This is a genomic window from Argonema antarcticum A004/B2 (genome assembly GCF_023333585.1).
GTDB classification, from domain to species: Bacteria; Cyanobacteriota; Cyanobacteriia; order Cyanobacteriales; family Aerosakkonemataceae; genus Argonema; species Argonema antarcticum.
The window spans coordinates 5995-63665 of record NZ_JAIQZN010000010.1 but is presented as its reverse complement, the minus strand read 5'-3'; the positions used below and the strand labels follow the sequence as shown (position 1 = coordinate 63665).

At 45.1% G+C, this 57671-nt stretch carries 43 protein-coding genes, 1 tRNA gene and 2 pseudogenes; 27 read left to right on the top strand and 19 right to left on the bottom strand.

Annotated elements, in window-relative coordinates; genetic code table 11:
* Positions 1 to 782 precede the first annotated feature (782 nt).
* From LAY57_RS06700 to LAY57_RS06665, 9 genes and pseudogenes are all read left to right on the top strand, one after another.
* On the top strand, positions 783 to 1667 hold the full coding sequence (locus tag LAY57_RS06700) for an NF038130 family PEP-CTERM protein (protein ID WP_249065552.1): 885 nt from the start codon (positions 783 to 785) through the stop codon (positions 1665 to 1667).
* Between the two features lie 136 nt (positions 1668 to 1803).
* Positions 1804 to 3684, top strand: coding sequence for an excinuclease ABC subunit UvrC (gene uvrC / locus LAY57_RS06695; RefSeq protein WP_249065551.1), 1881 nt, complete (start codon positions 1804 to 1806; stop codon positions 3682 to 3684).
* 251 nt (positions 3685 to 3935) lie between these two features.
* On the top strand, positions 3936 to 8528 hold the full coding sequence (gltB, locus tag LAY57_RS06690) for a glutamate synthase large subunit (protein WP_249065638.1): 4593 nt from the start codon (positions 3936 to 3938) through the stop codon (positions 8526 to 8528).
* A gap of 137 nt (positions 8529 to 8665) precedes the next feature.
* Positions 8666 to 8863, top strand: coding sequence for a DUF6887 family protein (locus tag LAY57_RS06685; RefSeq protein ID WP_249065550.1), 198 nt, complete (start codon positions 8666 to 8668; stop codon positions 8861 to 8863).
* 27 nt (positions 8864 to 8890) lie between these two features.
* Complete coding sequence (locus LAY57_RS06680; protein ID WP_249065549.1) at positions 8891 to 12187, top strand: HsdM family class I SAM-dependent methyltransferase; 3297 nt, start codon at positions 8891 to 8893, stop codon at positions 12185 to 12187.
* 137 nt (positions 12188 to 12324) lie between these two features.
* Positions 12325 to 12417 (top strand): annotated as a pseudogene (locus LAY57_RS35740) (type II toxin-antitoxin system RelE family toxin); the annotation flags it as partial.
* Positions 12418 to 12734: 317 nt separating this feature from the next.
* The gene (gltD, locus tag LAY57_RS06675) at positions 12735 to 14219 is read left to right on the top strand and encodes a glutamate synthase small subunit (RefSeq protein ID WP_249065548.1); all 1485 of its coding nucleotides are present in this window, start codon (positions 12735 to 12737) and stop codon (positions 14217 to 14219) included.
* Positions 14220 to 14864: 645 nt separating this feature from the next.
* Positions 14865 to 15248, top strand: a complete 384-nt coding sequence (locus LAY57_RS06670) for a ribbon-helix-helix domain-containing protein (RefSeq protein WP_249065547.1) — start codon at positions 14865 to 14867, stop codon at positions 15246 to 15248.
* Between the two features lie 121 nt (positions 15249 to 15369).
* Positions 15370 to 15972 carry a 2OG-Fe(II) oxygenase gene (locus tag LAY57_RS06665; RefSeq protein WP_249065546.1) on the top strand — a complete coding sequence of 201 codons (603 nt, stop codon included), beginning with the start codon at positions 15370 to 15372 and terminating at the stop codon, positions 15970 to 15972.
* Between the two features lie 86 nt (positions 15973 to 16058).
* Here LAY57_RS06665 and LAY57_RS06660 read toward each other — a convergent pair whose 3' ends face one another.
* Positions 16059 to 16670 (bottom strand): Uma2 family endonuclease, encoded by a 612-nt coding sequence (locus LAY57_RS06660; RefSeq protein ID WP_249065545.1) that lies wholly within the window; start codon positions 16668 to 16670, stop codon positions 16059 to 16061.
* A 134-nt stretch (positions 16671 to 16804) separates the two neighbouring features.
* Positions 16805 to 17680 (bottom strand): PRC-barrel domain-containing protein, encoded by an 876-nt coding sequence (locus tag LAY57_RS06655; RefSeq protein ID WP_249065544.1) that lies wholly within the window; start codon positions 17678 to 17680, stop codon positions 16805 to 16807.
* A 126-nt stretch (positions 17681 to 17806) separates the two neighbouring features.
* Between LAY57_RS06655 and LAY57_RS06650 the strand changes: the two genes are divergently transcribed.
* Entirely contained in the window at positions 17807 to 18514 is a 708-nt protein-coding gene (locus LAY57_RS06650) for a TIGR02117 family protein (RefSeq protein ID WP_249065543.1), read from the top strand.
* A 60-nt stretch (positions 18515 to 18574) separates the two neighbouring features.
* Here LAY57_RS06650 and LAY57_RS06645 read toward each other — a convergent pair whose 3' ends face one another.
* The 5 genes from LAY57_RS06645 to pgl all read right to left on the bottom strand — a co-directional run bounded on the left by LAY57_RS06645 (position 18575) and on the right by pgl (position 23650).
* Complete coding sequence (locus tag LAY57_RS06645) at positions 18575 to 19006, bottom strand: FHA domain-containing protein (RefSeq protein ID WP_249065542.1); 432 nt, start codon at positions 19004 to 19006, stop codon at positions 18575 to 18577.
* Positions 19007 to 19178: 172 nt separating this feature from the next.
* The gene (locus tag LAY57_RS06640) at positions 19179 to 21326 is read right to left on the bottom strand and encodes a CBS domain-containing protein (protein WP_249065541.1); all 2148 of its coding nucleotides are present in this window, start codon (positions 21324 to 21326) and stop codon (positions 19179 to 19181) included.
* 191 nt (positions 21327 to 21517) lie between these two features.
* Entirely contained in the window at positions 21518 to 21952 is a 435-nt protein-coding gene (locus LAY57_RS06635) for an FHA domain-containing protein (RefSeq protein WP_249065540.1), read from the bottom strand.
* A 98-nt stretch (positions 21953 to 22050) separates the two neighbouring features.
* Positions 22051 to 22830, bottom strand: a complete 780-nt coding sequence (locus tag LAY57_RS06630) for a double zinc ribbon and FHA domain-containing protein (RefSeq protein WP_249065539.1) — start codon at positions 22828 to 22830, stop codon at positions 22051 to 22053.
* Between the two features lie 70 nt (positions 22831 to 22900).
* The gene (gene pgl, locus LAY57_RS06625) at positions 22901 to 23650 is read right to left on the bottom strand and encodes a 6-phosphogluconolactonase (protein ID WP_249065637.1); all 750 of its coding nucleotides are present in this window, start codon (positions 23648 to 23650) and stop codon (positions 22901 to 22903) included.
* 351 nt (positions 23651 to 24001) lie between these two features.
* Between pgl and LAY57_RS06620 the strand changes: the two genes are divergently transcribed.
* The 3 genes from LAY57_RS06620 to LAY57_RS06610 all read left to right on the top strand — a co-directional run bounded on the left by LAY57_RS06620 (position 24002) and on the right by LAY57_RS06610 (position 29186).
* Entirely contained in the window at positions 24002 to 24883 is an 882-nt protein-coding gene (locus LAY57_RS06620; protein ID WP_249065538.1) for a hypothetical protein, read from the top strand.
* 286 nt (positions 24884 to 25169) lie between these two features.
* A complete protein-coding gene (locus LAY57_RS06615) occupies positions 25170 to 27236 on the top strand; it encodes a GAF domain-containing sensor histidine kinase (protein WP_249065537.1) in 2067 nt (688 codons plus the stop codon).
* Positions 27237 to 27503: 267 nt separating this feature from the next.
* Positions 27504 to 29186, top strand: a complete 1683-nt coding sequence (locus tag LAY57_RS06610; RefSeq protein WP_249065536.1) for an ABC1 kinase family protein — start codon at positions 27504 to 27506, stop codon at positions 29184 to 29186.
* A 90-nt stretch (positions 29187 to 29276) separates the two neighbouring features.
* On the opposite strand, the gene LAY57_RS06605 is transcribed toward LAY57_RS06610, so the two are convergent.
* From LAY57_RS06605 to LAY57_RS06595, 3 genes are all read right to left on the bottom strand, one after another.
* A tRNA-Glu gene (locus tag LAY57_RS06605) sits at positions 29277 to 29349 on the bottom strand.
* A 237-nt stretch (positions 29350 to 29586) separates the two neighbouring features.
* Entirely contained in the window at positions 29587 to 30450 is an 864-nt protein-coding gene (locus LAY57_RS06600) for a tetratricopeptide repeat protein (RefSeq protein ID WP_249065535.1), read from the bottom strand.
* Between the two features lie 196 nt (positions 30451 to 30646).
* Complete coding sequence (locus LAY57_RS06595; protein WP_249065534.1) at positions 30647 to 31678, bottom strand: tetratricopeptide repeat protein; 1032 nt, start codon at positions 31676 to 31678, stop codon at positions 30647 to 30649.
* Between the two features lie 501 nt (positions 31679 to 32179).
* Here LAY57_RS06595 and LAY57_RS06590 point away from each other — a divergent pair.
* Positions 32180 to 33610 carry an aspartate ammonia-lyase gene (locus LAY57_RS06590; RefSeq protein WP_249065533.1) on the top strand — a complete coding sequence of 477 codons (1431 nt, stop codon included), beginning with the start codon at positions 32180 to 32182 and terminating at the stop codon, positions 33608 to 33610.
* A 400-nt stretch (positions 33611 to 34010) separates the two neighbouring features.
* Positions 34011 to 35561, top strand: a complete 1551-nt coding sequence (locus tag LAY57_RS06585) for an adenylate/guanylate cyclase domain-containing protein (RefSeq protein ID WP_249065532.1) — start codon at positions 34011 to 34013, stop codon at positions 35559 to 35561.
* A 101-nt stretch (positions 35562 to 35662) separates the two neighbouring features.
* On the opposite strand, the gene LAY57_RS06580 is transcribed toward LAY57_RS06585, so the two are convergent.
* The 5 genes from LAY57_RS06580 to LAY57_RS06560 form a co-directional block, all read right to left on the bottom strand.
* Positions 35663 to 39127 carry a GAF domain-containing protein gene (locus tag LAY57_RS06580; protein ID WP_249065531.1) on the bottom strand — a complete coding sequence of 1155 codons (3465 nt, stop codon included), beginning with the start codon at positions 39125 to 39127 and terminating at the stop codon, positions 35663 to 35665.
* 288 nt (positions 39128 to 39415) lie between these two features.
* Entirely contained in the window at positions 39416 to 40195 is a 780-nt protein-coding gene (locus tag LAY57_RS06575) for a DUF4058 family protein (RefSeq protein WP_249065530.1), read from the bottom strand.
* Between the two features lie 64 nt (positions 40196 to 40259).
* The gene (locus LAY57_RS06570) at positions 40260 to 40865 is read right to left on the bottom strand and encodes a hypothetical protein (protein WP_249065529.1); all 606 of its coding nucleotides are present in this window, start codon (positions 40863 to 40865) and stop codon (positions 40260 to 40262) included.
* Positions 40862 to 41269, bottom strand: coding sequence for a RusA family crossover junction endodeoxyribonuclease (locus LAY57_RS06565; RefSeq protein ID WP_249065528.1), 408 nt, complete (start codon positions 41267 to 41269; stop codon positions 40862 to 40864). The genes LAY57_RS06570 and LAY57_RS06565 overlap by 4 nt, the downstream gene beginning before the upstream one ends.
* Before the next feature lie 142 nt (positions 41270 to 41411).
* Positions 41412 to 43343 carry an AAA-like domain-containing protein gene (locus tag LAY57_RS06560; RefSeq protein WP_249065527.1) on the bottom strand — a complete coding sequence of 644 codons (1932 nt, stop codon included), beginning with the start codon at positions 43341 to 43343 and terminating at the stop codon, positions 41412 to 41414.
* Positions 43344 to 43727: 384 nt separating this feature from the next.
* On the opposite strand from LAY57_RS06560, the pseudogene LAY57_RS06555 reads away from it, so the two are divergent.
* A pseudogene (locus LAY57_RS06555) lies at positions 43728 to 44555 on the top strand (Npun_R2479 family HD domain-containing metalloprotein); the annotation flags it as partial.
* A 293-nt stretch (positions 44556 to 44848) separates the two neighbouring features.
* Here the strand turns inward: LAY57_RS06555 and LAY57_RS06550 are convergent.
* The 3 genes from LAY57_RS06550 to LAY57_RS06540 are packed head-to-tail and all read right to left on the bottom strand — an operon-like array spanning position 44849 to position 47018.
* Positions 44849 to 45505, bottom strand: a complete 657-nt coding sequence (locus tag LAY57_RS06550) for a DUF4276 family protein (RefSeq protein WP_249065526.1) — start codon at positions 45503 to 45505, stop codon at positions 44849 to 44851.
* Positions 45506 to 45509: 4 nt separating this feature from the next.
* Positions 45510 to 46811 carry an AAA family ATPase gene (locus tag LAY57_RS06545; protein WP_249065635.1) on the bottom strand — a complete coding sequence of 434 codons (1302 nt, stop codon included), beginning with the start codon at positions 46809 to 46811 and terminating at the stop codon, positions 45510 to 45512.
* A 57-nt stretch (positions 46812 to 46868) separates the two neighbouring features.
* On the bottom strand, positions 46869 to 47018 hold the full coding sequence (locus tag LAY57_RS06540) for a hypothetical protein (protein ID WP_249065525.1): 150 nt from the start codon (positions 47016 to 47018) through the stop codon (positions 46869 to 46871).
* A 234-nt stretch (positions 47019 to 47252) separates the two neighbouring features.
* On the opposite strand from LAY57_RS06540, the gene LAY57_RS06535 reads away from it, so the two are divergent.
* The 5 genes from LAY57_RS06535 (at position 47253) to panD (ending at position 50273) form a co-directional block, all read left to right on the top strand.
* A complete protein-coding gene (locus tag LAY57_RS06535) occupies positions 47253 to 47531 on the top strand; it encodes a hypothetical protein (protein WP_249065524.1) in 279 nt (92 codons plus the stop codon).
* 39 nt (positions 47532 to 47570) lie between these two features.
* Positions 47571 to 48530 carry an Npun_F2552 family protein gene (locus LAY57_RS06530; protein ID WP_249065523.1) on the top strand — a complete coding sequence of 320 codons (960 nt, stop codon included), beginning with the start codon at positions 47571 to 47573 and terminating at the stop codon, positions 48528 to 48530.
* Between the two features lie 223 nt (positions 48531 to 48753).
* A complete protein-coding gene (locus LAY57_RS06525) occupies positions 48754 to 48939 on the top strand; it encodes a TLTLP motif-containing protein (RefSeq protein ID WP_249065522.1) in 186 nt (61 codons plus the stop codon).
* A 279-nt stretch (positions 48940 to 49218) separates the two neighbouring features.
* A complete protein-coding gene (locus LAY57_RS06520) occupies positions 49219 to 49728 on the top strand; it encodes an inorganic diphosphatase (protein ID WP_249065521.1) in 510 nt (169 codons plus the stop codon).
* A gap of 128 nt (positions 49729 to 49856) precedes the next feature.
* Entirely contained in the window at positions 49857 to 50273 is a 417-nt protein-coding gene (panD, locus tag LAY57_RS06515; protein ID WP_249065520.1) for an aspartate 1-decarboxylase, read from the top strand.
* A gap of 411 nt (positions 50274 to 50684) precedes the next feature.
* Here panD and LAY57_RS06510 read toward each other — a convergent pair whose 3' ends face one another.
* The gene (locus LAY57_RS06510) at positions 50685 to 51293 is read right to left on the bottom strand and encodes a molybdenum cofactor guanylyltransferase (RefSeq protein ID WP_249065519.1); all 609 of its coding nucleotides are present in this window, start codon (positions 51291 to 51293) and stop codon (positions 50685 to 50687) included.
* Between the two features lie 230 nt (positions 51294 to 51523).
* Between LAY57_RS06510 and LAY57_RS06505 the strand changes: the two genes are divergently transcribed.
* The 6 genes from LAY57_RS06505 (at position 51524) to LAY57_RS06480 (ending at position 57567) form a co-directional block, all read left to right on the top strand.
* A complete protein-coding gene (locus tag LAY57_RS06505; RefSeq protein ID WP_249065518.1) occupies positions 51524 to 53791 on the top strand; it encodes a DUF1796 family putative cysteine peptidase in 2268 nt (755 codons plus the stop codon).
* Positions 53792 to 53919: 128 nt separating this feature from the next.
* Positions 53920 to 54393 (top strand): type II toxin-antitoxin system VapC family toxin, encoded by a 474-nt coding sequence (locus LAY57_RS06500; RefSeq protein ID WP_249065517.1) that lies wholly within the window; start codon positions 53920 to 53922, stop codon positions 54391 to 54393.
* Positions 54394 to 54396: 3 nt separating this feature from the next.
* Positions 54397 to 54579: a hypothetical protein gene (locus tag LAY57_RS06495; RefSeq protein WP_249065516.1), complete on the top strand. Its 183-nt coding sequence runs from the start codon at positions 54397 to 54399 to the stop codon at positions 54577 to 54579.
* A 126-nt stretch (positions 54580 to 54705) separates the two neighbouring features.
* A complete protein-coding gene (locus LAY57_RS06490; RefSeq protein ID WP_249065515.1) occupies positions 54706 to 54978 on the top strand; it encodes a UPF0175 family protein in 273 nt (90 codons plus the stop codon).
* A 282-nt stretch (positions 54979 to 55260) separates the two neighbouring features.
* Complete coding sequence (locus tag LAY57_RS06485; protein ID WP_249065514.1) at positions 55261 to 56061, top strand: hypothetical protein; 801 nt, start codon at positions 55261 to 55263, stop codon at positions 56059 to 56061.
* Between the two features lie 18 nt (positions 56062 to 56079).
* Positions 56080 to 57567, top strand: coding sequence for an acyl-CoA synthetase (locus tag LAY57_RS06480; RefSeq protein ID WP_249065513.1), 1488 nt, complete (start codon positions 56080 to 56082; stop codon positions 57565 to 57567).
* Positions 57568 to 57671: the final 104 nt, after the last annotated feature.

Sequence of the window (57671 nt, the reverse complement as noted above, 5' to 3'; positions counted from 1 at the left end):
AAGTATTTGCACTTAAATATTTGATAAATTTTTTAAGGATTTTATAATTCCGATCGGTAATTTCTAATGACCAGCTATAATACTGGGATTTAGAACACATAAAACAATATTTGTCAATGCTATATTTATCAGTTTTGCAATACTGAGGGAAACACTAAAGTTAGATGCAACAGTCAAGGACATAAAAAAATTCTTAGAGACCATCCCAAAAATTTGGTCATAGAAGACAATACCTTTACTGAACTTCCGTATTTACTATGCTATTTGAGTAGAGGATATCTTGATTTCTTGAGATCTTGAGCAGAGAAATAAAAATGTTATTTTTTTGAACAAAAGCATAACAACTCCGAAAGAGCCCAAATGCGTTGCGTTTCGCTTCACAAAGGCCAAAGCCACAGGGAAATGGCGAAGGTATTGGGAAGAAAAACCGGGTTTCTTGGGCAACTTTGGGATGTTTCGGATAGGCTCTGGTGTCCTTTCTCCGTATCTTCACCAAAACTTTGCAAAAAAATCACATAAAGTTTACCTATTACTCTTGCCGTACTCCTAGAATGGACGAAGTGAAAGAAAAAAGCCCAGTTCAAATGGCTGGGATGTTCGGTAATAAAGTATGAGGGTAGCACTACTGCTATAGAGTCTAAGAAATTATCACTTCGGTCTTGTGCCAGAAATCACAACCGCTTTAGACTCCTGAAGACAACAATGAAATAGACAACGCCCGCAAACAGTGGCAATTTCCAGCGCAGGCCATCAACTAAGATAACTCTAGGGAGAAATCAAAAATGCTACAAACTATTAAACGTATTGCTATCGGCGCTTCAATGGTTGCCAGTGCCAGCGTTCTAGCTACCGCCCCAGCATCCGCCTTCAGCGTGTCGGGCAGCGATTACCTGCTTTACGATGTTCAAGGTAGCAGTACCTACATCAACCCCAACGCTAACTTAGATAGCATTTTAGGTGGAAACAGCGCCGCTCCCGGTGGCAACATTGAATTATTTGCCAGCAGCGAGACTAAGAGTAATACACAGTTTAAGGCATCTAGCGCTGTAACCAGCGTTACAGGGACAGTTGCAGGCAAAAACCTCACCCTCAGCAGCCTAACAGCAACTGACTGGTTTGGCGCAGGTTTGAACACCAATTACGGGCAAAACAACTTTGCAAATACATGGTTTAATGCCTTCCTGACCAATGCTGGTAAAGCAAACTACGTTGGAAATGCTATTGGATTTGCGGCTTTTCAAGCTTTCTATGATATTGGTGGTTTTCAACGCAGCAGTGACCCGAACATTTCCTATGTTACCGCTAGTGGCACTGACATCAATATCGGCCTTGCTGGTCATTATGACGTGAAAGCATACTATCAAAACAAGCCAGAATACGCATTTTTTGCGTCTCAAGTAAAAAATGGATTCCAAGCTAGTGAAGTCGTGAAAGCTACCATCGATGGGCAAAGTCAGTTCCTTTACAGCTTTTTGGCTACCAACAGTGGTTTGACTAACAGCGCCGGACAAGGTGCTGATGGTTCATCTCACAACGGTAACTACGAAGTTTCTCTTCGAGGCGTAATTCCTCCCGCATCTGTGCCAGAACCCTCTACCATGCTTGGTTTGATGGCTGTGGGTGGAATGGTTGCCGCTAGCAAGCGCAAAGCCAACAAAACTGCTTAATAAATTATCTATTTGATTAAAAACCCGGTTTTTTGAAGAAACCGGGTTTTTGTTCGGTTTCCGGTAGGCAATACCCACCCTAGAAATTAAACTGCTTTCGTATCATGGTGATAGAGCAAGTTTGTTTAAGCCAGCCGTGACGACTTCACAAAAAGCACTACCTTTAATCAAAGACCCGGAACGCCTGGAAGGTCGCCTCAAGGAAATACCTCCTGCACCTGGTGTATATTTTATGAAGGATGAGAGCGATCGCATCCTCTACATCGGCAAATCGAAAAAATTGCGATCGCGTCTGCGTTCCTACTTCCGCGACTCCAAAGACCTCAGTCCCCGCATTGCCTTAATGGTACAGCAGGTAGCCGAGATTGAATTCATCGTCACCGATACCGAAGCCGAAGCTCTAGCATTAGAAGCCAACCTTGTCAAGCAGCACCAACCTTACTTCAATGTACTGCTCAAAGATGACAAGAAATATCCCTACGTCTTAATTACCTGGTCAGAAAACTATCCGCGCATTTTCGTCACCCGCAATCGGAGACTGGCGAAGAAACAAGACAAGTATTACGGCCCTTACACCGATGCTGGTATTTTACGTCAAACCTTACATATAATCAAACGCATATTTCCATTGCGTCAGCGTCCGCAACCCCTATTTAAAGACCGTCCTTGTCTAAATTACGACCTGGGGCGCTGTCCTGGTGTATGTCAGCAGCTGATTTCGTCAGAAGAATATCGCAAAATCGTACAAAAAGTGGCAATGGTTTTCCAAGGTCGCAGTCAAGAACTGATTGACATCCTGACAGCACAGATGGAACAGGCGGCAATGGCGCTAAACTTTGAAACGGCAGCGCGTATCCGCGACCAAATTAGTGGATTGAAGTCTCTGACCGCCGATCAAAAAGTCTCCTTGCCCGATGATACCGTGTCGCGGGATGCGATCGCACTTGCCGCCGACGATCGACACGCCTGCATTCAATTATTCCAGATTCGCAGCGGACGTTTGGTGGGGAGGTTGGGATTTGTGGCAGATGCACAATCTGCCACACCAGGAGAGATTTTGCAGCGGGTCTTGGAGGAACATTATCAAAATGCCGAACCTGTGGAAATTCCTGCTGATATTCTAGTCCAACACGAATTGCCAGAAAGCGAAATATTGGCGGATTTTTTAACGAAGTTAAAAGGTCGTAAAGTTACTATTTTAGCTCCGCAGCGCCAAAGCAAAGCTGAGTTAATTGAAATGGTGGAACGCAATGCTGGGTATGAATTATCTCGTATCCAGCGATTTAGCGATCGCAATTCCCAAGCAATCCAGGATTTAGCCAATATTCTCGACTTACCAGACTTGCCGCGACGGATAGAAGGTTACGATATTTCCCACATTCAAGGTGCAAATGCCGTAGCATCTCAGGTCGTATTTATTGATGGTTTACCTGCCAAACAACATTATCGACATTATAAGATAAAAAATCCTACCGTTACTGCCGGTCACTCCGATGACTTTGCCAGTCTCGCCGAAGTTATTCGTCGCCGTTTCCGCAAGTACGCAGAAGACCCGCAATTGGAAAGAGTGGGAAATCCAGATTTTCCAGATTTGGTGATGATCGATGGTGGTAAAGGTCAGTTGTCATCGGTTGTCGCAGTTCTGCAAGAAATGAATTTATTGGAAGATTTGCGAGTGGTAAGTTTAGCCAAACAGCGAGAAGAAATATTTCTGCCTGGGGAATCTTTGCCACTGCAAACAGATCCAGAACAACCGGGGGTGCAATTGTTGCGGCGATTGCGGGATGAGGCGCACAGATTTGCTGTGACTTTCCACCGCCAGCAGCGCACCGATAAGTTGCGCCGTTCTCGTCTAGATGAAATTCCGGGATTGGGATTCCAAAGACAAAAGTTGCTTTTGGCGCATTTTAATTCGATCGATTATATTCGGGAGGCGTCTGTTAAACAGCTAGCGGAAGTTCCTGGAATAGGTCTTCGTTTGGCGCAGGAAATATATGATTATTTCCATCCAGCTTAAAGTCGTTTGGATCTTTCGTACTGAGAACAATACGGAAAGGTGGGAGGCGAATATTTTTTACCACAGATGAACAGGGATGTAGATCTGGATTTATCGTGATGTATGCAAGATATGTTAAAAGTGAACATATCTGACAATTTGCTTAAGATATGGTGGCTACAAGGTTCTCTTGTTAGAAAATTCAGAGTAGCCAGAGTTAAGGGTTTGCTAATCTCTAGATAACACTATTTGCCACTTTTGGGCTATCAATGATGAACATCAACAAACTGCCACCAAAACAGGGCCTCTACGATCCACAGTTCGAGCATGATGCGTGCGGTGTCGGGTTTATCGTGCAGATGAAGGGAAAAAAGTCGCACGATATAGTAGAGCAGGGGCTGACGATCCTTTTGAATCTAGACCATCGCGGTGCTTGCGGTTGCGAACCGAATACGGGTGATGGGGCGGGTATTTTGATGCAGGTACCGCACAAGTTTTTGAAGAAAGTGATGCAGGCGGAAGGTATCGTGCTGCCAGAACCGGGCCAGTATGGTGTGGGGGCAATCTATTCCTCGCCCGATCCTGTGACAAGGCAGAAGAGTAGGGAGATTTTTGAGAAAATTGCGATCGAAGAAGGTCAGCAAGTGTTAGGCTGGCGCAACGTGCCGACAGACCATTCTTCTTTGGGGGAGACGGCAAAATCGAGCGAACCTTTCATGGAACAGGTTTTCATCGAGCGTAACCCGGAACTCTCTGATGAGCAAGCTTTCGAGCGGAAGCTGTATATTATCCGCAAACGGGCTTACAATGCTATTCGCGTCACCCAGATAGATGAGCATTGGTATCCATCAAGTCTGTCTTGTCGGACATTGGTTTACAAAGGGATGCTGATGCCAGTGCAGGTGGGACAATATTATCCCGACTTGCACGATCCGGATATGGAAAGCGCGTTAGCGTTGGTGCATTCCCGTTTCAGCACGAATACTTTCCCTAGTTGGGAGCGATCGCATCCTTATCGCTACATCGCCCACAATGGCGAAATCAATACGCTGCGGGGCAATATTAACTGGATGCACGCCAGGGCGTCTCTGTTCGAGTCAGAGTTGTTCGGCGATGACCTCAAAAAGATCCAGCCTGTTATTAATGTTAATGGCAGCGACTCTACTATCTTCGATAATGCGTTGGAACTGCTGGTGCTATCGGGCCGATCGCTTCCTCACGCCATCATGATGATGATACCGGAACCGTGGACAGCCCACGAGTCGATGAGCGATGAGAAAAAGGCATTCTACGAATATCATTCCTGTTTGATGGAACCTTGGGACGGGCCAGCTTCGATCGCGTTTACCGATGGGACGATCATGGGTGCGGTACTCGATCGCAATGGTTTGCGTCCATCTCGTTATTATGTGACGAAAGACGACCTCGTAATTGTGGCGTCTGAGGCGGGTGTATTGCCCATCGAACCCGATCGGATCGCTTCTAAGGGTCGGCTCCAACCAGGTCGGATGTTCCTCGTCAATACGGCGGAGGGGCGGATTGTCTCCGATGAGGAAATCAAACACAAGGTTGTCACGGAACATCCCTACCGCGAGTGGATTGACAAGTATATGGTCGAACTCGCGCAACTTAAAGAAGCCCAGGGGCAGGAAAATGTGATATCTGAGATTCCTTTGCTTCAGCGGCAAATGGCTTTTGGGTATACGTTTGAGGAACTGCGATTGTTGGTGACTCCGATGGCGCGGGATGGGGTGGAAGCTGTAGGGGCAATGGGTGCGGATACGCCGCTGGCGGTGCTTTCCGATCGCCCGAAACTGCTTTACGATTATTTCCAGCAGTTGTTCGCCCAGGTCACGAATCCACCGATCGATTCTATTCGCGAAGAGATTATCACTTCTTCGGAAACAACGATCGGTTCGGAAGGTAATTTGCTCAAACCGAAACCAGAAAGTTGTCATCTGATCGAATTGAAAACGCCCATCATTAGTAATGAGGAATTGGCAAAACTCAAATATATAAATGAGGGCAATTTCAAATCGATTACTATCCCCATCTTATTCAATCCGAAGCAGGGGGCGAAAGGACTGGAAACGGCGATGGATGAGGTTTGCGTCAAGGCGAATGACGCGATCGCAGATGGCGTAAATATCATCATCTTGAGCGATCGCGATACGGACAAGGATAAAGCCCCCATTCCCGCACTGTTGGCTGTTTCCGGTCTCCATCATCACTTGATTCGCGAAGGTACACGGACGCGAGTTGGCATCGTACTCGAATCCGGCGAACCCCGCGAGGTGCATCATTATGCAACTCTAATTGGCTATGGCTGTGGGGCGATTAATCCGTATCTGGCATTTGAGACGATCGATGATATTATCGGCCAAGGCTTATTGCTTAATGTCGATCGCAAAACCGCCCAGAAAAACTACATCAAGGCGGCCACAAAGGGTGCGATCAAAATCGCTGCCAAAATCGGTATCTCCACACTGCAAAGCTATCGAGGGGCACAGATTTTCGAGGCAGTTGGATTGAACCAATCTGTGATTGACAAATACTTTACCTGGACAGCATCGCGGATCGAAGGCGCAGACCTGGAAGTGATTGCCAAAGAGGCGTTTTTGCGGCACGGTCATGCTTTCCCCGATCGCGAAGTTAACGGCCACACCCTCGATGTGGGTGGCGACTACCAGTGGCGTTCCGGCGGCGAGGCGCATCTGTTTAGCCCGCAAACAATCCACGCCCTGCAAAAGGCAGTCCGCGAAGGCAGCTACGAGCTTTTCAAGCAATATGCGGGATTGGTAAACGAACAGAACCAGAAGCATTTCACCCTGCGGGGCTTGCTGGAATTCAAGCAGCGGGAGTCTATCCCCATTGAGGAAGTTGAGCCAGTCGAGGCGATCGTCAAACGCTTCAAAACAGGCGCAATGAGTTATGGCTCGATCTCCAAGGAGGCGCATGAAAGTTTAGCGATCGCGATGAACCGGATCGGCGGTAAATCGAATACCGGCGAAGGCGGCGAAGACCCCGATCGCTACACCTGGACGAATGAGTTGGGCGACTCCAAAAACAGCGCAATCAAACAAGTTGCATCCGGTCGTTTCGGTGTCACCAATTTGTATCTTTCCCAAGCGAAGGAACTTCAGATCAAGATGGCGCAAGGTGCGAAACCTGGAGAAGGCGGACAACTTCCTGGCAAAAAGGTATATCCGTGGATTGCTAAAGTGCGCCACTCAACTCCTGGGGTGGGTTTGATTTCGCCACCGCCGCACCACGATATCTATTCGATCGAGGATCTCGCAGAACTCATCCACGATTTGAAGAATGCCAATCGCGAAGCACGAATTAGCGTCAAACTTGTGTCTGAGGTCGGTGTAGGCACGATCGCAGCTGGTGTTGCCAAAGCCCATGCCGATGTCGTCCTGATCGCAGGCTACGACGGCGGTACAGGCGCTTCTCCCCAAACTTCCATCAAACACGCCGGACTGCCTTGGGAACTGGGACTGGCGGAAACGCACCAAACGTTAGTTTTGAATAATTTGCGATCGCGCATTGCTGTGGAAACTGACGGTCAAATGAAGACGGGACGCGATGTTGCGATCGCGGCTTTGCTGGGTGCTGAGGAGTTCGGTTTTGCGACTGCGCCTCTGGTTACCCTGGGCTGCATTATGATGCGCGTGTGCCATCTCAACACCTGTCCGGTGGGGGTCGCTACGCAAGACCCCTATCTGCGGAAAAACTTCACTGGCGATCCCGCCCACACGGTCAACTTTATGAAGTTTATCGCGGCTGAAGTCCGGGAAATCATGGCGCAACTGGGTTTCCGCACGATGAATGAAATGGTGGGACGCACGGATGTTCTGGAACCGAAGAAAGCGGTGGAACATTGGAAAGCAAAAGGACTTGATTTCTCCAAGATTCTTTACCAGCCAGAAGTTGGCCCAGAGGTTGGTCGTTATTGCCAGATGCCGCAGGATCACGGACTTGACAAATCTCTGGATATGACGGTGCTGCTGGATCTTTGTAAAGGTGCGATCGAGAATGGGGAAAAGGTGAAAGCAACTCTACCCATCAGCAATGTCAATCGCGTTGTCGGTACTATTCTGGGCAATGAAATCGCCAAACGTCACTGGTACGGACTACCGGAAGATACTATCCACCTCCACTTCCAAGGCAGCGCCGGACAGAGTTTTGGCGCATTTGTCCCCAAAGGCGTCACCCTGGAATTGGAGGGCGATGGCAATGACTATGTTGGCAAAGGACTCAGCGGCGGCAAGATTATCATCTATCCACCGGCGGCTTCCACTTTTGTGGCCCAAGAAAATGTCATTGTTGGTAATGTGGTTCTCTATGGTGCGACTTCGGGTGAAATTTATATCCGGGGAATCGCAGGCGAACGTTTTGCCGTCCGCAATTCTGGGGTCAATGCCGTTGTGGAAGGTGTGGGCGATCACGCCTGCGAATATATGACTGGTGGTAAAGTCGTTATCCTTGGCGCAACTGGGCGTAACTTTGCGGCGGGGATGAGTGGCGGTGTTGCCTACATTCTCGATGAGACGGGCGACTTTGCCACACGGTGCAATATGTCAATGGTGGCGCTGGAAAAACTGGAAGATGCCGAAGAAATCAAGGATCTTTACGAGATGATTCAGCAGCACATCGATTACACCAAGAGTGAGAAGGGAGCGAAAGTGTTGGCGAACTGGGAAGAGATGGTGCCGAAGTTCGTCAAAGTGATGCCGAAAGACTACAAGCGCGTGTTGCAGGCGATCGAAAATGCGATCGCGGCAGGCTTAAGCGGTGACGATGCACTCACCGCCGCCTTTGAAGAAAACGCTCGCGACCTGGCCCGCATCGGCGGCAGCTAGGGTAGGAGTGGGGGAGTGGGAGAGTGGGGGAGTGGGAGAGGAGAATTTTCACTCAGCACTCACCACTCACCACTCAGCACTCAAAAAGGATATTGAGGTTGCGATCTATTCAGATGGAAGTTGGGAGTTTTTGCCAAATGAAACCTGATTTTGAGGTGATGAGTAAAGCTCAATTGAGGGCTTATGTGTTAAAGCATAAGGAAGATATAGAAGCTTTACGCGCTCTCATGAGTCGTCGCGATCCGAAGGGAATCAAGTATAGTTTTCCGAATACGGAAGAAGGACGAAAACAGACAAAAGCGGCGATCGAGCGTAAAATTGAGGAAAATTTGTAGAGATAGGGTTATTCGTGAGGTTAAGAGTTGTCCAAGAGCAATAGACCACCAAAACAACAAGCAGATCCATTAGCAAAGTGGCTGGCTTTGAATTGGGATCGACCTGAGCGATCGTACAATCCAGATGTGCGTGATTTTTTAGCCGCATTACTGGACTATCCAAAAGAGCGAGTTGTCACGGAAGATTCAAGTGGTGGCGGTTATCCAGATATTAAACTCTTAACTCCCGAAAAAATTGCTTGGGTGGTGGGAGACTTGAAAAAAGATGATGCTGAACTGACGAGCAAAAAGGGAAGGGTAAAACTATGGAACCAGAAACGCAAGTATGTTGAGGGTTTAACTCGATACGTTTTATTTTTAACGGCTCATTATCTCTGGATTGTTTTGCCAAATGGCGAACCTGTTGAAGGTTTTCTAAACCCTCTTGATTTGTCGAAAATAACTTTTGAGCAATTAAAAGAAACACTTAAATTTATTTCTTCAGAACAAGCAGAACATAATAATCAATGGGCGAGTTTTATTGAAGGCAAGTTGCCTTATGTATATTTAAAGCTTGACGATCCTGATACGCTAGACAGACTGCGCCAAGACTTACAAACCAGTTTTGCTGAATTGAGTGAAGCTGGGGAACAAGCAATTTCTAGATTGCAGGAACAATATAAAGAATACAAACAGCACGAACAGCAAATACAGCGTAATCTTGTTGGTGCGGTTGATAGCCAGCGTCGCGCCTTTATGCGACTGAGGAATAAATTTAGCTTTGAACGATATCTATTTGATGATATTTTACCTCAGTTTGAAGACCAATATGGTCGAGAAGTTAGCGCCAAAAACAATAACCAAGCTATTGATAGAATTCGTGAGGCTTTTGTGGCGGATTCAGTAGCAGTACTGATTGCCCGCGTGTTATTTCTTAGACTTGTTGAGGATTTGGAATTAACCAAAAAACGGCGACTTTCCAATGGAGGGCCACAAGACTGGGCGGCTTTTGTGGATCAGTTAACTGGTGATGCCCGTGCTTTGGTGCGACTGGTAGCTGAAGATGTTGGAAGACTGTATAAAGAACCTTTTGAACGCAATGTTTTTGATTGGCTTTATCAAGCTAATGGCATTTTAGATACTGCATTGCAACGGTTGATTTTGCGCTTCAATGCCTATGACTTTTCAGGATTATCTGAAGAAATTTTAGGGGATATTTATCAAGCTTTTTTACCGACAGCAAAACGGAAGCGATTGGGAGAATTTTATACTCCTCCCTCAATTGTAGATTGGTTGCTAGAGCAAACTATCTTTAGTCATGGTGATGGTAAATTGCTCGATCCGTCTTGTGGAAGTGGTTCATTTTTGGTGCGTTATGTTCATCGTTGTTTAGAAGATGCCAAAACTAGAGGACTATCTCAAAATGATGTTCTGCAAGAACTACAAACTAATGTTTGGGGCTTTGACTTAAACCCTTTTGCTGCATTCATCAGTCACTTTCAATTGATGTGGGCAATGCTCAGATTTAAACCTGTAACAGAACCTCCGAATATCAATGTTTACAACATTAATAGTTTGTTAAAAGATGCGGATCTCGTCCCCATTCTTGGAGAAGGTTTTCTTCCCCCAGGTTCTAAAGAGCGAGATAGCGGAAAGTGGAAATACATCCTTGGCAACCCGCCTTACATCCGAGGGGAACGGGTTAAGTATGGCGAGGAAATGCGAGGTTTATGGCAGCAAGTTTGGGGACAAAATTCCGATACGGGTTTAGTTTTTCTCTATCGGGCTTTAACTGAATCTCTCGAATCTGGCGGTTTTTTGGGAATGGTGGTAAGTGGGGGTTATGCTAATTCCGAAGCTGCTGCAAAGGTTTGGAAATTGCTTTATCCTCGTCAAGAAGCTGCATTACGTAAACTCGTTTGGTTGGAGTTTACAGATCGACCGATTTGGGATGTGGCTCGCATTCCTTTAATTGTGGTAATTGAGAAAACACCAGCCCAAGACGATGATGAAATAGAGTTATATGTACCTTCGACATGGCCAAGCGATGAACCACCTGTCAAAGTTAAGTATAAAGATTTTTTTGACTACAAAGTGAACCCAAGAGTTACGGAAGAAACAAATCGTAACACGCGAGAAGGACTGTATGGCGAATATCTATTAGCGTTGTTACATCCTGAAGATGTACCAATTTTGAAAAAATTATACCCAAATGGCAATGGAGGTAATATCGTTGGGTTGAAGGAAGCGGTTGCTCAACAAATCAGCCGCAATAATCGCCTGTTTTGGTGGACGTATGGAATTCAAAGAGGCGGAACAGAAGTTACTTCAGAATCAACAGGAGTTAAGCCTATTCAAGTGATTGCTGGACGCAGTTTAGCAGTTGGATGGCATGGAGAAGCAGCAGGATGGGTCGATCTTGAAGCAGTTAAGAATAGACCTAATGGAAAATTGAGTTTATGGGCCGATCGAACTCCTGAAGCTTTTATTATAGTTTCTGAATTAGCGAAAGCTCCTTTCGCAAGTGTTGTAAAAGGAACTGATTTTGCTGCTGTTAATACTGTCATTGTTGCTGTACCCAAAGCGAATAATCCATCGGCTGAAGCAGTGGCAGCCTATTTAAATAGTAAATTAGCTCGTTATTATTGGGCTTTGCGCTTAAGAAGTGGAGTGATTCAGGGATATTATGCTCATGTTTACCCCCGCACTCTTGAATCAATGCCTTGGGTTAAAAATCTGGATGCTCGGATTGAACAACAATTAGTAGATAGTTATAATAATTTAGCTCAATTAGCTGCGATCGCGAAGAATAACCCAGATGAATGGTTGCTATCTGAGGTAGAAACTCGAATTGAAACGAGTCGGTATAAATTAAGCGATCGCTCTTTAAATATTAATTTCTCTAACTGGAGCCCCGAAGATGTGCAAGTTGAGGAATTAAGCTTAGATGGAAACTTGCTTCGAGCAGGTTTATTTTCAATTCAACTTGTAGATGCTAATCTGGCAGAACTGGTTTATAAACTACTCACTCTCAATAGTGACGAAGATACATCCATTTCAAGAAGCACGATTCAAAAATTATTAATTCCTCAAAACTATGCAAATTTAATGCAGGAGTATCGACAACGCCTAGTCAGTTTTCAACAGGTAGCGTCAGACTTTTTTGCAGTTCTCGATCGCATCGATCGAACTGTCTATAAAATGTTTGGAATTACTGATGAGGAAAAATCGCATATCGAAAATCGCCTTGCCAGTTTTCCGTTGAATAAGCTCCAGCCTCGATATCCCTGGCAAACAGTCAGACCCAGACCTATTAAGGCTTACACTGAGGATCGGTTTGTATGATTTTGAAAAAAAGCCAAAAAATTGAAATCAAGAGAGTCGAATTATAGAGAAAATACTGTCACTTGCGGAACAGCCGCTTTGACTAGGTAGGAGTGAAAAAGCTGAAAGGGTTTGAAAACGAATAGCGAGTACGATTTGGTGAATACCGAATCCGTTATGAAATTGATGACGAAACATCAATTGTCGTAGTTCTCCACTGCAAGCATCGCAGGAACATTTATCGGAAATAATTGGCAAGCCATCGCCAATAACATAAATTAATTAAGCCTGTTTGCTGAGTGCTGATAGCTATGGGAGATGAAAAGCAACAATTAAAGTCAAAAATGCGTAGCAGGCTTTACAGAAATAATGGCCAGTCCTTCTTTTAAGCAGGTCGCCGTCCAAAGTAGGGGCAACTTACAACATCGTCAGCGATCGGGATCGCAAACACAAGGAATAAGCTTTTGGCGGCAGAGACAGTAGCAAATATTTACCCGAAAGTTATAAACTTTCAATGATCGCCGAATCGAGAGTAAAGATTCACATAAATTCCAACTAAGACAAGATTATGGGAAAACCAACTGGCTTTATCGAATTTCTGCGGGAAGCGCCATCGGAACTAGCACCGCTCGATCGCCTTCGCAACTGGGACGAATTCCACGTACACATGGAAGAGGACAAACTCCGCACCCAAGGCGCACGGTGTATGGACTGCGGCATTCCATTTTGCCACACAGGTACGCTGATTAGCGGCATGGCGAGCGGTTGCCCGATCAACAACCTCATCCCCGAATGGAATGACCTCGTATATCGCGGTCTGTGGCGCGAGGCACTCGATCGCCTCCACAAAACCAACAATTTCCCCGAATTCACTGGTCGCGTCTGCCCTGCGCCCTGCGAAGGCTCATGCGTACTCGGCATCAACAACCCGCCAGTTACGATTAAAAATATCGAGTATTCGATTATCGAAAAAGGCTGGTCAGAAGGCTGGATCAACCCAGAACCGCCAACTAAACGCACCGGGAAAAAAGTCGCCATCATCGGCTCTGGCCCTGCGGGTCTTTCAGCCGCCGCCCAGCTCAACAAAGCCGGACATTGGGTGACTGTATATGAACGGGCCGATCGCCCCGGTGGCCTGCTCATGTATGGTATCCCAAACATGAAGCTAGACAAAGAAGAGGTAGTCCTGCGCCGCCTCAACGTCCTCGAAGAAGAAGGCGTGAAGTTCGTTTGCAACACAGAAGTTGGCAAAGACCTCCCCGTTGAAAATCTACTCAAAGAATTCGACGCCGCAGTCCTCTGTACTGGCGCTACCAAACCCCGCGACCTGACTATCGAAGGACGCGAATTGAAAGGCATTTACTTCGCGATGGACTTCCTGACTGCGAATACCCAGGCGATTCTAGACAAGACTCAAAACGGCAACTTCATTTCTGCCGAAGGTAAGGATGTCGTGATCATCGGCGGCGGCGACACGGGTACTGACTGCGTAGGCACTTCCTTGCGCCACGGCTGCAAAAGCCTCGTGCAGCTGGAAATCTTGCCTAAACCGCCTTCGGAACGGGCTGCTAACAATCCTTGGCCTGAATGGCCGAAGGTTTACAAGATGGACTACGGCCAAGAAGAAGCGGCGGCGAAGTTCGGGGAAGATCCGCGTGGCTATCTCACCACCGCAACGAAGTTCGAGGGCGACGAAAACGGCAATGTGAAAGCCGTTCACACCGTGCAGGTGGAGTGGGAGAAAAACGACAAAGGCCAGTTTATTCCCAAGCAAATCCCTGGTACCCAAAAAGTTCTGCCCGCCCAGATCGTCCTACTGGCGATGGGCTTTCTCGGCCCCGAACAACCCCTGCTTGATGCCCTGGGTGTCGATCGCGACGTCCGCAGCAACGTCAAAGCAGATTACGGCAAATACACTACCAGCATTCCCGGTGTCTTCGCAGCTGGTGATTGCCGTCGAGGTCAGAGCCTCGTCGTCTGGGCCTTCAACGAAGGTCGTGGGGCTGCTCGCGAGTGCGATCTCTACCTGATGGGCAGCACCGACCTGCCTTGAGTGAAATTGTAGGCTTGTCTCACTGACCTGACAGCAAAGACTCAGCTGCTGGTCTGGGAATCCCGCACCATATAGCGGTTTTCAGTTGCATAAACTACAGCCTGGGATAGCTACAGAGATCCCCGACTTCTCCAAGAAGTAGGGGATCTCTGTAGCTCACCGAGATGAAAAAGGCTGTAATATAGCGCGTAGCGCTATAGTTAGGACAGTGATATAATTTCAAAATAGACAATATAAGGATGCTGCCTTCAAGAATTGTCCTAACGTTAGCGCGTAGCGCTATATCATGTCCGGTGGCATCGGTTGTCTAAAAAAAATAACTCTCTTATCTGTGTTCATCTGTGTTCATCTGTCTTCATCTGTGGTAAAAATTTAACCCTCGATGACAACAGACAATTTCTCGCATCACGCTTACGCTACCGATGCAACCGGACATGATATAATACCAAATCCGGGTTGACTACCCCCTTTATCTTCTTCCTCTTCTCTCTGAGCCCTCTGCACCTCTGCGGTTCGTTATAAATGGGGATTTAGTATAATCTCTGATTTGGTGAGAGAGAATGTTATAGCTAGCCCCTAGTCCCTAGTCCCTAGCGATATTCGCACCACGCAAAAAGATCGCCGGAAAAGTCAGGTTAACAATTTATGGCAGAGAAGGTAATGGTAAGTTGTCAGATTCCTCAAGACTGGAAAGAAAAGATTGCGCGGTTGGCTGAGGAAAGGAAAAAAGAGCCAAGTCTGATAATTTACGAAGCGATCGCACAATACTTGGGTGAAAATATCGAAACCACTGACAGTCGCCTTAATGCCTTGGAAACAGATGTAGCTCAACTTGGCACCACAGTCAATAGCTTACAGCAACGATTGCATACAGCGGCTTCCATCATGACCGCCTCTTATGCTGCATCAGGAAGACCGCCCCAAAACCTTCAGAAGCAAGAACCCCTAGCTGATGAAGACGAGTCAGAAGATGAACCTGATGAAATTCTCTATGGTTTTCTCCCACCAGAAGAAAGACCATTCAGCTAAGACAAGTAATTTGCCTTTACTCCTTTCTGGCTAGAAGATGATCTATAATTCTTTTTCCCCTCTTAGCCCCTTCCCTCTGCGGCTTCATACATATTCTTTGAGCCAGAAAGAAGTAAGCGCCTTGAAATACTATCATCGACATCCCAACGCCTTCCCTCTAGATTACCTCAACGACCTGCGAGGAGAAATTCTCGCCTGCTCTTATCTTGCCATCAACAACCTCAACCGCGACTTCATTGGCACCAAAGGGTTTTCCGTGGTGTTTCAACGTTCGGAAATTGGGGAAGTAGAACGACGTTTTCCCTTCTTCAAACCTTATCTAGATCGAGCGCTACAGCCCACCTGCAACGCTTTCTACCTCAACCCCTTGCTGCTGGTGGAAGGCTCCCGTGTCGATCCCCATATCGATCGCTCCCTGCGATCTTACTGCAAAACAGTTGAGCCGCCCCTCGCGGTCAGCGTTCTTTACGTGCAAGTCCCCCCCCATCTAGAAGGCGGAGAACTGGTGCTGCGCCGCCACAAACAGCAAGTCGGGCAGATTAAGCCACAAGTTAACACACTGCTCTATTTTCAAGGCGACCTCACCCACTCCGTCAATGCCGTTAAAACCACCGGAACTCGTCTGAGTTTGGTGTGCGAACAATACAGCTTGACCGAAACTGAACTGCAAGATATTCCAACATTCACAGTGGAATCTAGAGCAGTCAAAGCAAAAGGTCGGTAGTGCAGCGCGACAGAAATAACCCACCAGTTCAAAAGTACTTAAATGCCTGACACTCAAAGCATTTTTGACTTTTCACTTCCGCGTAGTCACTTTTCCCCATTCTCTTCGCTTTCAATATCCTCAAAATTAACCTTTTCGTATATATCTGACAGGGAAACTTCTAGCTCTAAACAATTAAAAACTAGCGCCATATCTTCCTCATCGTACTCGCGATACAACCATCGCTTATTGGCTGTTTTAGAATACTGCTCAATCTGAATTTTGGTTTGGTCGATCAGAATGTACTCTTGAAAAGTTGGAATAGTTTTGTAAGCGTTAAACTTATCGCCTCGATCGTAAGCTTTAGTAGATTTCGATAAAACTTCCACAATGACTTGAGGGTTGGTAACTGTATCCTTCCGCTCGTTAAAATACTCTGGTTTTCCATAAATTACCATTACATCTGGATAAGTGTAAAATCGCTTTCTGGTTATCCACAGGCGCACATCACCCATGAAAACATCGTAGTTCTGTCCTTTGAAAGCCAAACATAGAGCAATACTCATGTTGAGTGCAATTCGATTGTGATTGGTAGTTCCACCCGTCATAGGTACTATTTCTCCGTCGCGATACTCGTTTTTGTATTCCGCTGCTGACTCCAGTTCTAAATATTCTTCTGGAGAGTAGCGCTTTGACGATGCTTGGATGGTTGCTGTCATAACATAATTCTCCTACAAAGACATTTTAAATGAGAAGGGATGCGTTGCTATTGCTTTTGTCTATTTTAACAAAAAGGGAAGAATGCGATCGCATCCCTCCCTCGCCCAATCAATCAACTAAAATCCTTTGACTTTTACTCCGAATCTTCCCTGATTACTTCAGCCTTTATTTCAATAATATCTGGAGCCGGAGGTAGCGCCGCATTTTGCTCATGTTCTAAAGGCTGACTTGCTTTAAGATCGGCAATTTTGTCTTTAACTTGATCGGCCATATCTTGAGCCCTTTCTTTAACTTGATCGGCCATATCTTGAGCCCTTTCTTTAGCTTGACCAGCTGCATCTTGAGCCCTTTCTTTAGCTTGACCAGCCATCAGTTTAGCTTTGTCTTGCCATTGTCCGGCGACATTTTGAGCCCCGCGCCTTATCCCCTCCAATTCACTCTGAGTTTTGCTATAGTCCTCCTGAATAAAATCTGCTGCTTGACTAACCTTTTGATTTAATCCTTCAGCATAATATTGAGGATTTTGAACAACTGTATCTGGCACAAGCAACCGTTTGCTACCGATACTGGAAATATCTGTAAGCGCCAGGAGGTAGATCCCATCCAATACCCCACGCCAACCGCTAGAGGAAATTAAGTAATTTACCACAGCAGCAGTTTCGGGAACTAATAAATAGTCCACCACCTTGCCAGCCTTATCACCAGATTCTGTCCACACTTCATGACCGATCAGAGAAAATACTTGCTCAGATTTTTCTGGATCGGCAAATTCCTCGGCATTGAAGTTCACCATGATGCCATCAGCACCAATTGATTCAATTCGATCCCAAATAAACGATCGTTTTTTGCCACCCAAAAATCCCGACTTACAGGTAAACCCTTCTACTCGGTGAGCTTTAGGATTTAGCCACAAATAATCTACCCGGCCCAGTTCTTCCGCCGTGCGACGGTCCAGCACCAACTGATTGAGTAAGTCACTCTGCCTGATCGCTGATTGTTGCATACTCATATATAACTCCTAGTTATTTTCAATGATACTTGCAAGTTTCGTAACTCAACCCAACCTACAAATTAATCCATTTTTTGGCGGACGCGAAGGTATTGTTGGAGAAACCCGGCTTCTGAGGTGTACTTCATGCAACTGAAAACCTCTATAATACCCTATCTCAAAAAAATCTCTCGCTATTTAGTGTTTTCCACTTTATCAATTTTGACTGTCCTCACCATCGGTTACTTCACTCCCACAAAATGGTGTCATTCTTCCCAGTCAAACTGCTACTTGACTATCTGCGTCTCTAACACGGGAATCCACACGAATATTTTGGTTCCCGTTAATAATGGTATCTTTGATTGGAACATATATCTAAAGATAGATGACATTCAAAATAACTCCGAAACTAACTATAAGTATTTAAGTTTTGGTTGGGGAGATAGAGCCTTTTATCTGACTACTCCTACTTTGGCAGATCTAAATGTTATTACTACCTTCAATGCCTTATTTCTTCCTACTCCTTCTGTCATGGACGTACAATGGTATGAAGTGATTCCCAATAATATTGAAAGAAGATGTTTCCGCGTCAGTCAGACTGATTATCTTAATTTAATGAAATTTATTAACGATTCGTTCCAACTGGATGAGCGGGGTATAAAAATGCGAATTAGTCAGGGTTACTCATCTCACAGTAGCTTTTATGAAGCCAAAGGAAGTTATTCCATATTGAGAAATTGTAATTCTTGGACAGCAGAAGGTTTGCGAAAAGCTAATGTAAATACTCCCCTCTGGGCTGGACTTTCCTCTGGTATTATGCTCCATTTAAAAAACAGTTGTGAATGCAGCCAATAAGCGATCGTAGAAATTAGCCATTAGCTCTATTTTAAAGACAGATAGACCCTGAGTATCGGTTTACGAATCTTCATCTATGCTTTTTACTCTGCGACTTGTTAGGTAAGTCTCTGATTCTTTGAATACTTGTTCTGTATTTGCATCTGGCGATCCATTTTCCACTTGCTTCTTTATTACTGCATCTGGGTCTCCTTTGTCCAGCAAAATTTGAATTTTTGGCCCAGAACTCCCCATACGAAATATCATCCCATCTACCACCTGACGCTGAGCGATCGGTTCATTATCCACATAAGTTCCATTAGCCCCAAAATTAATTATTTCCCACTCAGTACCATTGTTCCATAACTCAACATGATTGCGTGAGACTACAGAACTGAAAATTATGATGTCATTATCTTTTGACCGACCAATCCGAATTACTGATTCAGGCCCGAAAGTCCAACTTTGAACGGGAGTGGACTGGCTAGGATGGAGTAGAGTTAGGGTAATCACAGCTATTAGATCTGAAAATATTTATGTGTATAACTGTTACGATCGCTAGTCGCTCACCTTTAGCATATCAATTAAAAAAACTACCGGCAATTCCTCTGGTTCGGCGATCGCTAACAGAGTCAGGTGTGAGCGTCAGAAATTGGCAAATTCCCATTAACTATTGGCTCGAAGCTTATTTATTTACCCGCTGGGTTGGAATTTCGATCGCAAACTCAGTTCCCTGTCCTGGTACTGAAAAACACTTCAAGTGACCTCCGTGTTTTTCAACCACAATCTGATAGCTAATAGACAAGCCTAAACCAGTACCTTTACCTGGTGGCTTCGTTGTATAAAAAGGATCGAACAATTTCTTAAGTACTGCCTCCGTCATTCCCGGCCCGTTGTCGGCAAACCGGATCGTCACCCAATCGCCGTTTAGCACTTCAGTGCGAATTCGGATCGTACCGACACGCTGTTCGACTTCACTCCCTGACTGGGGAATGTTTTGTGAGTCCTTAAGCCTTTCGCTCTCATCCAAAGCGTCAACAGCATTACTTAATATATTCATAAACACCTGGTTTAGCTGCCCAGGATAACAGTTCACAGGTGGTAGGTCGCCGTACTCCTTAATCACCAAAATACCCGGATGTCCTGCCATTGGCTTGAGTCGATTCTGCAAGATCAGCAGAGTGCTATCAATTCCCTCGTGAAGGTCAACCGGCTTCATCTGGGCCTGATCCAGCCGCGAGAAGTTCCGCAGGGACAAAACAATCTGGCGGATGCGTTCTACCCCCAACTGCATCGAAGCCAACAACTTAGGCAAATCTTCCAGCAAAAAATTAAGATCGATCGCGTCAGCCTGCGCTTTAATTGCCGGAATCGGCTGGGTATAGTGTTGCTGGTAGAGGTTAACCAAGTGCAGCAAATCTCGGACATATTGACTGGCATAGGGTAGATTACCGTGGATGAAGCTGACCGGATTATTAATTTCGTGAGCCACACCAGCAACCAGCTGTCCCAGACTGGACATCTTTTCAGTCTGAATCAGTTGGGTTTGAGTGCGTTGTAATTCGTGGAGCGCAAATTCCAGCTGATTCGCTTGTTCTCTTAATTGCGCTTCCGATTGCCGTAATGCTTCCTCTACCTGCTGGCGCTTGGCGATGTCCTCTTTGAGAAGCAAATTAGCTGCTTGTAATTCGGCAGTTCGTTTGTCAACCTGTATTTTTAAGTCGTCGTGAGCTTTTTGCAGTTCCTCCTCCGCCTTGACACGATAAGCAATCTCCTTCTGCAATTGCTGATTAGCGGTTCTTAATTCCGTCGTGCGATCGTCTACCGCTTGCTGTAACGCCTCAATAACACCGTACATTTCCGTTGGATCTAGCACTTGCAGCAGGCTGGTTTGGGACACAACACCCAGCAATTCCCCCTGATAACCCACCACAACCAAGCGCCGCACGTGCCGCCGCTGCATCTCCTGGTGGGCGACCCAAAGCGATTCATCAGGCCCCAAACAAAATAACGGAGTACTCATTACTTCTTGGGCCTGCAACTTCGATAAGTTCAGCTCTAGCGCCTGAAACTTCACCACATCTCCCTCAGTGACAATCCCTACAGGTTTCAGGAAATGGTCTCGTCTGAGACTTTTTCCTGAATCCCGATCGCTCAATACCGAGTCCTGAATTGCCTTTTCCTCAGTCCTCAGCTCTTTTTCTTCCATCCTGGCAATCACCACGCAGCTAACTCGATACTCTGCCATCAACTGAGCTAAATTCAGCACAGATGCAGTCATTGGCGCATGAATGACTTGAGCTGACATCACGTCTGCTACAGACCACAATCGAGTCAGGAGATTGGCAGGTTGCATCGATGCACGAATGCTTCCCGGCGTCAGTATCCCTACGATCTGACCTGACCCGTCTAAAATTGGCAGGTGACGAATGCGATGCTGACGAAAGATTGATAGCGCATTGAATATATCGTAAGAATCGGATTGGCTCAGAGTAATCACTGGATGGCTCATTACATCGGCCACCTTCAGCGTTTTTAAGTCCATTCCGCCAGCGGTCAGCCTAACGATATCCCGTTCTGTAAATATGCCGACTAACTCTAACCCTTCGATCGCTAAAACACAGCTGGCTCGTTTTAACCTCTCTTGGAAAGATTCGCTAGTTTCCTCAACTTCCAGCAACGGATTTTCACCCGGCAATGGACAACTGCTTCTCACCTGCGCCATTAGATGCAGAACCTCTATTAGAGGAGTATCGGGAGGGACGGACAGGGTGTGAGGGTTGATGGCATTTTTGAGGGCTAGCGAATAGACAGGTTGGCCGTTGAGGTGCATAGCGATTAAATTGTGTGATGATTTCTACATCACAGCATTAATGCAGTCAATTGTATGCTGTTATACTGCACAGGTCTATAAACTTGGTCAAATCATTGTTCGCCTCATTGACCGCTGCCAATGTTTTACCTGTTCGAGCTAACAGAGTTTTCATGCAGTTAATTCCAAATCGCGCTTCATCCCTGTGAAAATCAGGTATCGAGTTGGGTGACCTCATCTCGATCTTCGGATTTGGGATGGATTAAAGTGTCTCTTGATTTATCAGGTTTCGGCTCGGCGGAGGATTGTTTGGGAGGAATTATTTTTTGCCCATCCTTGACGCTGGATGTTCCCAGTAAAATTTGGATTTGAGGGCCAGAGCGAGCTAAACGAATCATGGCTCCATCTCGGATAGGGGCTTCATTGATGCGTTTACCTTCCACATAGGTACCATTGGCACCTAAATTAACAATTTCCCAGTTACAACCATGACGGCGCAGCTCTACGTGGTGCCGCGAAACTACGGCACTATAAAGGATGACATCGTTATCAGTAGCTCGCCCAATCCGAATCACCGATTCTTGATCGAAAGTCCAACTTTGAATCGGTATGGACTGAAGTGGATGTAGCAGGTTTAGGGTAATCACATTGGCAGCGTCAATTGATTTTGGATGTAAGTAGGCCAGGATTTTGGCATTTTACTGCCCACAAGGGGAGTATTTACCAGCAGCTTAAGTAAAATCGACTAAGAAATCTGAAACAAGAATGTAACCAGGTCTCCTTTACCCAGGGCAATGCGATCGCCCGGACGCAATCGGTGCCGGTTCCCCTTTGGCAGGGCTGTGTGGTTAATGTAAGTGCCGTTTGAACTCCCGATATCTTCAATATAATAGGCATCTCCTTCTACCCTAATATCGGCGTGGACACGGGAAACCACCTCCGAATTGGGAAAACCCGAAACGTCAATATCTGGCGGAATCTGATCGTTGGGCTTGCCTATATGAATAATCGATAGATTTTGAGGCAGCTCGATTTCCGTCTTGGTTTGGAGGTGCAGAAGCTTTGCCGTGTGCTGCTGCAATCGAGTTTGAGAGCTGACTCCTGCGGTGGGCGATGCTGGGGTAACGCTGGGGCTTGGAGCCTGAGCATATACGCTGTTAACGCTAGGCGGCGATGGAGACTCAGGGACTCCCGGTTGGACGCTAGGATTTTCTGGAACAGACACTTGAGAACTACTGGCCAAAGGTAATGGTTCAATCAAGGGTTCAGGTGGTATCAAGTCTGGCACAGATACTTGCTGTGTTGGTGCAACCGTCACAGTAGCAGGTGCAGCTGTTTGTTCTTCACCTTTAACACCAGTTGCTTCCTGCAAGTTAAAGCCACACTGGCCGCAGAAGCTGGCGTCGGTCTGGACTGATGTACCGCAGTTAGGGCAATTAGTTGTGGTCGGTAACGGTGTGTAACAGGCTTCGCACTGAACAGCTCCGTCGGGATTTTGGTGATTGCAGTTTGGGCAAACAATCATGAAGTTTTATCTTCCGTCGAGATCGTCGTAGATGAGTTCTGGAGAGAGAGAGATGCTACCCGATCGCATCTTAATAATTTTCTGGGGACTTTGAGGCCGCCAGGGCTAGATTTCTACCGGCAGACTCATCTAGTAGCCACCAAAGTTCTCCTTGGGGTCTGATGAGCCGAGATGGGTAGGTCATTTCATCAGCTACAGGGGCGAAAACCTGAGCCAACGCAGATTGTTTATTAGCACCTAGAGCAATGAATATGACACAGCGGGCTTGGTTAATCAGTGGTACGGTAAGGGTAAGGCGGGGTTGACCATCTTTGTTACCGACTGCGACAAAGCGATCGCGAACTTGCAACGCTTCTGTATGTGGAAACAGGGAAGCTGTATGTCCATCATCACCCATTCCCAGTAAAACAATGTCAAAAACTGGAAATTCTCCTGCCCCGGTCTTAAAAAACTCCTCCAGTTCGGCTTCGTACTTCTGGGCGTCAAGCGCTGGGTCGCCAGCATCGGTGGGCATTGGATGGATGTTGCCAGCTGGAATATCAACTTTATCCAACCAAGCTCGACGAGCCATCCCTTGATTGCTGTCAGGATGCGACTGGGGCACGTAACGTTCATCACCCCAAAATACGTGAATTTTTTCCCAAGGCAGGTTTTCTTTTGCGATCGCTTCATACAGTGCTTTGGGTGTGCTACCGCCAGCGAGGACGATTGTACACTGACCGCGATCGCAAGTGGCTGTATTAATTTTCTCTAGGACAAGTTGGAGCGATCGCGCGATCGAGGCCGCACCAGAGGCTAGCACTTCAACGTTTCTGCCCATTACTTGCTGCACCTAATAACTTTCCTAGTTTCACAGTAAAGCATATATCGGTTGAGAAACAGTCAGGGTTTACTACCCCCCATTCTTGGAGAGAGTGGGGGAGAAGGAACAACATTGAGGCCGAAAAAGGGAGTAGCTAACCCGGATTTGGTATTACTCCCTTCGGGCCAGAAGATTATCTATAATTCTTTTTTCTCCTCTGCCCCTCTTGACTTGGTAATCCAGCGCACAATTAAGGTAGATATTTTACTAGATTCGTGCATAAAATATCCTGAATAGTCAGCTGATAGTTTAAATTAAAGATTTAAGCAAAACTTCAGGATCGGCTATAAAGCAATTTGGCAACCCAAAATGGTAGATCCGACAGATGAAATCGCAAGACAAGCTCGCCAAGGGAGCGTTGCGGCGATTATTCAATTACTGAACGAACAGCTGGCTTCCAGTGGCGTCAGAACCAGAGCAATACGCGAAAATGGCGTATTGGAAATGTTGTGCGAAGCTGAGAGCGTCGAGCAGATCGAGCAAACAACCTTGGTACCGCGAATTCGGGAGATTTTAGAGACAATTAGGCCAAGCAATATTCGGCGCGTCAAAATTAACTGTCGAATAGTTCGAGAGCAGCAGTCCCTGTGGCTGGAGGAAATTAGTCGCGATCCAGAAAATCACCTGCTTTGGTTTGAAGAAATTACCTTGACTAGGCGCAATCCCTTCAAGCGTCTGGCAACAGACATGAGGGAACGTAACAGTAAAAGCGTAAAGCCATCTCAACTCAAACCATCTTCTCCGTTTGAGCGCGATCGAAGGCAATTGCGGCGGGGAATGCTGGGCGGAATCCTGATGAGCGGGGCTCTATTGCTGGGTGGCTGGGCTGCATATAAAGCTTTAGCTCCAAAACAGGGCGATCGGACACAAGCAACAAAACCAGAGTCTTCAACAAACTTATCCCCAAACCAGCAGACCCTCAGTGTCGCTAACCAGACAAATAGCCCCAATGTCTCAGGAGACCCCTTTGCCGCCGCTGTGCGACTAGCTGAGCAAGCTTCTGTAGATGGTAAAAAAGCGCAAACTAGGGCACAGTGGTTAGAGATAGCTAATCGTTGGCAACAGGCTTCGGATATGATGGGTCAAGTGCCAGCAACCGATCGCCGCTACCAGACAGCACTGAACCGGAAGTCAGTTTATCGCAAAAATAGCGAGTCAGCGCTGCGGCAACTGCAAAAAAGGCGCTCCTAGTACCCCCATGAGGTGAGGAACCCTCAGTATTTACGTTAAGAAGATTGTAGAAAGATCACGGATGCCACCCTGTCTTAGATAAGGATAAGCTAGTCCCAGTTCTAATTAGATTGATGGCTGCCGATCGAGCTAAAGCGTTAAGCTAGCTGAATTTTGGGTAACCATATTCCTAAAAATCACAGGCGAACTGCATCATCAATCTATTTAACTGACAACCAGAACCCTGGTTGACAGCAGAGTAATACAGGCGGGCGATCGCTTTCCACAAATAGGGGCTTTGTCGTTGATGAAAGACTCGCAGGACAAAAAAACACTGGCGGTAAATCGAAAGCGCGACGTAGCTTTGAAGCTAGAGGCAAGAGAAGAGACTCTCACTGCTGTATCCTCAAGTCCTGCTTCCATTGCGCCCAAGTGGAGCGAGCCCACTCAATTAAACCAAAATCAGGTCGATCGCACCAATTTAGAACCACAAATTACCCAGATTGTACTCAATAGCTCCGATCCGGAAATAGTGCTGCCAGAAATCGCCGCAGCTTTGGGAAAAGCTTTTGAGGTTGAATATTGCGTAATTGCTGTTATGGGTAGCGATCGGGCCACGATTCAGACGGCTTATTGGTATCCCAACACAGTTCAAGCACCATTAACCCAGCACCCAAGTCCTCTGCTGGGACATCTAAATATAGCTGCAATACTGGCAAGTCCTGACCCGATCGCGATCGCCGATCTGGGTGCAGAAACCGCCCTAGAGCAGGTCAATAATAGCGAAGATTTGCCGGTACAGGCTGTTTTGGCAATCAAAACTCAGTTTCAAGGTCATGTAAACGGAGTAGTTGCCATCATGCACTCACTAGCCCACTGTTGGAACGCATCAGAACAAGAAAGACTCCAAACCGTGTCAGACTCAATCGCAATGGCAATCTCACAAGTTCAACTTCAGAGACAAGTACTCGCTTCATCTGGGCACCAAGCTCTGCTTAACCAGTTGACAATGGCTATCCGTAGCTGTACGGAACTAGAGCAGATTCTCAAGCTGGCAATAGATGGCACGGCGCGAACCCTTCAGGTCGATCGGGGCCTGATCTTGCTGTTGAAATACACAGAACCCATCCTAAAAAGGGATTCCCAAAAGCGCATTCCCAAAGCAACAGAAGTAACTGTTGTGTGCGAATGGCCCACAGCCTCCCCATCAGACGGCAATCAAAATGCTGCGACTCAGTTAAACCAGTCGTTTTGTTTGTCGAAATGCGGTTTGTGCCAGGATGCTTTTACAAATGCTCCCCGCCTGATTGCGATCGCCGACAAACACAGCATTCCTAGCGGCGATCCGATCGCTGAGATCGCCTCAATTTTTGATTTCAACGCCATGTCTGCCCTCCTGCTGGTGCCCCTGGAAAGCCAAGATACCGTACTTGGGTTCTTAGCACTACAGCAACTTCAGCCTCGTCCCTGGTTGAGTGAGGAATTGGCACTGGTAGAATTGGTAAGCGCCCAGATGAGTACTGCCATTCTCCAGTTCCAAACATTGCGGCAAACTTCAGCCTTGGTAGACGAGCGCACGTATCAACTACAATCTATTCTCAAACTACAGGCTAAGTTGTACGAAAAAACTCGCCAACAAGTTGAGCAACTGCGCCAGTTAGATCAGATCAAGGATGAGTTCATCGCCACAATGAACGACCAGCTGCGAAACCCCTTGGCGAGCATGAAAATGGCGATTCATATGTTACGTCAACCGGGACAGTCCGCCGAGCGTCAAGCTAAGTATCTGGAAATATTGGATGAGCAGTGTACCAAAGAAATCAATCTGATCGACGATATACTTGCTCTGCAACAGCTGGAATCCAACAAATCTCCCCTACTTCTCCAAAAAATAGACCTTAAGCAGATTATCGATGATTTAGCTGAGTTGTTTGAGAAAAAATGGGGGGCTAAGGGATTAACCCTGACAGTGGATTTACCTAAGCGCCCTTTAATGCTGCAAACTGACCTTGACAGTGTTGACCGCATCCTCCAAGAACTCTTGACTAATGCTGGCAAGTACTCCGATCTAAATACTGCTGTCCATTTGTGCGCCACTCACGAAGTCGATCCACAAAACCCTCAAATTGTTTTAACGCTTTCTAATACCGGCCCTGGGATTCCACTGGCAGAGCAAGAGCATATTTTTGAGAAGTTTCATCGTGGTCAGGGTGTTAGCAAACAAGTAATTCAGGGCACTGGTTTGGGACTGGCTCTGGTAAAGTGCTTGGTACAGCACTTAAATGGCACTATAACTGTTTCTAGTAACCAGATTAGCCACAGTCAGTTGTGGTTAACTTGCTTTACCCTGACTTTGCCCCAGATGCAAGGATAATTGCAAATTTCAGATTTCAGATTTCAGATTTGTTTCGCCCACTATATCGGCGAGGTATTAACCAAAAATCTTCTCCTTTTCCTTCATCTGAAATCCTCGCTCAAAAATCATATAGCAACCGCTCTCGTCATTTAGGACGTTCTTAATTCCACCAAACCGTTCGGACTTCGGCGTGAGCGCTCACCTCGTAGCTGAGCGTTCACGCCGAAGCTCTTGATTCTAGCCCCTTCTTCCCCTAGCCCCTAGCCCCTAGCCCCTAGCTATACTATGTCCATAAGTGTTGCGCCTAAGCCACTACGTTGGCAACGGCCTAAATATTCCCCGCTGGCACGTCAGGTAGACGTTTTTGCCGCGTCAGGAAAATTCATGTTTTATTTGTGGTGGGATGGCATCTTTGCTAATAACTCATCATTAGAGAGAAAGCGTCGGGCTCAGTGGTTAGTTCGCACTCTGCTTAATTTAGGGCCGACTTTTATTAAAATTGGACAGGCTTTGTCTACTCGTGCGGATTTGTTACCCCCAGAGTATGTGGATGCTTTGGCGCAGTTACAAGATAATGTCCCGGCATTTAGTGCTGATGTGGCGATCGCTCTAGTACAATCTGAACTGGGCAAGCCTATCTATACTTTGTTTCGGGATTTCAACCATATTCCTATTGCTGCTGCCAGTTTGGGACAGGTACATAAAGCACGCCTCCACACTGGGGAAGAAGTTGTTGTCAAAGTCCAGCGTCCCGGATTGCAAAAGTTATTTGATGTGGATGTTAAGGCTGTCTATAAAATCATGCGTTTTTGTCAGCGATATTTGGCTTGGACAAGAAAGTACGATCTAGAGCCAATCTATCATGAATTTTTTACAATTTTATATCAAGAGATTGATTACGTACAAGAAGGTAAAAATGCCGAACGGTTTCGCTATAACTTTATGGATTATCCCGGCATTATTGTACCTAGAGTTTATTGGGATTATACCACTACGAAAGTTTTGACAGTGGAATATGTTCCGGGTATTAAGGTTGACGATCTCCAAACAATAGTCGCCTGCGGCTTAGATCCTAAAAAAATTAACCAAATCGGTATTTCTTGTTACCTAAAGCAATTGTTACTGGATGGTTTTTTTCAAGCCGATCCCCATCCGGGAAATCTAGCTGTGAATCCGGCAGACGGGAGTCTGATTTTCTATGACTTTGGCATGATGGCAGAGGTGAAGTCTCTTGCCAAAGAGCAGATGGTTCGCAACTTTTTTGCTGTCTTAAGAAAGGATACGGATGAGGTACTCGATACTTTAATTAAAATGGGTTTAATTGAGCCGGTGCAGGATATGACTCCGGTGCGACGGCTGATATCTTTTCTTTTAGAAAAGTTTACCGAAAAGCCAATAGATTTTCAAGCTTTTAGTGAAATAAAGAACGAATTGTATCTGATGTTTGAGCAGCAACCTTTTCGTTTGCCAGCACAGATGACATTCATTTTGAAGTCTTTGACGACTCTGGACGGTATTGCTAGAGGGCTCGATCCTGAATACAATTTAATGGTTGCGGCTCAGCCTTTTGTGAATAGTATAGCTGTCTCTAAAGGGCGAGGAAATACGGTTGTAGAACTGGCAAGACAGACAAGGGATTTGATCAAATATAAGTTGAATCAGCCTAGTAAAACCGAAGTTTTAATTCGACGCTTAGAAAGGCGTATTGAAGAAGGTGAACTGCAAGTGAGTGTGCGATCGATCTCTAGCGATCGCATCATCAAACGCATTAATCTAGCCATCAAAAGCCTCATTTATGCCTGTTTGACTGGTTTTACCTTGCTCGCTGGGGCGGTTTTGCTTGTCGGGGGATATCAAGGTGGTGCGATCGCAGCTTTTATGCTCTCAGGGCTAGGGTTCTTGGTTTTGCTGCGTTCTTTGATTGATTTAGCTATTAAGGAAAAATTTGACAAACTAGCTGAAAGATAAGCCTCTCAGACAATCGTGGAAAATGTGGATCTCCTACAAATACTCAAAAAAGTAGGGTGAGCATTGCCCACCCTACTCTTTTGTTTGAAGTACCCCCAGGGGAATTCGAATCCCCGTCGCCTCCGTGAAAGGGAGGTGTCCTAGGCCTCTAGACGATGGGGGCGTGTAATTCGCCGCTGCGCGTCGTTAGCACCTTTATTAAAGTAACCAATATTTCTGAATCTGTCAACACCCTAATCTAAAAAATTTTAAACCCGGAAGCGGGGGCTTGGGGTAGCAGGATTTTGGTGAATTCCAGCTTGCGCTTCTCTGGGCTCCACTGGGCGGGGTCAATCGATTTTGGATTTTGGATTGACCCCCCGACTTTCAGTCGGGGGGTTGAGGCGTTTTTGGTTTTCGGTCAATGAATCGAACCCTGCAATAAAGCCTGAAAGCGTTTGTTACTTCGGAGTTGAGCAAAATCAGAATCGGTTTTTGCTAGGGTCTTATATTCGCCGGGATGCAGACGGATTGCATTTTGGAGGCTTTCAATTGCCAAATCTTGATAGCCAAGTAAGGCATAGCAGCAAGCTTTGTTGTACCAGGCGTAATCGTCGTGAGGTTGAGAGGCCAAAACTTGATCGTAGCTGGCGATCGCTTCGGAGTAGCGTTTTAGGTAACGCAGTACATCTCCGCGCTTATACCAAGCCCAGTAGTTTGACTCTGGTTCCTGGAGGGCTCGATCGTAGCTAGCAAGGGATTCGGTGTAGCGTTTCAGGTGACGCAGGGCATCCCCGCGCCGCGACCAAGCCGAGTAATCGTGGGATCGAACAACTAAAGCTTTGTCGTAGCTAGCGATCGCTTCGGAGTAGCGTTTTAGGTGACGCAGAGCCTCACCGCGCCAAAACCAACCCCAGTAGTCCGTCGGTTTGATTGCTAGGACTTTATCGAAGCTGACAATGGCTTCTTCAAATTCATCCAAATCTTCCAGGGCTAGGCATCCTCGTTTATACCAGGCCCAGCAGTCATCCGGTCGGATGGACAGAGTTTTGTCGAAACTGGCGATCGCCTCTTCGTAGCGGCACGCATCGTGCAGTGCCTTACTACGTTTATACCAGGCCCAGTAGTCATCCGGTCGGAAGTAGAGGGCTTTATCAAAACAAGCGATCGCTTCTTCATAAAGCTCCCGATCCACTAGATCCTGGCCTTGAGAGAACCAGTTCCAATAGCCATCTAGATTGAGGTCTAAAATTTCGTCTTCGCCACTCATGAGCATCTGATTCATCTTTTACAGCTTCCCTAAGCGTCATCGCTATGCCAAACTTTAGCCCAATTTTAACCAACGGGGAGTTTGAGGGGAATATAGAAAAAGGCTCTTCCGTACTATGCTATTTAAGCTTTTGAACTCTTGAGCAGAGGAGAAAAGAAATAAAAATGTTCTTAAATGAACAAAAGCATAGCAACTCCAAAAGAGCCGGATGTTACTCCATTAAAGCTCGAAACCGTTCATCTTCTCGAATAAGCTCAAAATCCAAGTCTTTTTGAGCCATTTCTCGATATACGTCGGGATTTAAATTAATAGCTTGTGACAAGCTTTCAATTGCTAGCTCAATATTGCCCTGCTGGGAATAACAGCAAGCTTTGTTATACCACGCTCTATGTTCGTTGGGTTTAAATTCTAGGGCTTTATCGTAACTGGCGATCGCTTCTTCTAGGCGGCCCACCTGGCGTAGGGCGACACCTCGGTTGTGCCAAGCTAAGTAGTCGTTGGGTTGGAATTCAAACGTTTTGTCGAAAGAAGCGATCGCTTCTTCGTACCGACCTAACTTCCACAGCACAACGCCTCTGTTATACCAGGCTTGATTATAATCCGGTTTGATTTCCAGTACTTTATTAAAACTGGCAACTGCCTTTTCATAACAGCCCCAGTCTTGTAGGGTAATGCCTCGGTTGTACCAAGCATTAAAAGCTTCTGGCTTGAACTCGATCGATCGATCGAAACTGTTGAGCGCTTCTTCGTAGCGACCGATCTTTCCCAGGGCAATGCCACGGTTGTACCATGCCCAGTAGGCATCGGGTTGCAACTGTAGGGTTCGCTCAAAGCTGATCACTGCTTTTTCATATTTACCCCAGTCGCTCAGAGTAATGCCTCGATTGTGCCAACTATTGGAGGAATCCGGGTTAAACTCGATCGCGCGGTCAAAGCTGTTGAGCGCTTCTTCGGATCGACCTAATTTACCCAGGGCAATGCCCCGATTATGCCAAACCCAGGCAGTATCCTGTCGAATCGCCAGCGCTTTGTCAAAACAGATTAGGGCTTCTTCGTGGCGGCTTAAGTTTCCTAGCGCTAAACCCCGCTGACACAAGGCATTATGATAATCTGGATCGAACTTTAGGGCGCTGTCAAAATTGGCGATCGCCTCTTTATAATTCTTTACCTCGGTTAGGCGCAATCCATGATGGAAAAAGAATTCAGCTTCAAGACTAGGGGTATCGGTCATATAATCTGTCATCTGACTTTAGAATGATTTCTTTTTCTTTAAGATTCCCAAAAAGATCACACGATCTAACAACCCAACTCTAATTCTTACTTTCTTCCCACCTAAAGAATACATCAGGGGCAGAGGGGAGGGGGTAAGAGGGGAGGGGGTAAGAGGGGAGGGGGCAGAGGGGAGGGGGTAAGAGGGGAGGGGGTAAGAGGGGCAGAAGAATAATAGATCATCTTTTGGCCTCAAAGGAGTAATTGAGCAGGATTTATTGACAATTGACTTTGATGTTGAGTTTGTGGTAAGCTAACACGCATCTAATTCGGATATTTCTAATCCGGCAATCAAACCTTCAATTCCTCTCCCACTCCCCCACTCCCCCACTCTCCCACTCCCGCTAAACATACAAATTAAATGCGTAGCAGCTTAATTCAATTGACTGCACCTTTAGGCGCAAAAACTCCGATCGTACCGTTATGAGAACGGTTTCGGTTTTGGAGAATTATTATAAGAACGCACAAAGTTAATATGGCTGAACAATCAAATGCGGCTTATCGTATAGAAAAGGATTCAATGGGCTCTAGGCAAATTCCAGTCGATGCCTACTATGGAATCCAAACCCTGCGGGCAACAGAAAATTTCCCCATCAGCGGCATCAAGCCTTTACCCACATACATTGATGCCTGCGTGCTGATTAAGAAAGCGACCGCGATCGCTAACGGAGAACTAGACTGCATACCTAAAGACATTTGTCAAGCAATTGTTCAAGCTGGCGATGAAATTTTGGGGGGGAAATTCCGAGATCAGTTTGTGGTGGACATTTACCAAGCAGGTGCCGGAACATCGCACCACATGAATATTAATGAAGTGCTGGCAAATCGGGCGCTAGAATTGCTGGGAGATCAAAAAGGCAATTACCAGCGCGTCAGCCCCAACGATCACGTTAATTACGGGCAATCTACTAATGATGTCATTCCCACAGCCATTCGCATCGGCGGTTTGCTGGCATTGGAAAGGACGTTGTTCCCAGCTTTATCGGATGCGATCGCCGCATTAGACAACAAAGCCGAAGAATTTCAAGATATCGTCAAATCCGGCAGAACCCACCTACAAGACGCCGTACCAGTGCGACTGGGCGAGAATTTCCGCGCTTGGGCGCAGATTCTCACAGAACACTCGATCAGGATAGAAACAGCCTCTGGAGACCTGACTTTACTGGGTTTAGGCGGTAGTGCGGCGGGAACCGGACTGAATACTCATCCCCAGTACCGTTACAAAGTTGCCGAAATTCTCGGACAGTTAATCGAACAACCCTTGGAACCCGCACCCCACATGATGGCGGCGATGCAGAGTATGGCACCATTCGTGTATGTTTCCAGTGCTTTGCGGAATTTAGCTCAAGATTGCGTCAAAATTTCCCACGATTTGCGGCTGATGGATTCTGGGCCAAAAACTGGTCTAAAGGAAATTCAATTGCCGCCAGTACAGCCCGGATCTTCGATTATGCCAGGAAAGTACAATCCGGTGATGGCAGAGATGACATCGATGGTTTGTTTTCAGGTGATGGGGTATGATGCTGCGATCGCACTTGCCGCTCAAGCAGGACAATTAGAACTAAATGTAATGATGCCCCTAATTGCCTATAACCTAATTCATAGCATTGAAATTCTCGGCAATGCTTTAGCCGCCTTAACCAAGCAATGTCTGGAAGGAATTACCGCCAACAGTCAACGTTGTAGAGATTATGCTGAAGGTAGTTTAGCACTCGTCACTGCACTAAATACCCACATTGGCTATCTTAATGCAGCAGCCGTTGCTAAGGAATCTTTGGAAACTGGCAAATCTTTGCGGCAAATTGTATTAGAAAAAGGGTTGATGAACGAAGAAGAATTGGCGAAAGTGTTGGATTTGGAAAAAATGAGCGCCATGCCGATCGATAATTTGGGGAATAGGAGTTAATTTTTTGAGGGTGCGTTAGCGCTGGTTTAACGCACCTTTTGATCAGCTAATTTAGATAATTTTTGAAGCCACAAATTAAACTCGATCTGTTCTCTTCAATGGGGTGCTATACTGCTGAGTACTACTAACGCAAGTTGCTAGTTATGACCTTAGCCGCTTTTGATACCCCTAAATCCCCCTTAATAAGGGGGGATCAAAACGTCACTCGTCACTATTTGTAACTATACTTCGCACGGGCATAAATGGGCGAAGCATTCCGTAAATAATTTGTTGTTGAACCCAAAGATCTTTGACGGAATGCTTCGCCCCTACAGAGATAAAAAAAGCACGGTCTGTGACCGTGCTGAGTATAGCAACTTGCGTTACTATTTCTTGTTGTTCCCAATCGATGAGGAGTCAGATGTACGACTTGACGAGATTTACTTTAAGGGACATGGTTGAATGCGGTATGGCTCTACGCCAGATCGGTTTAGATGCTGACAGCATGGAACAGACAAGTAACAGAATTATTAGATATCTTTACGAAAATTTTTGTACCAAGCCAACTGGTGAGAAATCCTGCACTCTCATTCGTTTGTTCAAAACTCACCCTTATCAAGACTTAGAACCTGAACTTGCCGAGTCTGCCCGCAGTATGTTGGGCAACTATCCCTGTTTGCCTGCCTTAAAGTGCATGACTCTACTGGCAACGGCAGGAGAACAAACGGAATGGAACTCAAGACACACATCTGCTGGACACAAGGCTATTCCATTGGCAAGCGAATCTGTAGTCGCTCAAATGCCGATGATCTCACAACTCATCAGACAACTCGGCTTAGATATAAAAATGGTACTCGATCCCGATCCGAATCTTTTGCTAGAAATTGAACAGAGGAAATACAACGTCTTCTACGTGCCAGAAGCGATCGACAGCCCGCATATTCCCGCTCGAAATTCGTTTGTGATTCCATTCGGAATTAAGTCTGTGTTAGGGTTTGGCGGTTTATTGCCTTCGGGCAATCTGTTTGCAATTATCATGTTCTTGAAAGTCACTATTCCTCATAGCACGGCTCAGATGTTCAGCACTCTGGCGCTGAACGTAAAGGCAGCACTGCTACCCTTCGATGGAGGAACTGTCTTCGTTCAAAAAAAAGAATCTGCTAAAGCCAGTAAGCAAATCTCTACAAGAGAAACCGATCGCGATAAAGTGCAGCTTAAATCGCAGGTAGCCACTTTGACGCAGTTGCTTGAAGTTTTCGAGCAATCGATATTGGTACAATCCGATCGACTCGAACAACTAATAGAGCAATTGGCGGAATCCGCACAAAAGTCACAAGAGTTATTGCTCAATATTTTGCCAGAGCAGATCGTCAAACAACTCAAACAAAATCCAGCCGCGATCGCCGAACAATTCAACGAAGTTACAATTTTGTTTGCCGATCTTGTTGGATTTACGCCTCTAGCGGCTCGCTTAAAACCAATTGAAATAGTTAACTTACTCAATGAGATTTTTTCCAGCTTTGACGCGCAGGCTGAACATTTGGGATTAGAAAAAATCAAGACGATCGGCGATGCCTACATGGTAGCGGCTGGGCTACCCATTCCCAGAGCCGATCATGCCGAAGCGATCGCAGATATGGCACTGGCAATGCAAGCGGCGCTCGATCGCGTCTGCACCAAACTAGGAGAAGACATTCAAATTCGCATTGGCATTAATACAGGGATTGTCATCGCTGGAGTCATCGGCACGAGGAAATTTATCTATGATTTATGGGGAGATGCCGTCAATATTGCTTCCCGTATGGAATCTTCCAGTGAACCTGGAAGCATTCAGGTAACGAAAGCCACATACGAGCGACTCAAGGATAAGTATGTGTTGCAGAAGCGAGGAATCATTAAAGTCAAAGGCAAAGGAGAAATGGTAACTTATTGGCTCGTTGGCTCTCAAACAGATACAAGCTTTGGGGCGTAGGCTTCTTATAGAATTATAGCAACCGCCAAGACGGTTAGGACATTCTTAATTGCTGAAACCCTTGATTCTAGTATCTTCTTACCCTAGTCCCTAGCTATAATTTAACTTTTCGGTGATGCCACGTTCAGATTATCTCGCAGCGTTTGTTCCTGTCGCCTCACAGCCGCTAAAAGTTCGGCATTCTGAAGAATAACGCCAACTTGATTGTTAAATACCTGCATATATCTTTGATCGTTTTGGTCAAAACTGGTTTGAAAACAATCTGGTACTTCGGTAGTATCACCAGGATTGATAGCAGCAAAATCGCCCGACTTCTTTTTATTCACTAATTGAGTCACGCCAATCAGCTCGCCATCGGGATTCCAAACTGGCATACAAAGTAAACTACAAGTCCGATAACCAGTCGTTTGATCTGTTCTCTTAGCAGTTTCAGAATCTGGGTATTCATATAGGTCAAAAGGAATATTTAAAGGCACACACATCTGGGCTACTTTGCCAGCATAACCTACCCCTATTTGCAAACGCAGTTCCCTTTCCGAACCGTCTTTAAAGGAAATTCTTGTCCACAGTTGATTTGCTTCGCGGTCTACCAACCAAAGCGTACTGCGATCGGCATTCATAAGTTCTTTCGCCGCATCCATAACGCGCTTGAGAACTTCACCGATTTCTAAGCTACTTTGGCTAACAGAGCGAGTTGCTGCCATTAGTGCTGCTGCTACTCTTTGTCCTCTGGCTGTTTTATGATATGACCGGAAGCTTTCCAAAATCATTTGAATCAAAGGTGCATTTTCTGCAAACTGTTCTTCATCTGTCTTGGTAAAACCTTGGGTGTCAATTTTTGACGATAAGGGCGATATTGGGTCATAAAAACGTTTTAATTTATTGATTAACTGAACAACACCGACTAAAGTTCCCTGTTCGTTCAACAGTGGCAAAGCCAACATTGTGTAAGTGCGGTAGTTATTTTTTTTGTCATGTTCTTTGGCTGTAACCGAGCGCGGATCGTCATAAAAATCAAAGGGAATATTAATAATTTTATTTGTAGCAGCTACTTCACCTACAATTCCTTTAGTGGCAGGTACGCGAATTTCTAAAGATTGTTCTCCTTCAGATTCAGCAACAATAGACCAAAATTCATTTCTCTCTTCATCTAAGAGAAAAATAGTCGTGCGGTCTGCGCTCATAGATTTACCCATTTTCAGAGTAATAGAACGCAACGTGCCATCAAGAATATCGTCAAAACCTTGACCGTCCATGACCTGAGTCAGCATCGCCAGGGTTTGACTGACAACATTTTGCGGCTGACTTTCCGCCCGCTTTTTAACTTCAGCAAACTCTCTTGCGTTTTGGAGTGCAACCCCAACTTGAGAATTAAATATTTGCATATATTTTTGACTGTTGGCGTCAAAGCTATCCTGGAAACATTCTGGAGCTTCGGGCCAGTCACCGGGGTCGTATTCGGGAAAATCACCCTGTTTTCTTTTGTTGATTAATTGAGTTACACCAAGTAGCTCGCCATCAGGACTCAAAACTGGCATACACAGTAAACTGCAAGTGCGATAGCCAGTTTTTTGATCGGTTTGCTTTGCTGTTTGAGATTCGGGGTGTTCGTACAGGTCAAAAGAAATATTCAGAGGCTCACCTGTTTCTGCCACTTTGCCAGCGAAACCTTGTCCTAAGCGCACACGCAGTGGAATCACCGCACCGTCGTCGGTAGTAATTTTTGTCCAAAGCTCATTTTTATTATCGGCTAACAACCAAAGCGTACTGCGATCGGCATTCATCAGTTTCTTTGCCGCTTCCATCACCCGTGCGATGATTTCTTCAGAATCTAGACTGCTTAGAGATACTAATCTGGTGGCTTCTGTAAGTGCCTCTGATGCTTGTAATCTTTGAGTTAATTTGTAACAGTAATGGCAGGCTTGTAAAACTCGTTGCAGTTCCGTGGCATATTCATAAAATTGGATTTTATTAGGTTCTGTGAAGCCTTGTTTATCAATCCTTTCCGAAAAGGGATCTGTGGGATCGATCGGTTGCTTTAGCTTGTTGACTAACTGAATAAAAGCGAATAAATCTGACTGGGTGTTAAATAGGGGTAAACTTAGCTCATTATAAATGCGGTAAGAAGATCTTTTGTCTTGTTCTTTTGCTACAACCGCACACCAATCTTCAGATAAATGCGCGGGAATATTGACCCCTTTCTTATAGATAGTGACTCGACCAGCGGTTTGATTGTTGGCAAGGATCTGAATTTTGGTAGGGCTACCATCTGCTGTCTTGGCAATAATCGACCAAAGTTCGTTCTTTTCTTTATCTATGAAAAAGATAGTAATGCGATCGACACTTAGTAACTCTCCCATCTTTAGAGTGATTGAACCCAATATTTCATAAAGAACATCATCAAAGTCTTTGCCTTCCTTCGCCTCAAGGATGGAGAGTAGTTTTTGTTCTTGTTCGGCAACAATCTGTTTAAACTCTGGTTGCAAAGCGGTGACTGCTTTGTTAAGCCAAACCCAGTTAAACACTGAAGCATAAATGCGGTTATAAACGGTTAAGATCCCGCCCCGCTTGACAACTAAGCCTGAAAGTCGCAATTCTATTTGTTCTAGACTGTCATCAGATGAAATTTCACCGCGCTGCAAAATTTCCTCATAGAGTTTCAGCAGCGGCTTTGTGCGCTGTCCAATTCTGAGGATGCGATCGCGTACCGTCTTCAGGTGTGCTGGTTCGTCTTGTGCTTCCCAATTTTCAATTATATTCCTCTGCACTAAGTTTTCTACCCATTCTTCGGGATTTTGGATTAATTCTGCATTTTCAAGGATGAGTTGACAAAGTTTCTGAGTGAGAAAAGGTTGTCCTCCAGTCCAATCCAATACTGCTTTTAGCATGGCTTGGGGATTGTTCACTTTTTCTGCCAAAGCTTCAGCAAGCGGTTGCGCTTCCTCTAATTTAAAGCCGTGTAAATCGATCGCACGACCAATATTAAAAGGTGTGCAGTTTTTGTCTTGAATTAAATCCGAAGGAGTTGCCACTCCCAGCAGCGCAAAGGTGAGACGTTCGTATTCGTTGCAGGCGCGGATAAAAGCAAAAAAATCGTCAGTCCGAAAAGGTAAGCTGAGGACGCTATCGATTTCGTCGATAAAAATAACAATTTTTTGACTGACAGATTCGAGCAATACCTCTTCGATAAATTCGCTCAAGCACTGCACGGGAGGGAGATACTCGCGCTCGTGCAACCAAGACCTCAGATTGAACTGGAGTTGAAAACTCGTTACCAGCCGTCTCATCAACCCCGCATACCACTGTTCCGGCGCGATATCCTTACTGCCAATCTTGTTGAGGTCGATCGCCGCACAGGCGAATCCTTCTTCTTGCAGCTTGTACATCGATCGCACCCGCAAGCTCGTTTTACCCATCTGGCGGGAGTTGAGGACGTAACAAAACTCCCCCGCCTTCAAGCCTTCGTAGAGGTCGCGATCGGCTTGACGCACCACATAGGTTGGCGCATCTAGGGGGAGATGTCCGCCAACTCTGAAGGTGTTGGTTGAGTTTTGCTCTTGGATCATTAGGGGTTCCGATCTTGTAGAAAACACCGCTTTTTAATTTAAAAGTAAAACTTGTTACACCGGAGTGGCAACTTTGAGCGATCGCTAAACCACATAGAGTTGGCGATCCCTTGGAATAACTCCATTTTCCCTAAGCGTCTTTCCCGTCAGGTAGCTTTCGCCACTGGTATATTCTCTATTACTAGCAACTTCTTGCCTTTACCGTCGGTTCACCCTACCCCCCGGATAAGTATCCATGTCCCGATATCTAAAATTCGATCGCGCGATCGGGCCTCCAATAATTCCCAATTACCGCAATCCTTTTTCTCGCAACAACTCATCAGCCCAAACAGCATCCTCTCCCTTCAAAGATGGTATAGCTGACTGAGTATAATCCACTGCTAAATCAAATCCCGCTTGGTCATAGACGCCATTTAATAAACTTTGCAATTCTACCTGCACTTGTGCATCCCCTGACTGCAAAGGCAAGGGAAATGGCAGAATCTCATCTCTGATCGTAAAGGCATAAAGTTGAGATCTGGGTCGTCTATCGCCTCGGCTGACTAAAATGCGATAATCTGACTGAGTTCCACCCCGAATCGGCATAGGTCTCCCGCCCCTAAGCAAGTCAATTTCTACCAAATGGGTAGGGCTTGCTAGTACCTGCTGTCGCTTGCTTTCATACGCATCTCGTCCAACTCCCGATCGTTTATTTTTAGGGGAAAGGATTTCTATAACGGTGATTACCCGACCCGTTCCTACTTCTCTAATTTCCAAATACCCTTCCCTAGTTTCTTCAGATATTGGCACTGTTACTGCTATTGGTTCGTAACGCGAAGGAAGAGTTGCTGTTGAAGTGGATTGGTTTGCACTTGAAGGTTTAGAAAATACCGTTACATCGGGAATTCCCACTAAGTCGTCATTTTCCACCTCACTTAAATAAATTCGCTTTTCAATTGCCACTCGATATTTAGGACGAACTGGGGGTGCTATGGCAATGGCGATCGCGGTAATTAACCGATGATGTACCTCTGGCCACAATTCAGGATTTTCTAAGTATGGGTCTACACCTGGGAATGGAGAAGGCATTTTATCACCTCAATCAATGATTATGTTTAGATTTTGTGTCTTTTTTTCTTATATGCGATCGGGCCTAAATCTCCTCTTGTCCAGCTTGTTTGAAAAGACGCTGCACTACCTCCACAGTTTGCAGGGCAAAATTGCGATCGACAGTCATTTGTTCGCCCTTGTACATCATGCGATCGCGCCGCTCGATTGCTTTAACCAATACTACATAGTCTTCCTGTGAAATTAAACCATAAGCAAAGAATGTTTGAGCCAGAGTTGTTGGGTTTTGAATCTCAAAATCAATTGAGTGTTGTTCCGCCACCATTCGCATTACTGCCTCAGCGATAAACACCCCAGAACAAATAGCCGAATCAAGAGCGCCCATTTTTATAATTTCTAATGCTCTTTCTAGATAAAACTTTATGTCGTATGAATCTCGAACTGGATAATCATACAACTGGGATATTTGCCCTGTTTCAGTTTGATTCCTTGAGTCATTAAAACGAGGCTTTAATGCCACGATAACTGATTCTTGTTCGGCCTGAACAATGAAATCTATATTTTCGTTATACAGAAATTCATCTAAGTCTACTCCACGGGATTTAACCAACACTTGATAACCCTGGTTCCGATAATTATCACTAATTTCTGCAATTGTCCTGATTGCCAAATTTTCTAATTGTGTAGTCATTTGTCTAACTCAACTGGTTCGGGTGGCACATCAATTTTAACATAAACAAAAAGTTCGCCATTGGCAAGGGCTTGAGCGATAATCGAGGGGATTGTCTGAATATTAACCAAAAGTTTTAAGTTACGTCGTTTTACTGTCAGATCTGTGACTTGTTTGTCATCAGCATAAACTACAAGATTTAACCCATCTATAATTGGTTTGATGATGTTATCTAAATCGGGTGGTTGACGCTTATAGTAGTAAGCGATAATAACCATAACAGGAGTAATAGTTGGTGATGCTCCGGCTGGTAAGCGATCGAGCGCAGCTTGACGGACTTTCGCTTTCCACGTTTGCAACAGAATCCGGTTGTTTGTCTGGAGAGAAACTGGTTCACCAGTGACGATGAATTCAAATGGAAGCAATATTTTTGATACTCCTTTGTTTGATTGTATTTTAGCTGAATAAACCTCACCCCCCTCTCTCCGCCTGCGGAGAGGAGGGAAGTCTTGCTCCCCTCCCCGTAGACGGGGAGGGGCAGGGGCAAGGGGGTGGGGTTCTACATTTTTAATTTTTAATAGAAAGCCGATCGCCAAAATACTGCCGATACAACTCAAACCGAGGCGTCACCTCATTCCCGCGCAACTGCACCAACCCCAAACTGTGCAACTTAAACGCCAGCACCGACTCCAACTCCACAGGCTGACTTGCAGTAACTACCTTAGTAAATGCAGCCGCCAAATCTGGGTATTTTTGCAAATTCCACAAATGTCGCCGCAGATGATCGCCATAAATTCCCGCCTCAGTAGGCGCGATTTCCGCCAATTCTTCCAGCGTCAATTGTTGCTGAGCAATATGATATAAAGCCACCCGTACCAGATAAGGATGTCCTCCCACGATGCTCATCAATTCCTCAACCTGAGTAGCTTGCCAATTCAAACCGTGCCGAATAGCTAAATCGCTGACTTGCTGTCCGCTAAACTCCGACAACTCAATCGGCAAACCCACATTAAACGGCGATTGATTCACATTCAGCGGAATATAAACTTCCGTTGAATGTACCACCACCAGACGCAGCTTTTCCCAGAGAACACTGTCGGTATCGCTATAGCCAGCTTCCTCATACCAAGCTCGCAATAACCCAAAAAAATCGTCAGCAATATGGGGATATTGGAAAACGCGATCGACTTCATCCAAACCCAACACCAGAGGACTATCTATTTCTGGCAAAATACAATCTTCAAAATAAACAGTGCAATTATCTTTACTACCATAAGTATCAGTCCAATAATCGTCTACTTGACCTGGCAAACGCAGCTTGCGAGAAATCTTCGTACAAAACCACCGCAACAGTTCATTCAGATTAGTAAAAACAGCGGTATCTGCGTGTTGAAAACTCAACGGCACCGTGCGATATCCCTGTTCCTTTGCTTGATAAAGAATTCTCGCCATCAACGAAGTCTTTCCCATCTGCCTCGGCGCTTTAATTCTAATCAAAGCTCCTGGTTGCAAAATCGCTCTATAACATTGAGTTTCATGGGTAAGTCGCTCAACATAAAACGCAGAATGCAGACGCACTTGACCGCTTGGTAACTCTGGTTCTGCTACTGGCAAAGGCGAGGGAATTTTGGATTTTGGATTTTGGATTTTCGATTGTAGAGAAGTTTCATTAAACATCTCTACAATCTCAGTTTCCGATTCCTCCGAAATCTCCACACCCCATTCCCCATTATTTGCCAGCAAATTGAGAATTTCTTGGACAATAATTGGGGTGTCGTCTGGTGAAAACCAATCGCGCTTTCGAGTTCCACGCAGGTAGCTGCGTAAATCGTGGTTTAGCTGCAAGTTTGGCGGACAATCGATCCGAAGCTGTAGCACAATCGGCTTAGCATCTTGGCGGGTATCATGCAACTCCTTAATCCGTCGCAACTCCTCAATTACCATTTCACTAACCGCAGCTTCTGGAGATAGCAGGAGTAAAAAGTAATTGCACTGTTCCAATTCTAAATCGATTTGAGAAAGCCAGTCTGAATTGGGATTTTGATGATGAGGAGGAATTGCTGCCACATTAGCCATAAATGCTTTGTGTCCAGCAGCAGAAATAGCTTCATAAAACTGTCCCGCCAGACTAAAATCTAACTCCTGGCTGCGATAGCTGATAAAAACTCTCTCGCTTACCTCTTGCTCCCTTTGGTAGGGGGGATCTAAAGCTTTGCCTGGGGGGATGGGCGGATTGAATGACTGTCGCTCTACGGCTCTTTCTAAGGCTCCCCGAAACTTTTTTTTGCTAACTTTTTCTCCCAAGACATTGGAAAGTTTCTGCCATAACTTATAGCCAACGGATTTTTCTACATACTCAGGATTAAAAGGATATATCTTCTCGTAAGTCTGTCCTTGCCAAGACCCTATAAAAACTTCCCTTTCCAGATCGCTGAGGTATTTACCCGTCTTGGTATAAATTAAATTATCTACAAATTCTAAAGTTTCTTTAAGATCCATATTTCCCTTTTAACCAAAATTTAAAACTCTATACATAGCGCGATTATCTAAAAATGCTGTCTCTTTATGATATTTTATGAGGTTTCATGAGGTTTTTAAACATGAATGCAAACAAACTATTTAAAAAAATGGTGCTGGTTACGAAACCTTTACTAAATTTGTGAGTTTTTTTGGTTACTACTTCCGGAAATTTGAGTGAAACTAATGATAGTTGTTATCACCTCTGTCAGTTTGGATATAAATAAATGAGCAATGAAGAATAAAGGTAGGGTTAACCAGATTATCTGTCATACCAATAGTTCTCTCGTCAAACCACACACTACTAAACTTGACCACCTTAATTGAATACGTCTGCTGAACCTAAATTTTATCAGAGAAATAGCGATGTTGAATCTCACAGAGAGCATAATTAATACCTGCGTCGAACGCCTGCAAGCCGGTTACCGCAATACTTACGGCAACCTCAAACCAGACTATGCCGATGAAGTCGGCAGGGTTGCCAGCATGGCTTTGAAAAATATTGCCAATAGCAACGCGCTTTATCACAATGTTGAACACACCATCCTTGTGACCTTAGTGGGACAGGAAATATTGCGGGGTAAACATATTCGCTATGGTAGCGTCTCCTGTGAAGATTGGTTGCACTTCATCATCTCGTTGTTGTTTCATGACATTGGCTACGTCAAGGGAGCTTGTCTCCAAGATAAACCAAATGAAAGGTTGTATGACAAGGGAATAGACGCTGAGTTGATTTTTTTGCCACCGGGTTCTACTGATGCCAGCCTCACGCCATACCACGTAGACAGAGGCAAAGTTTTCTTTGAGGAATTTTTTTCCGCTCACTATCTGATTGACATTGAAGTAGTTAAGCAGAACATTGAAATGACTCGTTTCCCGGTGCCAGATGATGAAGAACATCAAGACACTGTTAACTATCCTGGTTTAGTTCGTGCTGCTGATTTAATTGGTCAGCTAAGCGATCCTCGCTACTTGGAAAAAATGCCTGCACTGTTCTACGAATTTGAAGAAACTGGTGTAAATACAAACCTGGGATATAGTAATCCTGATGACTTGCGTGCTGGCTATCCGAAGTTTTTCCGGAGTGTTGTCTATCCTCTTATTGAAAAAGGATTGCACCACTTGAAAGTAACGAAGGAAGGCAAGGAAATTATTGCCAATCTCTATAAAAATGTATCGGTGGTAGAGCAGGAAATTATGGACAAGACTTCCCATTTACCTGCGTCAGGATCAGACATTGCTCATCCGCAAAAAAGTGGTGTAAATAGAATTGAGCAACGAGTTGATTGGGATAAGCCCAATCAATTACTGAGTCGTAAATTAGACAATGTGCAAATTTTTGAGTTGAACATACCACCGCTAATCTTTATGGGAAGCGAGGCAGAAGTGGGTTATATATCCCATGATTAAGCTGAAAAAAGGCCAAAATCTCTCCTTGGTACTTGCTGCGAAAAGCGATCGCCTTTATCATACTAAGTTTTGCAGAATTACTGACCACTTAAGTATCGAAGCTTAGTTCGGAAATAACAGAAGCTTGGTGACTGATTCTTGTCCGCATCCATATATGGAGAGATCCTTTTAGCCCAAATTGATTTTTCTTTGCCAATCGCCTGTCCTCCAAGTTTTGACAAGTTTTGACTACCACCAAGGAACACTGCATCGGCTAACTTCTCCCACGTACCACAGATACTATCACTCATGTACGAATTTAGAATCGCATCTTTTGCACTTGGATAAGCTGCTTTCACTGCTGCTAAATCGCCTAAATACCAAGCCTCTCCTTCCTCAATTGCAATGCAGAACTGTGTCGCTGGACTAGGATTACATTTGTCCACTAGCTCCAGTAATTCTCTACGAAAATTACTTAAGCATCGATCGTCAAGATCGCAAATGATTATGAGAACAGCAGAGTAATCACTATGATAACCAGCAAATGTTTTCCCATAGCCTTGAATAAGTCGAGGAAGTTGGTCAAGCAGAATTCGCTTTTTGGGATCGGAGGTAGATTTAAGCCCTTGAGGTATGCGTCCTATTCCTTTGTAAGAGTGAACATTAAAGGTATGTTGATTGCCAATAATCTTTGGAACAATAATATCAAGAGCAGTTTTACCAGAAATGTCCTCAACAAGAATTTCAAAGTGCATGGACTTACTCGTTATCCCTGTTATCCAAGTAGTCGCTGTACCAAAGCCCACCAAGAGGTAAGCCTTCATTAACAAGATTTTCGATCAGAGGGTCTTCGCTGGCTCTTCTAATCGTAGAAAAACCATCTTTGCCCTTCTCAAGCACCCAAACCTCTTCCGGTGTCAGAGCATCTACAAAATAGGGTTGATGGGTTGTGATAAAAACCTGCGAACCACCCTTGCGCCCTGTCGCGTGTTCTCTAAATTCTCGCGCCAGAGTTTCTAAGAGTTTATGATACAGTCCGTTTTCTGGTTCTTCGATACATAAAAATGGTGGTGGGGAGGGGTCTTCTAAGAGAAGAAGATAAGCAAAAATCTTTAATGTTCCATCTGACATCTGTTGAGCGTAAAATGGATCTTGAAAACCCCGATCGTTGAAACGAAGAAGAAGCCTGCTATCTGGACTTTTTTCAGTGCTAATACGGTTTACACCTGGAATTTTTCCAGATATTTTTTCAAGAAGTGTTTTAAATTTTTTGGGATGTTCTCTCTCCATAAACTGAACTACATTGCTAAGATTATCGCCATGAATATTCAGATGCTTTTGTGGGCCAGCGAGCGGTAGACTTCTGGCTGCATCGGGTGTAAAGTAACTGAGATACCATCCTTCAATAAATCTACGAAATGCAGAAATTCTTGGGTGTTGTTTGAGTGAACCCAAAGTGGCAATTCCCAGTTTTCGTTTATCATCAAGTTCGACTAATTCAGTTTTTTTACTCTCCTCTTCTGCTTCACTTTTCTGTATTTTTTCTATTAACTTTGATAAATCAAAGTCACCTTTTTCTTCTTCAACTTGCTTACCTTCCTCTTCCCCTTTCCATGCTACACCTTTACCTTCATTGAGAATAAGGAAGGAAAATGGTTTTCCTTTCCTTTGTCCCTTTCTGCGTTGTCTGAGTCTTTCTTTTTTTACATAAGGTCTTCCGTCTGAGTCAAGATCTATTGCCAATTCATAGGTAATTGGTCGAGCGTTACCATCTTCTTTATAGTAGATTTGAAACTCAATACTTTCTTTTTTTCCTTGCGATCGAATTCTCTCAAATCCCCCACGACCGCGAGAATCACAAGCTTCCTCAACTCCCCCTTTCAAGCAATCTGCCAGAAAGCCAAAGGTATCAAAGAGTGTACTTTTTCCCACCCCATTTTTACCGATGACGGCTGTCATTGGTGTGAGTGGTTTAGTCTGCTGGGTGTTCCACAACTTTCCTAAGATAATATCGTGAAGAGACCTGTAATTCTTTACCCTAAATCCTTCTATCTTTGCCATTTTAGCACCTTTACTCAATTCAGACTTCATCCTATCCTATTAGTTTCAATATAATTCTTATTCTGCTTTGCGGGCTAGCAGTCGATCGCGCAAACCTTGCTGGTCAAACCTTGCTTGGTTTATTTGGCGAACTTCTTGTGCTTGTTGCTGACGCTGTGGCAAATATGCTTCCACACCTATGTAAGCTGTTACGATCGCAACAAACATTCGTATCTGCTGCAACCCTCGCTACATCAATGTTTCATCTGTACCTATTGTCTTGGCGACTAAAAAACCGCTCAAAGTCTCTTGGTACAATAGTTTTAAGCTTTTAGCCGGGGTAACTTCCGCTTAGTCTGCACAAACCAGTTTCTTAAGCCTTATTGAGAAAGCTGCAAGATGTGAGTAAAGCGATAATATGGTTTGATCCTGATAACGGCTGCAATTAAAGGAGATTTTGCTATGTCGATTCCAAATGGCTATACCCAGGTAACCTTTCATTTTATCAACGGTCAGACAGAAGCGTTTAATATCCCTGTGTCGCCAGAAGAGTTCGAGCAACAAATTACCAGCCTCTTAGAGAAACCTTCTTTTATTCTACATCTGCGAGATCAAACGGTTGTTGTCAGTACCGCCCAAGTCATGAAAATTGAGGTTAAGCCTCCTTTGTCTGGTCTGGAAGGAGAGGGCATTTTCCCCAATTCCGAGCGAGTTACAGCATTAACTCGCAGTGGCCGATAAACTGGCTGTAATCAAATCTACTCTAGGAGCGATCGCAAAATGCCACCTGCTGTTAGTTTAATTCAGGCCAACTCCTACGATTTAACCTCTTTGCGGGCATCCCTGGAAACTCTGCTCTCACCGTTCGGGGGAATGGTATCCTTTGTGAAACCGGGCGATCGCGTTTTGCTCAAACCCAACTTACTCACAGGCGCACGTCCCACCAAAGAGTGCGTTACCCGCCCGGAATTGGTTTACTGCGTTGCCAAAATGGTACAAGAAGCTGGTGGCAAGCCTTTTTTAGGCGATGGCCCCGCTTTTGGCAGTGCGTTGGGAGTGGCTAAGGCGAATGGTTATTTGCCTTTGATTAATGAACTTAATTTGCCGATAGTGGAGTTCCACGGTAAGCGGTACGAGACTGTCAGCGAAAAATTCAATCACCTGCTGCTATCCAAAGAGGCGATGGATGCAGATCTGGTTATTAATTTGCCGAAAGTGAAATCCCACGTCCAGCTAACGATGACAATGGGCGTAAAAAACCTGTTTGGTTGCGTCCCTGGCAAAATGAAGGCGTGGTGGCACATGGAAGCTGGCAAAGATGCAAACCGCTTTGGGGAAATGCTGGTGGAAACAGCACGGGCAATTAATCCTGACTTGACTATTCTGGATGGCATTATCGGTCACGAGGGGAATGGCCCCAGCGGTGGCGAACCACGCTTCTTGGGGATTCTGGCGGCCTCTCAAGATGTGTTTGCCCTCGATCGCTCTATCCTGTCCATCCTCAATGTTGACCCCAGCTTAGTACCAACTGTTGCAGCTTCCCAGCGCCAGGGCCTTTGTCCCGAATTAGCGGCAATTGACTTTCCGCACTTACGTCCGGCAGATATCCAGATTTCTGATTGGAAACTACCGGACGCGCTAGTACCGATCGATTTTGGCTTGCCACGGGTCATCCAGTCTACCTTCAAGCACTTGTATATCCGGTTCATCAAAGAACCGATGGGTGCTGATAGCCGCTAGTTGAGTGGCTCTTTAAGTGAAAATACTCAAAATCTTTGAGATTCAGGCAGCGAACAGCTGCCTAATCTCTATCTTTAGATAGATTTACGTCAAGATTGTTTTCTGGGAGACAGTCTACCTTAAACGAGTAGTTACAATTATTAAGTAGAGGGACTAATTGCCCCTTGTTTCATTCGTACTTTCAACTGAATTGGTTAACAATTTAGTTAACGCATCTTTTTTTATGAACTCTCCTGACCAGGCTGCCAATTCTCCTGACCATCCGCCGCAGAGGCTGGCAGATATCGTGGGAACAGTCATAGCTTTGCTAACCCTAACTTTACCCCTATGGGCGATCGCACACTACTCTTCAAACAAAGTCAAGGTTTTGCAACAGATCAGCTATCCGCTACCAATCCAAAGGGAGTGATATAGAAACATAGTTTAATTCAAGTCCAGGCACAGGTTTGAGTCTTAAACACAGGTTGTCCAAATAATTTTAAGGCATCGCGAACCAAACCTGTCTCCCCGAAACCAGCTTCTACACCAAGCTGGTTTTGTGCATCCGTAGTGTAGTGTGGGCATTGTCGGCCTTGGAGTATTCCACGGAAGACTTAGTAACCGATATTCCCCTAGAATGCTACACGGGGGTTGTCGAAACTCATCAAGAGTCGCACCCCGTATTTGCCGTAAATTTAGGAGTTCCACTGTGGACTTATCCCGCATTCCTGCCCAACCCAAACCGGGTCTGATTAACGTTTTGATTGAGATTACCGCCGGTAGCAAAAACAAATACGAGTACGACAAAGAACTGCAAGCCTTTGCCTTAGACCGAGTGCTATATTCTTCTGTCAAGTATCCATTCGACTATGGTTTTGTGCCAAACACTCTCGCCGATGATGGCGACCCCCTTGATGGTATGGTGATTATGGATGAGCCAACCTTCCCAGGGTGTGTGATTGCGGCCAGACCGATCGGGATGCTGGAAATGATCGATGGAGGCGATCGCGATGAGAAAATTCTCTGCGTGCCCGAAAAAGACCCGCGCTACGCCAAAGTTAGATCTCTTCAAGATTTGCAACCGCACCGCTTGGACGAAATTGCAGAATTCTTCAAAAGTTACAAAAATCTAGAGAAGAAGGCTGTCGAAATTTTGGGTTGGCAAGATGTCGATCGCGTAATGCCCTTGGTCGAAAAGTGCATTAAAGCTGTTAGCTAAAAAGGTTTACCTGAACTAGCTATTTTGTCATTAGTCATCAGTCATCAGTCATTAGTATAATTCTGCGAATAACCAATGACAAATGACTAATGACAAATCCAAAATCCAAAATCTAAAATCTAAAATCGATGCACCGATCGCTCCTTTTAGCCAAAATTCACAGCTGTACCATCACAACATCCAACCTCAACTACATGGGGAGTATCAGTATCGACGAAACTCTGTTGGATGCTGCGGGGATATTACCCTACGAACAGGTGCAGGTTGTGAATATTGCCAATGGAGAAAGGTTTATTACTTATGCGATCGCAGCACCGCGTCAGTCAGGCGCGATCGAACTCAATGGTGCAGCGGCGCGGTTGGGGATGAAGGGCGATCGCATCATTATCATGACTTACGGGCAATTCACCCCTGAAGAATTGAAAAACCACTCTCCCACAGTTGTCTTGGTAGACGAGAAAAACAGCCTTCAAGAAGTGCTTCGCTACGATGAACTCCCTAGCAGATTTGACAGTTACCCGGTTATTAACGTTAGCCTGACGTAGACACTTATCGATCAAAAAACTTTTATGGAAATTTGAATAACGAAATGTTTTTTGCCCGGTTTAAGGCAAAAACTTGTACTTTTTCAAAACCGCTTCAATTCGGTCATTTATTCTACTAATTCTCTGTTTAACGCATTCGGGGTCAATGGTAGCCCAAATGACGACTTTACTTGTATTTTTTTTATCCATTTGTGTTTGAGAACACAAAATTTACGTGACTTACATCACATTTTACTATAACCTGTAGCTTGCAAAGTTCATACTAGGGGTATATCCTACTTTAGAATTAGCTCTATCTAAGGGTAGATGTAGGGAGCATTTTTTAAGAACTTAAATTTTCTATAACACCGATTTAGTAGAGGCGAAGCATGAGGGCAGAAAATCTAGGTAGAAAGCGATAAGTTATAGCCCTCATGCTTCGCCCCTACTAGCTAGCAGATCGTTAGGTGTATTGCAATTCCACAGCATATCACTACACTGCCGATCCACTGGAATAACCTGGACAGCCACTTGTTCCAGCCAAGTTTGAAACGATCGCCCACCTCGATCGATAAAGTGCTGCAACTCTGGTAAAGCTTCCCGCCGATAAAAACCGCACAAAGGTTGCCAAAGTCGATCCTGCTTCGGTACAAAAGCGAAAACATCACTAGGTAATTGAGTTAACTGACTTACCCAACTCTCGATAATAATGGAGTCCAGTAAAGGTAAATCGCAGGCTAAGAGTAACACCCAATCAGCAGAGATTTGAGCCAGTCCCTCAGCCAAGCCAACTAGAGGCCCCTGACCTGGGTTAGACTCTAATAAAAATGTATACTCTTTTTTAACAATAGATAAATAGCGATCGGGCCAGGGAGTGAGAATATAAACCTGTTGACAACACTCATCTGCCACTTTACATACTTTTTCCAAAAGAGGTGTACCATCCCAAAGAATAAGAGCCTTATCCTCTCCCATGCGAGAACTTTTACCACCAGCTAGGATAACAGCAACAACAGAAGGTTTTGAGTTTGGACTTATCATAATTTATTGGTTGGTGAGATACTGAGTCCTGAGTGGGGAGTGGGGAGTGCAAACACAGTCCTTTTCTTGGTTTGAGCGGTCAATACTTTCCTAACATATCTGACTGTGGCTATACCAGAAACGGAAAAACGATAAATTCCCGCTTAAAGTGATCTCGAAGACAGACCTTGAGGATTACAAGTGATAAGCTGCTACGCAGCAAAAGCTGGCATCCAGAAGAGACATAATTTATGTATCGGTTCCAGGTAAGGGCGCACACGCAAAAGGGAGAATTCATCGGACTCGTCGGTTCGACTCCTGAGTTAGGAATGTGGGACGTAACCAAGTGCGTAAATTTATGCAGTAGTGGCGAGTGCTACCCTTTATGGTGGACAGACATTGAAATTAATGTTTCTTCGTCGTTGGAATCACCCGTTCCCCAAAACATCGAATACAAGTACGCGATCCTCCGGGCAGATGGTAGCGTTAAATGGGAAACTTTAACAGCGAACCGTTGGATACCGATCGAATCTGACCACCATTCATCCACCATAATTGTGGAAGATAACTGGTTCGGTGAAGCGCAGCCTTCTCCCTATGGATATTTTAAGGAGCCTACAGCCCAAAAGCCACTCACCAAAGGAGATCGGGGTCTGAAAATCGCGGTCATCGGCAGTTCTGTAGCTGTAGGATGCAATTCATGGTTGTTGCGGGGCTGGGCGTGGCATCTGGAGCAAGCATTGCATCAAAAATACGGACACATACTGGTGAATGTATCCGAAGTCGGTGCAAATGTCAGCACCACAATTGACAGGTTTCCCCTGGTAGTCGCGCCAGAACAACCGGATATCGTTATTATTGCCCTCTCTCTGGGTAACGAGGGGCTGGCTTATTGTCCCCCTCACCAACGACGGGCGGTGCAACGGCGTTTTGAAAGCGGATTGCAGCAACTGGTGAAAATGACGAAGGAATTGGGAGCTATGCCAATTCTAGGAGCAGTATACCCGAATGGGGATTATAGGTCTGAACATAATTGGCTGTTGCGAGATACCCACAACCGGATGCTAAGTTGGGGCCCTTTTGTGCTGAATTGGCTTGATGCTGTGGATGATGGGACGGGGCGTTGGAAACCGGGTACGTCGTCCGACCCGGCTCATCCTAACATGGCGGGTCACCGTTTGATGTACGAAGCGATCGACATCAGCCTCTTTGATGTAAGCAAAGACAAATTTAACAAAGAAAAACAACTTCCACAACATAAGCAGGAAGTACCAATTTACCGCGATAACTGGGGTTTCCACATCTTTGTCTCTCCAGAAGAGAAGAGTTTTCGGGTTATTAATACATCAAAACATACCTACACAATCGCTGCTTATTGGGAAGAACTGCAAGCAATTATTCAAAGCAAAGCTCGATTAATACCCGGTATTTACATTGCTAAGAATATCCAATCAAATAGCCTCCCCTTCTTTTGGGTGCGAGAGGATGGCAGGATCGAAACTATGGTGAATATCCCCCCAGCGGCTGACCTGGAATATCTCGCCGCCAATCATTTCTTTTCGCCAACAGTTTCGCAAACTTTATTCTACGATGGGCATCTGGGACTTCTCAAGGAAAGCGATTTCCTCCTGCGCGTTATCAACGAATCAGACCAGGAATATAATATCCATCCTATGTGGAAAGAGGTAGGCAGCGCCCTCAAAGAAATGCCATCGGGTGTTTATGAAGATCCGCTTTATCCCGACGCGCCGTTTCGCACTATGATGATTGGCAAGGACGGACTGGAAAGCCGAGTCAAAGTGCCGCCTAAGTCTTCAGTATTTTTCCAATACAAGTGTAAATTATCAGACATTAACCGAGTGGCGATTCTTCCTTTGGGCGATCGTTGTGCTGTTCGGATGCTTTTATACAAAATGGAATATGATGGGCCAGCCTTTCCTTTCGATCTGACTCGATCTACTAATCTTGGCGATGTCGCTGATACGATCGAGACTGGTTTTAACGATATGTGGAACCCCCACCTGTTGCACTACAATCATGACGAAAGGAGAATATACCACAGTAAGTGGACGGGGCTATCTTTCGCGCATGAAGTTGAGGATACAGACGATCCAGTAAACAATATGTTTCCTGTATATGAACGAATGCGCGTTCGTTACACGGCCCGATCGAAACGTTTCTGGTATACGCTAAGAAAGTGCGACAAGGTGCTGTTTGTTCGCACAGGTGTTACCGAGCGCGGTTATGTTATAGATTTGCTAAACAAGTTGGAATCAAAATGTCAGGGGAAGCCATTCCACCTTCTGCTAATTTCTCCGCAATCTTCTCAGGAATTTTTAGGACTTCCCAACGTGCGACATTATAATGTGGAGTTCAATCCCGATCGGATGTACGAGGATTTGGGATATTGGATGCACTGCACAGATATCATGCGTTCTATTCTCGAATCCCTTGAGGTGTCTAGCAAAAACCTGTTTTGGTGTCCGCCTAATCCCCCGAAGGATGAACCTCAAGAGTGAGGTTTACCCATAATTTGATAGAGTGGAATTTGAACAGCTTATTGTGGCGATCGCTCTATGGTATTTATTGATAATGGTGATGGTGCGATCGCTAGGATAAAATAGAGAAGTTAACAGTTTTATCTTGCATGAGTGAAACCATCTACATTGAAACCAGTATTTTTGGCTACTTGACAGCCAGATCGACTAAAAATATGATTCTTGCTGCCAACATTGAGGTAACGCGAGACTGGTGGGAAAATTATCGCGGAGCTTTCGATCTATACATCTCGCAACTTGTTTTAGATGAAGCAGCCTTGGGCGACGCAGAGATAGCTGCCAATCGGCTTGAAATCTTGCAGGATATGGAATTGCTGAAGCCGAGTGAGGCGGCTCAAGATCTGGTGATTCAATTTTTAGCAAGAAGTAACCTTCCAGATAAAGCTGCTAATGATGCAGCACATATTGCCATAGCTACTATCCACGGTATGGATTATCTTCTAACGTGGAATTGTAAGCACATAGCAAATGCCCAGATTCAGAAAAAGCTTACACAGATTTGCGCTGACTTTGGGTACGAGCTACCAACGATTTGCACACCTTATGAATTAATGGGAGAATAGGAAATGTTGACAAATGAAATTCTAGAGGAAATTTATCAATTTCGGGAAGCTCATGCTAAATCATTTAATTATGATGTAGCTGCTATGTTTGCAGACTGGCGCAAGAGAGAAGCGGAAAGTGGTAGGGAGTCAGTAACTTTACCTCCGAAGAAGAAGTCTAACAAATCGCTGCACCCGACCGCCTAAAAAGCTTATTGTGGCGATCGCTCTATGGTATTTATTGATAATGGTGATAGAGCGATCGCTCAGTTGATATTATTGACTAGATGTTGCTATTGATTAAGATAATCGAGAAAGTGAGGTAATTTGGCGATGAGTATCATCATTTCAGACGAAATCCTACAAGCATCTCAGTTGACCCCAAGCAAGTTTCGCCAAGAAATAGCAATATATATGTTCCAGACAGGTCGATTAACCTTGGGCTATGCTAGCCAACTAGCGGATATGCACCCTAATTCTTTTCGTGAACTCTTGAAGCAGCAAAATATTCCAATCTACTCCTACGATGTTGAGGACTTAATTATGACTTATATGCGATGTTTGCAGATTAGCGGAAGAAGCAAGCTGAAAGCGGAAGACAAGTAGTGTCGTTACCGCCAAAGCGACGGTTTAACAAATCGTTACACCCGACTGTTCAAGAAGCTGATTGTGGCAATCAAACGGCAAAATATACGATTGGGCTATGGAAATTGTTAAGATCGGGATTTTGCAGGTTGAGTGGTGTAGGTAGAGGTTGATACATTTGCAACTTTTGTGGTAATCTCATCAATGTACTGTACCGCACTTGCGGCACAATATATGCTTAGGTTGCTAGGTCTAGTTTCAAAGGTCTATAGTATGCTCGGTCTTAACTCGAATATCTTTTGGATGATACATCGTGTTCACACAACTTTTGCAGATGATCTTGGGAACTTAAAAAGGGGTTATGGCACTGGTTTTTGGCTAACTTACAGCCAAGATAAAAGTATCTTTGTTACTAACAAACATAATGTTGATCCGTCTATAAAATTTCCCGATAAGCCTGCACTTCGGCTCCATGAACTTTCCATAGAATTACGGCATTACGAGTCAGGTCTACCAACAGAATATACAGAATTTTTTATCATAGATAACATAAAAGATTGTTTGTTTTCTTCCTCAATCGCTGACTGTTCCATCCTCGTTGAACCAAAATTTTCCAAGCAAACTCCTTCCGACCCGAATAGAGGAATTCTTAAGGCGGAAGATCTCATTAGCGAGACAATGTTTTTCAATAATCTAATTATTGGCCCTATGGAAACTGCCTTCTTTGTTGGCTTTCCTGGTAGTGATGGCAGGCACTGGTGGGATGAGAAATGGAAGCTTCCAATAGCTCGTCAATGTACGGTAGCTTCTCTGCCACAGATATCGTTCACTAACGACGAAATAAAGACTTGTGATGTAATTCTTGTATCAGGATTGTCATTTTCTGGTTCAAGCGGTAGCCCAGTTTTCTTAGCAGCGAGAGGATTTCGTCCTGGTGGGGATATTGATGATCCAACTTGGCGGCCTGCACTTCTTGCAGGAATCATGTCTGGTCATTTCTGGGAACCGACATCTGTACCACGAATGTTTCAGCAGCATTCTGGACTTTCCTATATGACCCGTTCAACTTCTATCTTGCATCTTCTAAAAGAGATAGGTGTGTAAATCATAAGGTGAAATAACGTGAATCTACCACCGATCGATCGCGCTAACCAAAACCAAAACAAAATCGCCATTGTCGCCACTGAAGGAGCATTTACATATCATAATTTGCTCCAAAGTTCTGCTCAAATTGCTACCAAACTTCTGGATAATATAGAAGATTTACAAGAGCAGCGAGTTGCTTTTCTCATTCCTTCGGGATTTCAGTATGTCGCTACACAATGGGGGATTTGGCGTGCGGGTGGGGTGGCGGTACCTTTGTGTGTAGGGCATCCAAAACCTGAGTTAGACTATGTAATTGCAGACTCAGGCGCATCAATTATCATTGCTCATCCAGATTTCGAGGCTTTATTGGGTCCGATCGCAAAAGAGCGAAATTTGCGATTTATCCTCACTTCGGAAACTCTCCCTGAAGTTGGTTTACTCCCAGAAATTGATATCGCCAGACGAGCCTTAATCCTTTATACTAGCGGCACAACTGGTAAACCCAAGGGTGTAGTTACCACACATCACAATATTCAAGCTCAAGTGACTAGCTTGGTTTCCGCTTGGGGATGGACATCAGACGATCGCATTTTGCACGTCCTGCCGCTTCACCACATTCATGGGATTATTAATGTGCTAACTTGCGCCTTGTGGAGTGGTGCTGAGTGCCATATATTACCTAAATTTGATGCTCAAATAGTTTGCGATCGCATGATTCGTGGTGACTTAACCCTATTTATGGCTGTACCGACGATTTATGTCAAGCTGATTGCAGCTTGGGAAGCCGCAGATAGCGAACGCCAAAAAAGGATATCCGATGGCTGTGCTAAAATGCGTCTGATGGTTTCAGGCTCCGCAGCTTTACCCGTCCAAGTATTAGAAAAATGGCAAAGTATCAGCGGTCATTTTCTGCTCGAACGCTATGGTATGACGGAAATTGGTATGGCTTTATCTAACTCTTTACATGGTGAAAGATTCGCGGGATATGTTGGCAAACCCTTACCTCAAGTTGAAGTTAGATTAGTGGATGAAAATGGCGATTTAGTTTCTCCGGGAACGCCAGGAGAAATACAAGTCAAAGGGCCAGGAGTTTTTCTGGAATATTGGCAAAAACCGGAAGCAACAGTAAAAGCTTTCCGCGACGGTTGGTTTTGCACCGGCGATTTCGCAGTCGTTGAAAATGATAATTACCGTATCCTGGGTCGAATTAGCGTGGATATCATCAAAACTGGAGGTTATAAAGTTTCGGCTTTGGAAATTGAGGAAGTGCTGCGAACTCATCCAGATATTCAGGACTGTGCAGTTGTTGGGGTTGCCGATCTAGAATGGGGTGAGAGAGTTTGTGCAGCTTTGGTATTGAAATCGGGAACTTATTTGACTTTGGAAATTCTCAGAATTTGGGCAAAAGAAAGACTGGCTACCTACAAAGTTCCCACCCAAATTCTGGCTGTTGAAGAACTACCGCGCAACGCGATGGGGAAAGTGACTAAGCCTAGCGTGGCGAAGCTATTTCACTTATCCTAATGTCGATCGTGGAATCTTGCAAAGAAGAAAGAGGATTGCGATCGCCCATAATAAAAATTTTCAGGTATGTTGTTGCGCTTCAGCGCTCTTTAAGATAGCGCTGA

What these genes read in the sequence shown, in the direction of transcription:
- LAY57_RS06700 (WP_249065552.1), top strand. Translation starts at nt 783, where the DNA reads ATGCTACAAACTATTAAACGTATTGCTATCGGCGCTTCAATGGTTGCC.
- gltB (WP_249065638.1), top strand. Translation starts at nt 3,936, where the DNA reads ATGAACATCAACAAACTGCCACCAAAACAGGGCCTCTACGATCCACAG.
- LAY57_RS06685 (WP_249065550.1), top strand. Translation starts at nt 8,666, where the DNA reads ATGAAACCTGATTTTGAGGTGATGAGTAAAGCTCAATTGAGGGCTTAT.
- gltD (WP_249065548.1), top strand. Translation starts at nt 12,735, where the DNA reads ATGGGAAAACCAACTGGCTTTATCGAATTTCTGCGGGAAGCGCCATCG.
- LAY57_RS06670 (WP_249065547.1), top strand. Translation starts at nt 14,865, where the DNA reads ATGGCAGAGAAGGTAATGGTAAGTTGTCAGATTCCTCAAGACTGGAAA.
- LAY57_RS06660 (WP_249065545.1), bottom strand. Translation starts at nt 16,670, where the DNA reads ATGACAGCAACCATCCAAGCATCGTCAAAGCGCTACTCTCCAGAAGAA.
- LAY57_RS06655 (WP_249065544.1), bottom strand. Translation starts at nt 17,680, where the DNA reads ATGAGTATGCAACAATCAGCGATCAGGCAGAGTGACTTACTCAATCAG.
- LAY57_RS06650 (WP_249065543.1), top strand. Translation starts at nt 17,807, where the DNA reads ATGCAACTGAAAACCTCTATAATACCCTATCTCAAAAAAATCTCTCGC.
- LAY57_RS06640 (WP_249065541.1), bottom strand. Translation starts at nt 21,326, where the DNA reads ATGCACCTCAACGGCCAACCTGTCTATTCGCTAGCCCTCAAAAATGCC.
- LAY57_RS06630 (WP_249065539.1), bottom strand. Translation starts at nt 22,830, where the DNA reads ATGATTGTTTGCCCAAACTGCAATCACCAAAATCCCGACGGAGCTGTT.
- pgl (WP_249065637.1), bottom strand. Translation starts at nt 23,650, where the DNA reads ATGGGCAGAAACGTTGAAGTGCTAGCCTCTGGTGCGGCCTCGATCGCG.
- LAY57_RS06620 (WP_249065538.1), top strand. Translation starts at nt 24,002, where the DNA reads ATGGTAGATCCGACAGATGAAATCGCAAGACAAGCTCGCCAAGGGAGC.
- LAY57_RS06615 (WP_249065537.1), top strand. Translation starts at nt 25,170, where the DNA reads ATGAAAGACTCGCAGGACAAAAAAACACTGGCGGTAAATCGAAAGCGC.
- LAY57_RS06610 (WP_249065536.1), top strand. Translation starts at nt 27,504, where the DNA reads ATGTCCATAAGTGTTGCGCCTAAGCCACTACGTTGGCAACGGCCTAAA.
- LAY57_RS06600 (WP_249065535.1), bottom strand. Translation starts at nt 30,450, where the DNA reads ATGAATCAGATGCTCATGAGTGGCGAAGACGAAATTTTAGACCTCAAT.
- LAY57_RS06595 (WP_249065534.1), bottom strand. Translation starts at nt 31,678, where the DNA reads ATGACAGATTATATGACCGATACCCCTAGTCTTGAAGCTGAATTCTTT.
- LAY57_RS06590 (WP_249065533.1), top strand. Translation starts at nt 32,180, where the DNA reads ATGGCTGAACAATCAAATGCGGCTTATCGTATAGAAAAGGATTCAATG.
- LAY57_RS06585 (WP_249065532.1), top strand. Translation starts at nt 34,011, where the DNA reads ATGTACGACTTGACGAGATTTACTTTAAGGGACATGGTTGAATGCGGT.
- LAY57_RS06580 (WP_249065531.1), bottom strand. Translation starts at nt 39,127, where the DNA reads ATGATCCAAGAGCAAAACTCAACCAACACCTTCAGAGTTGGCGGACAT.
- LAY57_RS06575 (WP_249065530.1), bottom strand. Translation starts at nt 40,195, where the DNA reads ATGCCTTCTCCATTCCCAGGTGTAGACCCATACTTAGAAAATCCTGAA.
- LAY57_RS06570 (WP_249065529.1), bottom strand. Translation starts at nt 40,865, where the DNA reads ATGACTACACAATTAGAAAATTTGGCAATCAGGACAATTGCAGAAATT.
- LAY57_RS06560 (WP_249065527.1), bottom strand. Translation starts at nt 43,343, where the DNA reads ATGGATCTTAAAGAAACTTTAGAATTTGTAGATAATTTAATTTATACC.
- LAY57_RS06550 (WP_249065526.1), bottom strand. Translation starts at nt 45,505, where the DNA reads ATGCACTTTGAAATTCTTGTTGAGGACATTTCTGGTAAAACTGCTCTT.
- LAY57_RS06545 (WP_249065635.1), bottom strand. Translation starts at nt 46,811, where the DNA reads ATGGCAAAGATAGAAGGATTTAGGGTAAAGAATTACAGGTCTCTTCAC.
- LAY57_RS06540 (WP_249065525.1), bottom strand. Translation starts at nt 47,018, where the DNA reads ATGTTTGTTGCGATCGTAACAGCTTACATAGGTGTGGAAGCATATTTG.
- LAY57_RS06535 (WP_249065524.1), top strand. Translation starts at nt 47,253, where the DNA reads ATGTCGATTCCAAATGGCTATACCCAGGTAACCTTTCATTTTATCAAC.
- LAY57_RS06530 (WP_249065523.1), top strand. Translation starts at nt 47,571, where the DNA reads ATGCCACCTGCTGTTAGTTTAATTCAGGCCAACTCCTACGATTTAACC.
- LAY57_RS06525 (WP_249065522.1), top strand. Translation starts at nt 48,754, where the DNA reads ATGAACTCTCCTGACCAGGCTGCCAATTCTCCTGACCATCCGCCGCAG.
- panD (WP_249065520.1), top strand. Translation starts at nt 49,857, where the DNA reads ATGCACCGATCGCTCCTTTTAGCCAAAATTCACAGCTGTACCATCACA.
- LAY57_RS06510 (WP_249065519.1), bottom strand. Translation starts at nt 51,293, where the DNA reads ATGATAAGTCCAAACTCAAAACCTTCTGTTGTTGCTGTTATCCTAGCT.
- LAY57_RS06505 (WP_249065518.1), top strand. Translation starts at nt 51,524, where the DNA reads ATGTATCGGTTCCAGGTAAGGGCGCACACGCAAAAGGGAGAATTCATC.
- LAY57_RS06500 (WP_249065517.1), top strand. Translation starts at nt 53,920, where the DNA reads ATGAGTGAAACCATCTACATTGAAACCAGTATTTTTGGCTACTTGACA.
- LAY57_RS06495 (WP_249065516.1), top strand. Translation starts at nt 54,397, where the DNA reads ATGTTGACAAATGAAATTCTAGAGGAAATTTATCAATTTCGGGAAGCT.
- LAY57_RS06490 (WP_249065515.1), top strand. Translation starts at nt 54,706, where the DNA reads ATGAGTATCATCATTTCAGACGAAATCCTACAAGCATCTCAGTTGACC.
- LAY57_RS06485 (WP_249065514.1), top strand. Translation starts at nt 55,261, where the DNA reads ATGATACATCGTGTTCACACAACTTTTGCAGATGATCTTGGGAACTTA.